Annotated in this window: 48 protein-coding genes (2 of these 48 cut by a window edge); 24 read left to right on the top strand and 24 right to left on the bottom strand. The window is 41.0% G+C overall.

The features are described from left to right. On the bottom strand, positions 1–22 hold the beginning of the coding sequence (locus HMPREF9449_RS13825) for a peptidase U32 family protein (RefSeq protein WP_009137890.1). Its footprint begins 1,235 nt before the window's first position; only the first 22 of its 1,257 coding nucleotides appear in the window; it begins with the start codon at positions 20–22; the stop codon falls past the left edge of the window. A 309-nt stretch (positions 23–331) separates the two neighbouring features. Between HMPREF9449_RS13825 and nhaC the strand changes: the two genes are divergently transcribed. Further along, positions 332–1,765 carry a Na+/H+ antiporter NhaC gene (gene nhaC, locus HMPREF9449_RS13820; protein ID WP_009137888.1) on the top strand — a complete coding sequence of 478 codons (1,434 nt, stop codon included), beginning with the start codon at positions 332–334 and terminating at the stop codon, positions 1,763–1,765. Between the two features lie 58 nt (positions 1,766–1,823). Here the strand turns inward: nhaC and HMPREF9449_RS13815 are convergent, their stop codons facing one another. Continuing rightward, positions 1,824–4,328, bottom strand: a complete 2,505-nt coding sequence (locus HMPREF9449_RS13815; RefSeq protein WP_009137887.1) for a YfhO family protein — start codon at positions 4,326–4,328, stop codon at positions 1,824–1,826. A 183-nt stretch (positions 4,329–4,511) separates the two neighbouring features. Here HMPREF9449_RS13815 and HMPREF9449_RS13810 point away from each other — a divergent pair, with 183 nt between their 5' ends. Genes HMPREF9449_RS13810 through HMPREF9449_RS13790 form a run of 5 tightly spaced genes read left to right on the top strand, consistent with a single transcriptional unit; the run spans position 4,512 to position 10,606 of the window. Then, complete coding sequence (locus tag HMPREF9449_RS13810) at positions 4,512–6,038, top strand: oligosaccharide flippase family protein (protein ID WP_009137886.1); 1,527 nt, start codon at positions 4,512–4,514, stop codon at positions 6,036–6,038. Then, positions 6,035–7,231, top strand: a complete 1,197-nt coding sequence (locus tag HMPREF9449_RS13805) for a Coenzyme F420 hydrogenase/dehydrogenase, beta subunit C-terminal domain (RefSeq protein WP_009137885.1) — start codon at positions 6,035–6,037, stop codon at positions 7,229–7,231. Before HMPREF9449_RS13810 ends, HMPREF9449_RS13805 begins: the two co-directional genes overlap by 4 nt. Further along, complete coding sequence (locus tag HMPREF9449_RS13800) at positions 7,224–8,456, top strand: polysaccharide pyruvyl transferase family protein (RefSeq protein WP_009137884.1); 1,233 nt, start codon at positions 7,224–7,226, stop codon at positions 8,454–8,456. Before HMPREF9449_RS13805 ends, HMPREF9449_RS13800 begins: the two co-directional genes overlap by 8 nt. An 11-nt stretch (positions 8,457–8,467) precedes the next feature. Continuing rightward, positions 8,468–9,472, top strand: a complete 1,005-nt coding sequence (locus HMPREF9449_RS13795; RefSeq protein ID WP_009137883.1) for a glycosyltransferase family 2 protein — start codon at positions 8,468–8,470, stop codon at positions 9,470–9,472. A gap of 3 nt (positions 9,473–9,475) precedes the next feature. Then, positions 9,476–10,606 carry a glycosyltransferase family 4 protein gene (locus tag HMPREF9449_RS13790; protein WP_009137882.1) on the top strand — a complete coding sequence of 377 codons (1,131 nt, stop codon included), beginning with the start codon at positions 9,476–9,478 and terminating at the stop codon, positions 10,604–10,606. A 6-nt stretch (positions 10,607–10,612) separates the two neighbouring features. On the opposite strand, the gene HMPREF9449_RS13785 is transcribed toward HMPREF9449_RS13790, so the two are convergent. Both HMPREF9449_RS13785 and HMPREF9449_RS13780 read right to left on the bottom strand, forming a co-directional pair. Then, entirely contained in the window at positions 10,613–11,581 is a 969-nt protein-coding gene (locus tag HMPREF9449_RS13785; protein ID WP_009137881.1) for a glycosyltransferase family 2 protein, read from the bottom strand. A gap of 6 nt (positions 11,582–11,587) precedes the next feature. Beyond that, the gene (locus HMPREF9449_RS13780; protein WP_009137880.1) at positions 11,588–12,502 is read right to left on the bottom strand and encodes a glycosyltransferase; all 915 of its coding nucleotides are present in this window, start codon (positions 12,500–12,502) and stop codon (positions 11,588–11,590) included. 151 nt (positions 12,503–12,653) lie between these two features. Between HMPREF9449_RS13780 and HMPREF9449_RS13775 the strand changes: the two genes are divergently transcribed. The 3 genes from HMPREF9449_RS13775 (at position 12,654) to HMPREF9449_RS13765 (ending at position 15,663) form a co-directional block, all read left to right on the top strand. Then, positions 12,654–13,607 (top strand): beta-1,6-N-acetylglucosaminyltransferase, encoded by a 954-nt coding sequence (locus tag HMPREF9449_RS13775; RefSeq protein ID WP_009137879.1) that lies wholly within the window; start codon positions 12,654–12,656, stop codon positions 13,605–13,607. Between the two features lie 74 nt (positions 13,608–13,681). Beyond that, complete coding sequence (locus HMPREF9449_RS13770) at positions 13,682–14,821, top strand: glycosyltransferase (protein WP_009137878.1); 1,140 nt, start codon at positions 13,682–13,684, stop codon at positions 14,819–14,821. A gap of 53 nt (positions 14,822–14,874) precedes the next feature. Next, the gene (locus HMPREF9449_RS13765) at positions 14,875–15,663 is read left to right on the top strand and encodes a class I SAM-dependent methyltransferase (RefSeq protein WP_009137877.1); all 789 of its coding nucleotides are present in this window, start codon (positions 14,875–14,877) and stop codon (positions 15,661–15,663) included. On the opposite strand, the gene HMPREF9449_RS13760 is transcribed toward HMPREF9449_RS13765, so the two are convergent. The 7 genes from HMPREF9449_RS13760 to HMPREF9449_RS13730 form a co-directional block, all read right to left on the bottom strand. After that, on the bottom strand, positions 15,658–16,593 hold the full coding sequence (locus HMPREF9449_RS13760) for a UDP-glucuronic acid decarboxylase family protein (protein ID WP_009137876.1): 936 nt from the start codon (positions 16,591–16,593) through the stop codon (positions 15,658–15,660). The genes HMPREF9449_RS13765 and HMPREF9449_RS13760 overlap by 6 nt on opposite strands. 321 nt (positions 16,594–16,914) lie before the next feature. Then, positions 16,915–19,044: a peptidylprolyl isomerase gene (locus HMPREF9449_RS13755; protein WP_009137875.1), complete on the bottom strand. Its 2,130-nt coding sequence runs from the start codon at positions 19,042–19,044 to the stop codon at positions 16,915–16,917. Between the two features lie 170 nt (positions 19,045–19,214). Beyond that, positions 19,215–21,620, bottom strand: coding sequence for a type I DNA topoisomerase (gene topA / locus HMPREF9449_RS13750; protein WP_009137874.1), 2,406 nt, complete (start codon positions 21,618–21,620; stop codon positions 19,215–19,217). Between the two features lie 207 nt (positions 21,621–21,827). After that, on the bottom strand, positions 21,828–22,442 hold the full coding sequence (locus HMPREF9449_RS13745) for a lipoprotein signal peptidase (RefSeq protein ID WP_009137873.1): 615 nt from the start codon (positions 22,440–22,442) through the stop codon (positions 21,828–21,830). A gap of 40 nt (positions 22,443–22,482) precedes the next feature. After that, positions 22,483–22,863: a TraR/DksA family transcriptional regulator gene (locus HMPREF9449_RS13740; protein ID WP_009137872.1), complete on the bottom strand. Its 381-nt coding sequence runs from the start codon at positions 22,861–22,863 to the stop codon at positions 22,483–22,485. A gap of 81 nt (positions 22,864–22,944) precedes the next feature. Next, positions 22,945–26,373 carry an isoleucine--tRNA ligase gene (gene ileS, locus HMPREF9449_RS13735; protein ID WP_009137871.1) on the bottom strand — a complete coding sequence of 1,143 codons (3,429 nt, stop codon included), beginning with the start codon at positions 26,371–26,373 and terminating at the stop codon, positions 22,945–22,947. Positions 26,374–26,579: 206 nt separating this feature from the next. Then, positions 26,580–27,842: an aspartate kinase gene (locus HMPREF9449_RS13730; protein ID WP_009137870.1), complete on the bottom strand. Its 1,263-nt coding sequence runs from the start codon at positions 27,840–27,842 to the stop codon at positions 26,580–26,582. 309 nt (positions 27,843–28,151) lie between these two features. Between HMPREF9449_RS13730 and HMPREF9449_RS13725 the strand changes: the two genes are divergently transcribed. The 3 genes from HMPREF9449_RS13725 (at position 28,152) to HMPREF9449_RS13720 (ending at position 31,280) form a co-directional block, all read left to right on the top strand. Further along, positions 28,152–30,215 carry an acetate--CoA ligase family protein gene (locus tag HMPREF9449_RS13725; protein WP_009137869.1) on the top strand — a complete coding sequence of 688 codons (2,064 nt, stop codon included), beginning with the start codon at positions 28,152–28,154 and terminating at the stop codon, positions 30,213–30,215. Between the two features lies 1 nt (position 30,216). Then, positions 30,217–30,381, top strand: coding sequence for a hypothetical protein (locus tag HMPREF9449_RS16620; RefSeq protein WP_009137868.1), 165 nt, complete (start codon positions 30,217–30,219; stop codon positions 30,379–30,381). Positions 30,382–30,674: 293 nt separating this feature from the next. Continuing rightward, positions 30,675–31,280: a flavodoxin gene (locus tag HMPREF9449_RS13720; protein WP_009137867.1), complete on the top strand. Its 606-nt coding sequence runs from the start codon at positions 30,675–30,677 to the stop codon at positions 31,278–31,280. Positions 31,281–31,302: 22 nt separating this feature from the next. Here the strand turns inward: HMPREF9449_RS13720 and cobC are convergent, their stop codons facing one another. Genes cobC through cobU form a run of 4 tightly spaced genes read right to left on the bottom strand, consistent with a single transcriptional unit; the run spans position 31,303 to position 34,188 of the window. After that, positions 31,303–31,830, bottom strand: coding sequence for an alpha-ribazole phosphatase family protein (gene cobC, locus HMPREF9449_RS13715; RefSeq protein WP_009137866.1), 528 nt, complete (start codon positions 31,828–31,830; stop codon positions 31,303–31,305). A gap of 3 nt (positions 31,831–31,833) precedes the next feature. Then, positions 31,834–32,580 carry an adenosylcobinamide-GDP ribazoletransferase gene (gene cobS / locus HMPREF9449_RS13710; protein WP_009137865.1) on the bottom strand — a complete coding sequence of 249 codons (747 nt, stop codon included), beginning with the start codon at positions 32,578–32,580 and terminating at the stop codon, positions 31,834–31,836. A 4-nt stretch (positions 32,581–32,584) separates the two neighbouring features. After that, positions 32,585–33,625 (bottom strand): nicotinate-nucleotide--dimethylbenzimidazole phosphoribosyltransferase, encoded by a 1,041-nt coding sequence (gene cobT / locus HMPREF9449_RS13705; RefSeq protein ID WP_009137864.1) that lies wholly within the window; start codon positions 33,623–33,625, stop codon positions 32,585–32,587. Positions 33,626–33,657: 32 nt separating this feature from the next. Then, entirely contained in the window at positions 33,658–34,188 is a 531-nt protein-coding gene (cobU, locus tag HMPREF9449_RS13700) for a bifunctional adenosylcobinamide kinase/adenosylcobinamide-phosphate guanylyltransferase (RefSeq protein WP_009137863.1), read from the bottom strand. A 338-nt stretch (positions 34,189–34,526) separates the two neighbouring features. On the opposite strand from cobU, the gene HMPREF9449_RS13695 reads away from it, so the two are divergent. The 9 genes from HMPREF9449_RS13695 (at position 34,527) to HMPREF9449_RS13650 (ending at position 44,863) form a co-directional block, all read left to right on the top strand. Beyond that, complete coding sequence (locus HMPREF9449_RS13695) at positions 34,527–35,081, top strand: histidine phosphatase family protein (protein ID WP_009137862.1); 555 nt, start codon at positions 34,527–34,529, stop codon at positions 35,079–35,081. Next, positions 35,059–36,069, top strand: a complete 1,011-nt coding sequence (locus tag HMPREF9449_RS13690; protein ID WP_009137861.1) for a pyridoxal phosphate-dependent aminotransferase — start codon at positions 35,059–35,061, stop codon at positions 36,067–36,069. The genes HMPREF9449_RS13695 and HMPREF9449_RS13690 overlap by 23 nt, the downstream gene beginning before the upstream one ends. Continuing rightward, a complete protein-coding gene (cbiB, locus tag HMPREF9449_RS13685; RefSeq protein WP_009137860.1) occupies positions 36,059–37,003 on the top strand; it encodes an adenosylcobinamide-phosphate synthase CbiB in 945 nt (314 codons plus the stop codon). Before HMPREF9449_RS13690 ends, cbiB begins: the two co-directional genes overlap by 11 nt. 124 nt (positions 37,004–37,127) lie before the next feature. Beyond that, entirely contained in the window at positions 37,128–38,390 is a 1,263-nt protein-coding gene (locus HMPREF9449_RS13680; protein ID WP_009137859.1) for an Nramp family divalent metal transporter, read from the top strand. 193 nt (positions 38,391–38,583) lie between these two features. Next, on the top strand, positions 38,584–39,156 hold the full coding sequence (locus HMPREF9449_RS13670; protein WP_009137858.1) for a 30S ribosomal protein S16: 573 nt from the start codon (positions 38,584–38,586) through the stop codon (positions 39,154–39,156). Positions 39,157–39,163: 7 nt separating this feature from the next. Further along, positions 39,164–39,700, top strand: a complete 537-nt coding sequence (rimM, locus tag HMPREF9449_RS13665; protein ID WP_009137857.1) for a ribosome maturation factor RimM — start codon at positions 39,164–39,166, stop codon at positions 39,698–39,700. Between the two features lie 310 nt (positions 39,701–40,010). After that, positions 40,011–42,548, top strand: a complete 2,538-nt coding sequence (locus tag HMPREF9449_RS13660; protein WP_009137855.1) for an adenosylcobalamin-dependent ribonucleoside-diphosphate reductase — start codon at positions 40,011–40,013, stop codon at positions 42,546–42,548. 155 nt (positions 42,549–42,703) lie between these two features. Then, a complete protein-coding gene (locus HMPREF9449_RS13655; RefSeq protein WP_009137854.1) occupies positions 42,704–43,657 on the top strand; it encodes a bifunctional riboflavin kinase/FAD synthetase in 954 nt (317 codons plus the stop codon). Positions 43,658–43,708: 51 nt separating this feature from the next. Then, positions 43,709–44,863: a 6-bladed beta-propeller gene (locus HMPREF9449_RS13650; RefSeq protein ID WP_009137853.1), complete on the top strand. Its 1,155-nt coding sequence runs from the start codon at positions 43,709–43,711 to the stop codon at positions 44,861–44,863. A 140-nt stretch (positions 44,864–45,003) separates the two neighbouring features. Here HMPREF9449_RS13650 and HMPREF9449_RS13645 read toward each other — a convergent pair whose 3' ends face one another. The 9 genes from HMPREF9449_RS13645 to HMPREF9449_RS13605 form a co-directional block, all read right to left on the bottom strand. Further along, positions 45,004–46,254, bottom strand: a complete 1,251-nt coding sequence (locus HMPREF9449_RS13645) for a DcaP family trimeric outer membrane transporter (RefSeq protein ID WP_009137852.1) — start codon at positions 46,252–46,254, stop codon at positions 45,004–45,006. A gap of 278 nt (positions 46,255–46,532) precedes the next feature. Continuing rightward, complete coding sequence (locus tag HMPREF9449_RS13640; protein WP_009137851.1) at positions 46,533–48,086, bottom strand: glycine--tRNA ligase; 1,554 nt, start codon at positions 48,084–48,086, stop codon at positions 46,533–46,535. Positions 48,087–48,264: 178 nt separating this feature from the next. Beyond that, on the bottom strand, positions 48,265–49,959 hold the full coding sequence (locus HMPREF9449_RS13635) for a Na/Pi cotransporter family protein (RefSeq protein WP_009137850.1): 1,695 nt from the start codon (positions 49,957–49,959) through the stop codon (positions 48,265–48,267). Between the two features lie 203 nt (positions 49,960–50,162). Further along, on the bottom strand, positions 50,163–51,791 hold the full coding sequence (groL, locus tag HMPREF9449_RS13630) for a chaperonin GroEL (protein ID WP_009137849.1): 1,629 nt from the start codon (positions 51,789–51,791) through the stop codon (positions 50,163–50,165). Positions 51,792–51,848: 57 nt separating this feature from the next. Beyond that, on the bottom strand, positions 51,849–52,118 hold the full coding sequence (locus tag HMPREF9449_RS13625) for a co-chaperone GroES (protein WP_009137848.1): 270 nt from the start codon (positions 52,116–52,118) through the stop codon (positions 51,849–51,851). Between the two features lie 285 nt (positions 52,119–52,403). Then, positions 52,404–52,772, bottom strand: a complete 369-nt coding sequence (gene secG / locus HMPREF9449_RS13620; protein WP_009137847.1) for a preprotein translocase subunit SecG — start codon at positions 52,770–52,772, stop codon at positions 52,404–52,406. A 2-nt stretch (positions 52,773–52,774) separates the two neighbouring features. After that, positions 52,775–53,650 (bottom strand): hypothetical protein, encoded by an 876-nt coding sequence (locus tag HMPREF9449_RS15990; protein ID WP_187118604.1) that lies wholly within the window; start codon positions 53,648–53,650, stop codon positions 52,775–52,777. 47 nt (positions 53,651–53,697) lie between these two features. Continuing rightward, positions 53,698–54,219 (bottom strand): LptE family protein, encoded by a 522-nt coding sequence (locus HMPREF9449_RS13610; RefSeq protein WP_009137845.1) that lies wholly within the window; start codon positions 54,217–54,219, stop codon positions 53,698–53,700. 71 nt (positions 54,220–54,290) lie between these two features. Beyond that, positions 54,291–55,526: a sigma-54 interaction domain-containing protein gene (locus HMPREF9449_RS13605; RefSeq protein ID WP_009137844.1), complete on the bottom strand. Its 1,236-nt coding sequence runs from the start codon at positions 55,524–55,526 to the stop codon at positions 54,291–54,293. Between the two features lie 302 nt (positions 55,527–55,828). Between HMPREF9449_RS13605 and rpsL the strand changes: the two genes are divergently transcribed. The 3 genes from rpsL to fusA form a co-directional block, all read left to right on the top strand. Beyond that, positions 55,829–56,230 carry a 30S ribosomal protein S12 gene (gene rpsL / locus HMPREF9449_RS13600; protein WP_009137843.1) on the top strand — a complete coding sequence of 134 codons (402 nt, stop codon included), beginning with the start codon at positions 55,829–55,831 and terminating at the stop codon, positions 56,228–56,230. Positions 56,231–56,346: 116 nt separating this feature from the next. Next, a complete protein-coding gene (gene rpsG / locus HMPREF9449_RS13595) occupies positions 56,347–56,826 on the top strand; it encodes a 30S ribosomal protein S7 (protein ID WP_009137842.1) in 480 nt (159 codons plus the stop codon). Between the two features lie 17 nt (positions 56,827–56,843). Then, a protein-coding gene (gene fusA, locus HMPREF9449_RS13590; protein ID WP_040611968.1) for an elongation factor G crosses the window boundary here: on the top strand, positions 56,844–57,671 show its start. It continues 1,275 nt past the right edge of the window; 828 of the gene's 2,103 nt are visible here — the first part of the coding sequence; it begins with the start codon at positions 56,844–56,846; the stop codon falls past the right edge of the window.

Here is a 57,671-nt window from a genome sequence, read left to right as displayed (position 1 = left end):
TTTCAAAATCCCTTCTTTCCATATAAGAATGTTTCACTGAATGTTAGCTGTAAATAAAACCCCTTCCGAATTGTTTGGTCATTCTATGGGGGTTGTGTTTGCAAAGTTAGGGTTTAAATTCGGAATAAAATTTATAAATACTTAAAATACTCTTTTTTATAGCGAGTGGAACTGTTGTCCCTGTGGGAGAAAACGAAATTATTATAACTTTGCCTTTTTGATAAAATGGGTTTGTGCGTCATCTGGCGTTGTAAATATTTGTGTTTTAGTAAATTTTAAGACCGCCTTAAGGACCGGCCTTGTTAGTATTTTTATATTTTAAGTGATCTGAATGACAGTTTCAAAGAATCCAACATTTTTACAATCCCTTATCCCGGTGATTGTTTTAATCGTGCTGTTGTTTTTCAATGTGATGTATTTCGATGAAACTTTGGGGGGAGCCAATCAGACGGCTTTGATCATTGCAGCAACCATCGGAGGAATGATCGGGTGGAGAAATGGGGTACGTTGGGCAAGCATGCAGGAAAAGATTTTGCATACGATACATGCTGCAATGCCTTCGATATTGATTTTGTTCTTAATCGGAGCGCTGAGTGGGAGTTGGATGATCAGCGGGGTGATTCCCCTGATGATTTACTATGGTGTGGATATTATGCATCCTGCTTATTTCCTGTTGGCTTCCGTTGTGTTATGCGGTATTGTTTCTCTGGCTACCGGCAGTTCTTGGTCGACTATTGCAACCATCGGAGTGGCGATTATTGGGATCGGGAATGCTTTTCATTTTCCTGCCGGTCTGGTGGCAGGGGCGGTTATTTCAGGCGCTTATTTCGGTGATAAGATGTCGCCGCTTTCGGACACTACCAATCTGGCACCTGCCGTTGCGGGGACGGATGTTTTTACCCATATCCGTTATTTGGTGTACACGACGGGGCCTACTTTTCTACTTACCCTTCTGATTTTTGGAATAATCGGTATTTTTTATGTAAACAATGCTTCGGAAATAAATACAGGATTTATCAAACAGGGAATTGCTGCTACTTTTAATACCAATCTAGGGTTGTTATTCGTGCCTGTGCTTCTGATTTTTCTTATTATCAAGAAAGTGCCTCCTATTCCCGTCCTGTTGGCCGGTACTGTTTTAGGCATTTTATTCGCTTGTATCTTTCAGTCGGATTTGCTGAATCAGCTCTTGGCTACTCAGCATTTTCAGAATAAATATCAGTTATTGATGCAATCTGTTTTTGGAGGAATGAATTTGGAAACCGGACTAACGGAGGTGGATAAACTTCTTTCGACAGGGGGGATGGAAGGAATGTTGAATACCGTATTCCTGATTTTGACGGCTTTGACATTCGGGGGCGTTATGGATGCCTGCGGTTTTTTAAAGAAAGTGACAGAAACCTTTTTAAAATTTATTGTCAATCAGACCTCTTTGGTCGGTTCGACTCTGCTGACCTGTATCTTTTTTAATATCACGGCTTGCGACCAATATCTGGCGATTGTCATTCCCGGGAAGATGTTACAAAAACTTTATCAGGAAAAGGGACTCAAGCCGGAAGTACTTAGCCGGGCCTTAGAGGATTCTGCTACGGTTACTTCTGTATTGGTGCCTTGGAATAGTTGCGGGGCGACTCAGGCTAAAGTCTTGGGAGTGGCTACCTTGGATTATTTGCCTTATTGTTTTTTTAACCTGATTTCCCCTTTGATGAATTTATTGATTACCGCTATCCATTTTAAAATAAGAAACATTCGGCCATCCAGGTAAAGGTGCCTTACAAATTTTTAAAATATGCAAAATCAATTTTCTTAGAAAACCCAAAGGTTTAAGCCTCTGCTATCCTTGTCTGTTTCTGGGTGTCCCGTCGCTTTTTTATTGTCAGCACAACGGCTATTCCCAAGAGAAGTAGCAAAATTCCGGTACATATACGGGAGATAACGGCTCCTTCATAGTAGGAGGCAGGCTTGTATTCAAAAGTGATAGTATGTTCTCCGGCCGGAACAATCATGCCCCTTAATATATAGTCTGTACGGAAGAGCTCGGAAGGTTGCCCGTCTATACTGACTTCCCAGCCTTTAGGGTAATAAATTTCACTGAACACGGCCAATTGATCTGTAGTGGCCTGAGATTTGTATTTCAGGCGGTTGAGAGAATATTCCTCTAATTTTATTATTGCCGTGGAATCGGGGGAGAAGGTTTTTCCTTGAACTGAAGCAGCAAAATCTTTTCCGATGACAGCTGTTTCCCTCGGATTTATCCTGTTGAGGCTTAAAATTTCTTCATCCGGGGAGTTTACGATTTGGTAGTTGTTCACAAACCAAGCATTTCCCAGGGCGGAGCGATTTAAAATCGGAGCTGAGTTCGGATCAATAACAATGTATTTAGCATTTAGCATATTCAATACATGCTGCTTGTTCAGACTATTTTCGACATCTTCCAAGGTAGTGCTTTGTTGCAAATCTTTTATAAAAGACTGCATTTCAGGTAAAATATGATAGTCGATTAAATCCTGATAACGCTGTAATTTTACGGCGCTGTATCCTCCGATCGTTTTGTGGTGGAAACTGGTATGGGAATCATTAAACGTATTCACGGCTAAGTCTAATACCCTGTAACTTTCCGAAGCATCCTGCAATATGGCTTTGTCTACCGGGCGGAGAGCGAAATTATTGTTGAATTCCCGGGGTGTGACAAAATGTTCATCGTTCAAGTAACGTTTATTGATGGTCCACATATCGGCTAGTATCAATAGACCGAGGCAGCCTATGGCCAACGGTAATTTGAGTTTTTGAGTATAACCCAGCCATACCGTAAGAGCGCCCAGTGCGATATAGCTCAGAGATCTGAAGGCGTCGTACCGAAGCAGACTTTCCCGGTCCGCAGGCAATGTTTTCTGTAACCAATCCGGATATTGGGCGTCGGCAGGGGAGGTAAAACTACCGGCAATCCCTGGGAAAACCAGGAAGAGGGCGCAGAATCCAGCTGTGATTCCCAGGGCTATTTTAAAATTTCTGGAAAAAGTTTTTTTATCGTAACATCCTTTGAAAACCTTACTCAAGGAATAGAAACCTAAAAGAGGAATGGTAATCTGCAAAATAACCAGTATCATCGAGGGGACCCGGAATTTATTGTAAAGGGGCACGTAATCGAAGAAGAGATTGGATACCAAAGGGAAATGCCTTCCCCATCCCAATAATAAAGCCAGGGCAGAAATAGCGGCTATCCACCATTTCATAGGTCCTTTTACCAATAAAAGACCGAGGACGAACAAAAAGATAGAGATAGCTCCCATATACATCGGTCCGGCGGTAAAAGCCTGGGGGCCCCAATAAGTGGGCATTTGCTTAATCATCTGATCGGCATTGCTTACTCCTCCCCGGCTTAAGGTTTTATAGGTTTCCGAATTTTTACCTAAAGGTCCTCCGGAAGCGCCTCCCCTGAAATTCGGAATTAATAAATTGGCTGATTCTTCAATTCCATAACTCCAGGATGTAGCATATTCTTTGTCTAATCCGTCTTTGTTGACAGTTGTCTGGGGAGAGTTTTGCATACTCAGTTCCGACCCTCCCCGCATCGTATACTTTCCGTATTCCCAGGTGGGCCACAGATAGCTAACATTTGTTCCGGCCCCGAGGAATGCTGCAACGGCCAAAAAGACAGAGGTTTTGATAAATTTAGGTAAGGTCTTGGCTTTTAAGGCCGTGTAAAATTGTGACAGGGTATAAGCCAGCAGGATAAAAATCAGGTAATACGTAATCTGCGGATGTGCGGACATGATCTCAAAGGCTACAGCAAGTCCGAATAAAGCTGATCCGAGTAAATAATTATTCCGGTAAGCATATACCAATGCTGCAAAGACCATCGGTGCAAAGGCGATTGTATTGACTTTTGTACTGTGTCCTACCTGAATAATTTCGAAATTATAAGAACAAAATGCAAAGGCAATGGCTCCCACTATACTTAACCAGGGATTGACCCGGAAGGCCAGCAATAAAAGATAAAACCCGAACAAAAGTAAGAACAAATCGTTGGCGGGGCGGGTCAACGGAAAGAAAAGGTTATAAAATTTCTGGACGACGGTATATTGTATTCCCCCGCCGATAGATACGGCAGGCATACCGCTGAACATTGAATTTGTCCATAAAGCATTTTCTCCGGTTTGGCTTTCGTACTGGCGAATTTCTTCGTAAGCTCCTTTCCAGGAAGAAATATCCGACTGGTTAATTACTTTCCCTTCCAATAAAGGACTGAAATATGTCAAAGCGATGCCCAAGAATAATACAATAGCAATGGCATACGGCCAAATGGATTTTATATCGATTTTTTTCACAACCCTGATTGATATTAGATGAATAGATGAACAAAAATAGAAATTAAATATCTGATTCAGCAAATAATTCCTACTTTTGTGTAAATAGGAGGTGGAAAAAGGAGGAGATTTTAAAAAGAATGACGAATATTTCAGAAGTAGGTGGGAGAAAATTGCAGGAATGTTTTAAGGGGAATAATCGGTATGAAAGTGAATCAGTTGAAAGCAGGTGCTTTTTTGTCTTATTTTTCATTGCTTTTAAGTAATGTGATCACATTACTGTATACTCCTTTTATGATGAATACCATGGGGCAGTCCCAATACGGGTTGTATGCCGCTGTTTTCAATGTAGCCGGTTTTTTAGGAATATTGGATTTCGGATTTGGGAATGCGATTGTGCGTTACACGGTAAGCTTTAAGTCGCAAGGCCGGATAGACAAGGTTTATTCTCTTTTCGGAATGTTTCTGATTCTGTACAGTTTAATCGGTTTACTTGCCTTCGGGGCAGGCCTAGGGCTTTATTTCAATGTCACTTCATTTTTTGAAAAATCTCTGACTTTACAGGAAATCGAAGAAGCCCGGATCATGATTTTTCTCATGATACTCAATGTAGCGGTTTCTTTTCCATTAGGGGTATTTGGGTCGATCATTATCGCCTATGAAAATTTTGTATTCCAGAAAGTGGTAAATATTATCCGGATTGTATTACAGCCTTGTATTATGATTCCGCTTTTGCTGATGGGTTATAAGGCTGTCGCTATGGTGGTGGTGTTTACGGTTTTGAATATTTTTTGCTTATTTTTAAACTGTTGGTATTGTTTTTTCCGGTTACATATCCGTTTCTATTTTAAGAAACTGGAATGGGGATTGACCCGGGAAATTGTCAATTATTCTTTTTTTGTATTTATCGGAATAATTGTCGATAAAATTTATTGGGGTTCCGGTAATTTTGTAATGGCTTCTATTGCCGGGGCTACGGTAGCGGCTGTGTATGCAATTGTGATGCAGCTTACCAATTATTATATGAATTTTTCTTTGGCCGTATCGGGCGTTTTTCTTCCCAAACTGACGAAGATGGTTACTCAGAAACAATCTGATTCTGAAATCTCGGATTTATTCGTCAAACTGGGAAGAATCCAGTATTTGGTGATGGCTTTAATTTTGAGTGGATTCGTATTGTTTGGGAAATCTTTTATTTACCTTTGGGTAGGTCCGGGATTTAAAGATGCTTATTTGATCGGATTAATTATCCTGATTCCTTTGACGATTCCTTTGATTCAAAATTTAGGAATCACGATTTTGCAAGCCCGTAATCAGCAGAAATTCCGTTCCTTGGTTTATATTGTGATAGCTTTACTCAGTTTGGCGATAAGTATACCTCTGGCGAAAGAATACGGAGGAGTGGGATATGCCCTCGGTACATCCTTTGCTTTGATCGTAGGAAATATCTTCGTCATGAATATTTATTATTATAAAAAAATACATTTGAATATTCCTTTCTTTTGGAAGGAAATTATTCGTATGACCTTTCCCATTGTTCTTGTGGCGATTGTCAGTGCTTTTTTAAGTAATCTATATGGGGAGGACAATTGGTTTTCCTTGGGCGTAAAAATTCTTTTGTATATTTTGTCCTATGGGATAGTTGTATGGAAATTTGTCATGAATCCTTATGAAAGGAATTTATTCTGGTCGCCTGTACAAAAAGTTTTTTACCGTTATCGAAGGTCATGATTTCATTGATAGATAAAAAGAAATGTGTCGGCTGTCATGCCTGTGTGCAGCGTTGTCCGAAAAGTTGTATCCGGATGAAGGAGGATGAAGAGGGATTTTTGTATCCGGAGACGGCTGTTTCCTTATGTATCGATTGTCATCTCTGTGAAAGGGTTTGTCCTGTCCTTTCTCCGAAAGAGGAAGGACGGCAACCGGAAGTATATGCCATGAAAAACCGGGATGAAGAAGTTCGTTCCCGGAGCTCTTCCGGGGGAATCTTTAGTTTGGTTGCTGCAGAGATTTTAACGGAAGGAGGAGTGGTTTTCGGTGCCCGTTTAAACGATCGCTGGGAAGTTGTGCATGATTATACGGAGCAATTGCAGGGGTTGCCTCCTTTTCTGGGGAGTAAATACGTACAAAGTAAGATTGGTAATAGTTACCGGCAGGCAGAACAGTTTTTGAAAGCGGGCCGCTGTGTTTTATTTAGTGGCACTCCTTGTCAAATTGCGGGTTTATTGGGTTATTTAGGGGAGGAAAAAGGACATTTGATCACCCTGGATGTGATTTGCCATGGGGTTCCTTCTCCCCGGATATGGGATAGCTATCTGCGGGAGCTTTTGGGGAAAAAGTTAGCGGTGGGAGAGGAGGCTTTGGTGAAAGAGGTTTCTTTTCGGAACAAAGAACAGGGATGGAAAAATTATAATTTTGTAATTCAGGGGACGGCAGAAAATTCGGTCGGGATAAAAAAATGGATATCGGAGCCGTGGAAAGAGAATAGTTTTATGCGGGGGTTTCTGGGGGATTTGTATTTGCGCCCTTCCTGTTATGCCTGCCCGGTTAAATCCTTCCGCAGTGGAAGTGATCTCACATTGGGGGATTTTTGGGGGATAGAGGAGGTTTTACCGGAATGGGACGATGACCGGGGTATTTCGGCTGTTTTTGTCCATTCTGAAAAAGGAAAGGAAGTTATTCAGAGGATCAAGGACAAATGTGAGGGAGTAGAATCCCGTTATGAGTATGTTGTAAGAAGGAATCCTTCTTTGGAAAAATCAGTTACAGAACCCCGGAACCGGCAATATTTTTTTACCCATTGGAAAGAAAAACCGCTTATTCCTTTTATAGAAGAAATGGTAAAACCTGTGTCTCAGGGGAAATGGAAAAGACTGATCCGAAAGCTTGTCCGTCTATTAAAATCGGGGAAAAGATATGAGTAAAAAAAAGATATTGATCGAACATTTTTCCAATTTGAACAATTATGGGACAGCCATGATGGGGCTGGTAACGATTCAACGGCTGGCCGAGCGTTGGGGAGCGGAGCAGGTCGAATTTTATTTTTATCCGGATGAATATACGGATAAGGCCCAAATTTTATCCGAATTAAGACCGGGAATCTGTTTGTCTGAATTCCGCAATGAAGCGAAGGAAAAATGGCATAAAGCTCCTCCGGGTTTGTGGAAGAAATGGTTGAAATGGAAAAGTATATTTTTTAATAACTATAGTAAGGCGTTCGATATGATCATTTCTTTGGGAGGGGACGATTTTTCGGAATATTATTTTAAAAAGGCGGTTTTCTTTGACATTTTGGAAAAATGGAAAAATTCTTTTCACACCCAAGTTGTGCTTTTGGGGCAGACGATAGGTCCGTTTCAGCTGAAGTTAAACCGCTGGGGAATAAAATATTTATTGCCTCGTTTGGCCGTTTATGCGCGGGATCCCTGGACTGTTACTTATTTACGGCAGGAGTTTGGGTTGTCTGTCCGGCAAATAGCGGATCTCGCTTTGTGTAATTTGCCTTTACAGGGGGATAAAAATATAGAAACAAATATATTGGACCGCTATCGGCTGGTAGCCCGTGAATATATAACTGTTATTGTTTCCGGCATGCAAGCCGATGGCTATTATTGTCGGGATAGGGACCTTTATCTGAAGCGTTTTGTGGAAATACTGGAGATGATAGCAAAGGAACATTGTCCGGACGAACGAAAGATAGTGTTATTGGCTCATACTTTTCCTCCCTATGGAGATGAGCCGGGCTACATTACGGATTTGTGGAAGCTGCTTCCTTGCGGATTGAAGTCTAAGATAGTGGTCGTCAAAGAAAAAATTTTGCCGACCCGGGCCCGTTTTATTTTGGGCAATAGCCTCTATGTGCTTACAGGACGTATGCATCCGGCTGTATCCGCTCTCCAGATGGGGACTCCGGCTATTTGCCTTTCCTATAGTGTAAAATACAAAGGAGTGATTGGGGAAAGTCTGGGAAGGGAAGATTTAATTGTAGAAGCGGGGGAAGAACGAATTTGGCAAAATGGAGAAATCGTGTCAGAAATCCGGGAAAAAATGTTGTATTTATCTGCTCATTTGGAAAAGATAAAATCAGAAATCCGGGAAATCGTAAAACGGCAACGGGAATTGCTGGATGGAGTTTGGAAAGAACTATAGAAAAAAGACTTATGAGGTTATCTGTAATTATACCTGTTTATAATGCGGGTCGTTATATTGGAACATGTTTGCAATCTCTGTATCGGCAAGGACTGAAAGAGGAGGATTTTGAGGTCATTGTGGTGGATGACGGTTCTCGGGACGATAGCTTGATTCAAGTCGGCCGTTTGTCAGCCTTTCATTCCAATATACAGATAATGACCCAAAAGAATCAGGGAGTTTCTGCTGCCCGGAATAACGGAATGAAAAAAGCCAAGGGGACCTATATTTATTTTATGGATGCGGATGATTATTTGATGGATGCTACTTTAGGGCAGTTATTAGCGGTAGCAGAAGCCGAACAATTAGAGGTGGTGAGGGGGGAGTTGGTAGAAGTGGATCAGGAAGGCCGTTTTTTGCGGGATTCCCTCCGGTTTGAACAACGAAAAGCTTATGCCCGTCAGTTAATGAATGGCTTTACATTTTATGAAAACATTTTTCAGGGTGCTTTTTATTGCTGGTTACTTTTGTTAAAACGGGATTTTCTGGAACAGTCGTCAGTTGTTTTTAATGAACAGCTTGCCTTTTTGGAAGATGAAGATTTTATCACCCGTTTGATTGTATTTGCCCGGAAGGCGATGTATGTTCCGGTTGTTTTTTATGCCTACCGTCAGCATTCAGCTTCGGCAGTAGCTACGATGAACCTGAAAAAATTGCAGGATATTCTGCTCGTTTTAAAGTCGCTGAAAGCATGTGCAGAGCAAGAAAAATGGGAAATACATTTCCGGAAAAAAGTGAGGACGGAAATGTCGGAAGTATTCTATATTTTACTTGTCTGTTTAATTTCTCCGGCTTTTTATCCCGACCGGAAAATTTTTTTGGAACAACTCCGGGCGTTAAAAATACGTCCTTTGGTTTTAACTGGCAATTGGAAAAAAAGGGAGCGTTTGTGTTTATTTAATTTTGGGGGGAAAAGGGCTGTCCGTTTGTTATATTTTATCCGTTGTATGATCAATAAATTACTACATTCCCGTTAACGTATGAAGATTGTCTATTGTATACAGTCGCTGGCGACAGCAGGAGGCATGGAAAGGGTCCTGGTAAATAAGGCCAATTACCTGGCGGATGTCTTCAAAGAAGAGGTCGTCATTATTACGACAGACCAGAAAGGGGATCTGCCTTTTTATGCGATTTCTGAACGTATAAAGTGCTTTGATCTGGGAATAAACTACCGGGATAATCCGGGAAATAAACTCATTCCCCGTTTAAAGAAAAAGCGGCTTCATCGGAAGAGATTAGAGAAATTATTAATGGAGTTACGGGCGGACATTGTTATTTCTTTGTTTAAAAAGGAATCCGATTTTTTATATAAGATCAGAGATGGAAGTAAAAAAGTATTGGAATTTCATTTTTCCCGTTTTTATCGGCTTCAAAATACGCTGGGTTGGCGTATCCTGCTCAAAAAGATGTTGTTGAAAAAAGACAAATATCTGGCTTCGAAATACGATAAGTTTGTGGTGTTGACAGAAGAAGATCGTCGGTTGTGGGGGAAAGCCGATAATATCTGTGTGATCCACAATGCCTGTGACTTTAAGGGGGAGGAATATGCCAATTGGGCTGCAAAGAGAGTAATAGCTGTAGGAAGATTGGATTACCAAAAAGGGTATGATCGTTTGATTGCTATTTGGAAGCAGATCAGAATTGCTTTTCCGGATTGGACCTTAGAAATATTCGGGGAAGGTAGTGAGCAGGAGTTCTTAATGCGACGGATCCGGGAGAGCGGTTTGGAAAATGTCGTAAAAATTCATCAACCGGTGTCCGGTATCCGGGAAGAATATTGTAAAAGCTCGGTATATGTGATGACTTCCCGTTTTGAGGGAATGCCGATGGTTCTGATTGAAGCTATGGCGTGTGGCTTGCCGGTAGTTGCCTATGCCTGTCAATGTGGTCCACGCGAGATCATTCAGGATGGCAGAAATGGTTTTTTGATAGAAGAAGGGAAGGAGGAAGCATTTATTCAGAAATTATCTCTTTTATTACAGGACCGGGAATTACGGGAGAAGATGGGCAGAGAAGCTGCCGATAGTACGGGACGCTTTTCCAGGGAAAAAATTATGGAACAATGGGAAAAATTGTTTTATCGTTTAAAAGAGGGAGGGGAGAGCGTATGAATAACGTTATACTTTTCTCTGGCTTAATTTATTCAAAAGATAGCCCGTCAGAGGAGATAAATTGAGGTGCTTTTTAAAGAGAATTAAATAAAATGTTGCAGCTTTTCCGATAAAGCGATTGCTCCTGGCAATGGAAAAATAGTTTTTATAAATTCGTTGAATAAGAGGGTGACGGGGATTTTTTAGTTTCCCGGACAAAAAAGAACCTTTCAGAAAGATAAGATTCACGGCAGCAATGTATTCCGGATCAAATGCATGTGCTTCTAAAAGTTGGGATATGTATTGGGCAGCCAGAAGATTATTCAGGGCTTTTTCAGCAGTGTAGGTATGCATGACCGACGTTCCTTGAATCAGGTAATAGTAACCCGCTAAGTCTGTCGCAGCAATGCTTTTGGCATAAAAGAGAAGTTGAAGTAAGAGATATAGATCTTCTCCTATTTTTAGTTCTGCCGGCATATCCAGTGTTTTTTCAAAAAGAGAACGGTGGAAAAGTTTTCCCCAAATGGAAAAATCCCGGGTTTCAATCAGCAGCTTGATATAGGTTTCGGGCGAAAGTGTATCAAATGTATTTTTCCCCCGTTTTTTTTCCCGCTTGGCAAAAACCCGGATATGATTGCTGACGACCACTTCTGATTTTGTTTGGAGGGCTTTTTTCACTAGTTGAGTAAAAAAGAAGGGATGAAGGTAATCGTCTGCATCGAGAAAAAATAAATAGGTTCCTTTTGCTGCCTCTATTCCTTTTTTACGGGCGGCTACTACTCCTTGATTGGTTTGTTGTATTAATTGAATGCGTTTATCTTGTTCCTTTAATTCCTGTAGTTTATGTTTTAGGGCCGGTTTACTTCCGTCGTCGATAAGGATAATCTCTTTTTCGGCGTATGTTTGTACAAATACGGAGTGTACACATCTGTCGAGATAAGGCAGGGGGGTATTGTAAACCGGGATAATAACGGAAATAAGGGGTCTGGCGTCCATAGATGGTTATAATTTAGAGGTGAAGAACAAGCCTCGGGAAACATACCATCTGAATATGACGAGTCTCCAACCTGCCCGGAATCGCAGCCGGAACATATATCCCAGACAAAGCAGAAAAGTGGCGCCCCATTTCCCTATTTCTAAAGTGATGCTTTTTAAATATTCCCGGGAAGAATGGCGTTTAGCCCTTACTTTCTCACTGTATCCGATACCGATCGCCTGACGTTTGAAATAGTCAAACTCCAGACGTTTATCCGAAACAAAATGATAGACAATCGCCTGGGGGATATAATATATTTTTTCTCCGTTTCTTCTTATCCTGTAGAAAAGGTCTTTTTCTTCGGCTCCTTCCAGTTTGTTTCCCCGCCGGCCTAATGCCACGTCAAAATCTCCGTATTTTTCGATTGTGGAACGTCTTAGGATCATATTGGCCCCGATGGGGTATTTTTTCTTAAACAAACGGACATGCTCTCCCAGGTTTAAGGTGGAAGCTAAAGATAGCATAAAGTGGGACATCCATGGAGGTCTTTGTGTTTCGAATTCCGGATAAATGCGTCCTCCCGCCGCTGCTGCATCCGGATGGGTTTTAAAAAATATTTGTATGTTTTGAAGGTATTCCGGTTCAGCAAAAGCGTCGTCGTCCAGAAATACCAGGAGATCGCTATGGGATTCTTCAATTCCCCGGTTGCGGGCATAAGAGAGGCCTTGCTGTTTTTCTTTAAAATAGCGGAAAGGAAATTCAGGATGCGTTTGCTGAAAATGCAGACATATTTCTGCCGTCTGGTCGGTGCTGTTATTATTGATTAATATAACTTCAAATTCATGGGTCGGTAAAGTTTGCCGGACCAAAGCTTCAAAAGTACGGTTTAAAAGTTGTCCCCGGTTGTAAGTACAAATGATAACGGAAATGCTGATATCCATACGAATTGGTTTTGAATAAGCGAAGATAATGATAATTATGCGGGAATTTTTCTCTGAGAGGAAGAAAAACAATTTTCTGCACGAAATTAGGTATATAACTTAAATTAAGCTTACTTTTGTAAGAAGTTTGTTCCAATTCTATTTATTCCGCATGAAGATACATTATATTATTTTAGTGCATAAAAATCCAGAACAACTGTGCAGATTAGTGGAACAGTTGGAAACCGAACAGACGGATTTTTACATTCATGTGGATCGGAAAACTGATATTTCCCCTTTTCAGGAAAAATTGAGTCGTCCGAATGTATGTTTTATTTCAGAAAGGGTGGATATTCTTTGGGGGACAATTTCTCAGGTAAGTGCCGTACTGAATTGCATGAGAGAAATCAGCAGGAAGGGAGAGGAGGGGCATGTTATTTTGTTAAGCGGGCAGGACTATCCGTTGAAGTCGAATCGTTGTATTGCTGCGTTTTTGGAAACGCATCGGACAACTGATTTTTTGTTTCATTTTTCTCTGCCTTCCGATATATGGCCGCGGAAAGGCTTGGACAGACTGGAGGCTTACCGGATCGGGCTAAGTAAAACGGAGGGGAAAAAACAGGTTAAAATTGAGCCTTGTGCTTTTACGCTCCGGAATTTTTATCATTTCCTGGTTTTGCTGTGTCATAAACCGGCAATGTTGCCTAAAGCCATTCGGTTTTTTTTCACCAAAAGGAAACATCCTTCCGGTATAAAGCCCTTTGGAGGAAGTTTTTGGTGGGGATTGAAGTTGAGTAGTGTAAATTATATACTGGACTATCTGGAGACGCATCCGGCTTACTGGAAATATCATCAGTATACTGCTAACCCGGATGAGATTATGTTTCCCTCGATTCTCTGTTCCGCTCCGGAAATTGCGAAGAATATCTGGAACAGTGATTTGAGGTATATCGATTGGGGAGAAGGGAAAGAAAGTCCCCGGATTTTTACAGTAAAGGATTGGGAAACTTTAATCAGGCAAAGTGAGCTTAGGGAGGATTTCCTTTTTGCACGGAAATTTGATCTGGAAGTCGATAGTGTCCTTCTGGATCAAATAGAGGAGAGAAGGCGGGAAACGGAGTCGTGAGAAGAGCTGAGTTAAAATAGATGACATAAATCGGAGAGAGGCGGGAGGAAAATTTTTAAATGAATGGAGGTGGTATGAAAATAGTTATATTGGGTCCGGCTCATCCCTACCGGGGAGGAATAGCTGCTTTGAATGAAAGACTGGCCATTCAGTTCATACGGGAGGGACATGAGGTGACCATTTTTAATTTTAAGTTGCAGTATCCGGATTTTCTTTTTCCCGGGAAAACCCAATACACAGACGATGCTGCTCCGGAAAATATTCCGAATGTACGGAAAGTAAATTCTGTGAATCCTATAAATTGGCTTTCGGTAGGGAGAGAGCTGAGAAGATGTCAACCGGATTTACTAATTGTAAGGTATTGGTTGCCTTTTATGGCTCCGGCTTTAGGCACGATTTGCCGGATTGTCCGTAAAAATCGCCATACGCAATTAATTTGTATAGCGGACAATATTATTCCCCATGAAAAACGAATCGGGGATCGTTTACTTACCCGTTATTTCACGGGGAAAATAGATGGCTTTATTGCTATGTCCCGGGAAGTATATAAAGATTTAGAGAAGTTTGTCCGGGAACCGGTGAGAAGATACGCTCCTCATCCTATTTACGATCATTATGGGGAGATTATTTCCCGGGAGAAGGCGTTGGCACACCTGAATCTGTCTCCGGAGTACCGTTATCTTTTATTTTTTGGTTTTATCCGGAATTATAAAGGCCTGGATTTATTGTTAGAAGCTATGGCCGATAAGCGCTTGCAGACGGGAAAAGTAAAATTGATTGTGGCGGGGGAGTATTATGGGAATGAAGCTTATTATCAGGAACTGATCCATAAATATGAATTGGAGGATCGGTTAGTTTTACATACGTCCTATATTCCCTCTTCGGAAATAAATAATTATTTTTGTGCGGCTGATCTGGTTGTTCAACCCTATAAATCGGCCACTCAAAGCGGGGTGACTCAGGTCGGTTATTATTTCGATAAACCCATGTTGGTCACAAATGTCGGCGGTTTGTCGGAAATTATTGCCGATAAAGTAGCAGGTTATGTCGTGGAGCCGACGAGTGAAAGAATTGCAGAGGCCATTGTGGATTTTTATGAAAATTCCCGGGCAACTGCTTTTACGGCAGAGATGCAAAAATTGAAGCAGAAGTTTTCCTGGACGAATTTAACTCAGAATATTTTTTCAATTTACGAGGAATTGCAAAAGGTATAAGCCGGGTTTCAAAATGCTGTGGATTTGATGTCATGGATTAATATAATAAGAGTATGCAAGAGAGACATGTTGATGGGGAACGGTATTTTAAGGAATTAGCGTATTCGACGGAAAAATATTTATTGCCTTTTATGGAGGGAGTCCGGAAGGTCGTGCCCGGAATGAAGGTTCTGGAGATCGGTTGCGGAGTAGGAGGAAATTTATTGCCTTTTGTAGAAAGAGGTTGCCGGGTTACCGGAGTCGATTTGGGAAAAGAGCGGATCGCACAGGCGGCCCGTTTGTTGGATCCTGCCCGCTATCCCGGGGTGGAATTAATTGCAGCCGATATTTTTACCGTAGCCCATTTGAAAGGTAGTTTCGATTTGATTCTGGTGCATGATGTCATTGAGCATATTCCGGATAAAGTTCGTTTTTTTGAGTTAATCAAAGAGTTTTTACGACCGGGAGGAATTATATTTTTGGGTTTTCCTGCCTGGCATATGCCTTTCGGAGGGCATCAACAGATTTGTAAAAGTCGTTTTTTGTCCCATTTGCCATTTTTCCATTTACTTCCGCGTTTTCTGTATAAAGGTATATTGAAAGCGGGAGGAGAAGAACGAGGAACTGTAGAGGAACTTTTATCCATAAAAAGTTGCGGGATTACAATCGAAAGCTGCGAAAAATTTCTCAAGCGTTACCATTATAAAATAGAACGCCGGAAATTTTATTTTATCAATCCGCATTACGAAATAAAATTCGGGTTGAAACCTCGGAAATTGACTCCCTGGATAGGAAGAATTCCTTATGTAAGAAATTTCTTTTGTACCTCTTGCTTTTTTATCGTCAGTGACGACCGGTCATAGGATCTTTTTAAAGTAAGCAATGGTTTCTTTTAAGCCATCTTCCAAGGCAATACGAGGTTCCCAATTTAATTTTTCTTTCGCCAGACAAATATCCGGTTTGCGTTGAACGGGATCGTCCGGAGGAAGAGGCAGAAATTTGATCTTGGAACGGGAACCGGTAAGCCGTAAGACTACTTCCGCTAGTTCCAGCATAGTGTATTCTCCTGGATTGCCGATATTAATAGGACCGGTAAAGTTGTCTTCTGTAGCCATCATTCTGATCATTCCTTCCAGGAGATCGTCTACATATTGGAAACTTCGGGTTTGCTGGCCTGTTCCGTATACGGTAATCTCTTTTCCCTGAAGAGCTTGTACGATGTAATTGGAAATAACCCTCCCGTCTTTCGGATGCATGTTCGGACCGTAAGTATTGAAGATACGGATAATTTTACACTTTATCTTGTATTGTCTGTGATAGTCCATGAATATTGTTTCCGCACATCTTTTACCTTCGTCATAACAGGAACGCAATCCTATGGGATTGACGTTTCCCCAATAGGATTCCGGTTGCGGATGAATTTTAGGATCTCCGTATACTTCGCTGGTAGAAGCCTGCAATACTTTGGCTTTTACCCGGTGAGCTAAACCGGATACATTTATGGCGCCCAATATGGAAGTATTGATGGTACGTATCGGATCGTATTGATAGTGAATAGGGGAAGCCGGACAAGCTAAATTGTAAATTTCGTCTACTTCTGCATAGTAGGGATTCATGATGTCGTGCCGGACGAGTTCAAAATAAGGATTTTTTAAAAGGGGTAAGACATTTGTTTTTTTTCCTGTAAAATAATTGTCCAGGCACAAAACTTCATTTTCCTCTTCCAATAATCTTTTACAAAGATGTGAACCAATAAAGCCGGCCCCGCCTGTCACCAAAATTCTTTTTTTCATAAAAATTTTATTATTGAGGTTGTTCCAAAAATTCTCTTTGGGCCAGTTAGCGACTTTCCAAACCTGATAGGCAAAGCTTTTCAGATTTTTGATGCACAATTTCCTGTTTTGATCAACCCATAGGAACAGGAAACTCTCATTGCACCGATTGCGTTCCTAAAACACATCCCTTTTGAAAAGTCAGAATTTTAGCTTTTAGGACAACCTCAAAATTTATGCAAACGTATTATAAAATTGTGAAACATACAAATATGTAGGACAAAAAACAGGCGAGATCTCAAATCTCGCCCGCAATAAACATAAATTTGTATGGATAGTGAATTAGTAGAATTTATACCGGGTATCTTTTACTTCTGCATTTTTGATTAATGCTTCTATCGCTTGATAATTGGCCCTGTATAAATTAGACTGCAATAAAGCATTTTTCATCTGAGCTATTTGTTCCGGAGTAACTTCTTCCTGTGTACGGCTGTTTACCATAATCACATAAACTCCTTGGTTACCGGCTATAGGAGCTGAAAGTTTTCCTTCTTCCATTTGAGTGGCTGTGGCAATTACTTTCGGTTCGATACCTGCACCGGCTATTTGGAAGGAATTGAAAGAAATTTCAGGAGCTTCTTTTACTTCCAGTCCTGCTTTCTGAGCTACAGAAAGTAAACTTTCGCTGCCGCTGATAGATTTTTCTAATTCTTGTTTCAGAATTTCTCCTTTCTTTTTCTGAATCAGTATATTTTTAATTTGCGGTTTTACGCTTGTCAAGGGAGCAATTCCTTCTTCGTTAATTTCGGTAAGGACAGCAATGGTATATTTATTGCCGGTTTCGAAAATATTCAGTCCCTCGTTGGTAAGAATGGCATTTCCGGTTTTGTTTGTCAGGTAGGTTTGACGTACCAATTCTCTGGCGTTGTCCATACCGGCAATGCTCTTATCGTTTTTGTTAAGAGTAGCGATTCGCTTGGTCAGCCCCACTTCGCTGACTTTTTTGTCAAAATCGGCAGAAGTATGAATGTTATTGGAGAAATTACGAGCTTCGTTATAAATTTTATTCGTCGTTTTCTGGGAAGGAATAACCTCTTTCTCAATCGTAGCAATTTGTACTTTTTGTACGGGTTTTGATTGTCCGGTTACCTGCACGATATGAATGCCGTATTGCGTTTTTACCACTTTAGTGGTTTTCGGTTTCGCAAAAAATACGGTGTCACTGAACGGTTGTACCATCATACGCTGGCTGAACCATCCCAAATCTCCTCCATTTACGGCAGAATTCTGGTCTGCAGAATATTGTCTGGCTAAGACTTCAAAATCAGCTCCTTTCTTCAATAAGTTTACCAGGCTGTCGGTGAGCATCTCAGCTTGTTTAAGATCGTTATTCTGCGGAACGATCAAAATGTGACGGGCTCTTACGGAATCCGGCAACATTCTCAAATCGGAAGCACGGCTGATCCGGTATGCATTTTTTTCCAAATACGGTCCGAATACTCCTTTATTGCCGCTAAACAGAAAATCAGCCAAACTATCGTTCGCAATTTCTTCTTTCTTCAAATAAGAAGCGTCAAATTTTTTATCGGAAGAAGACAGTTCAATAAATTCTGCCGGGTTTTTGGTTTCCGCAAATTCATTCACCATATCAGTTACCCACTTTTCTGTTTCTTGATAGTCTTCCGGAGAAGCTTCTATGTCAAAATTGACGTATACTATTTTTCTGGATTCCGGCTGCTCAAAAAGTTTGGAATGGGAATTATAATAATCTTTTATCTCATTATCGCTTACTTTGACTGTAGAATCGTCTATACTGGAATAACTTTTTACAATATAACTGATGTCGGATTTTACGGCATTGTTTTTAGCTGTTTCTTCAGCTTGTTCGTCCGTAATATACAAAGCTTTTGACATCAGTTCATTGTATTTCTCCTGTTTCCGGGAAGTTGCAATTTGTTCTTCCATGTTCAACCAATACCTTTTCTGAGGAGTATTCGCCGGAGCTGCAATGAGTTGCCGGATAATTTCATGGGCACGGTTTACATCCACCGTTCCTGTATTCGGATCTGCAAACATTTGGCGAATTGTCGGGCTCATATTGCTTCCCAGCAACATATCGTATAATTCTTCACTGCTTACGTCCAAACCCAGCTCTTCATACTCCTGGTTCATAATTTGTTCCATCACCATTTGCTGCCAGGTATTTTCTCTCAGCATAGATTGCTGTTCATCATTTAGGGCAGAAACCCCATTCATCATTTTGACGATTTCTTCGTTCTTATCTACCTTGTTCTGGAAGTCGGTAATCGATATGGCTTCGCCTGCAATTTCTCCCACCTGGTTGCGGGAACGGTTAAATATACTTGCGCCTGAGCTCAATGCATCGCCGACAATAAAAGCTACAAGTGCTAAACCGATTACAATACTTACAAGTAATCCACCACGATTTCTGATGTTTTGTAATGTTGCCATTTATTTTGGATTTTTTAATTTTTACGCTATTTTTTGAGGGTACGAATATAGGCAAAACCCTTATGTTGTGCAAATATTTACCTTAATTTCTCGGAATGTCCTTTTAAATTGTTTCTCCACGAACAGAAGATAAACCACTATGCTGTTTTTCTATCGGAAGGGATAAAAAATCAGCGATCAGTCGTATCTTCTTTTTTCGTTTTTTTCGCTTTTGTGGCCTTGACAGTTGTTTTAGTATTCGTTTTTTTACTTTTTGCTGAGGCTTTTGTTGTGCGGGATTTTACTTTGGAAGAAGTCGTTTTTTTCGAATTTTCTTTTTCAATAATTGTCTGACATTCTTCTTGGGTTAATTCTTCCGCTTTCAGGGTCTTGGGTATTTTGAAATTCTTTTTTTCATAACTGATATAAGGGCCGAATCTACCGTTCAGGATCATGATGCCGTTGGCAAATACTTTGATTTGTTTATTTTTATCGCTTTCCCTTTTTTCTTCGATTCGTTGAATCGCAGTCTCCAGGGAAATGCTGGCTGGGTCATCCTCTCCTTTTTTCAGAGAAACGAAAGAATTGTTGTGTTTGATATAAGGGCCGAATCTGCCGATCCCGACGCTGACTTCTTTGTCTTCAAACATACCGAGTTTCCGCGGGAATTTAAATAGCTCCAAGGCTTCTGCCAAAGTGAGGGTTTCCATTAGCTGGCCTTTGCGCAACCCAGCGTAGCGCACCTTTTCTCCTTCACCTATTTGTGCCATAGGCCCGAACCGTCCGATCCGTACAGATACCGTTTCGCCGCTGACCGGGTCCGTTCCCAAAACTCTTGCTCCCGTATTACGCTCTGAATTTTTAAGCGTTTTTTCAATATTGTCGTGGAAAGGACTGTAAAACTGGCCGATCATTTTCTGCCATTCTATATCCCCTTCTGCGATATCATCCAGAGCTTCTTCTGCCTGCGCAGTAAAATTGTAATTCATAATATTGGGGAAATGGCTGTCCAGAAAGTCAGTGACCACCATACCCATATCGGAAGGGAATAATTTTTTCTTTTCAGTACCAAATGTTTTTTTCAGCGTAAATACCTGAATACTGTCTTCTTTCAATTCCAGTTGCTGGATTTGTTTCTCGACGCCTTCTCTCGATTCTTTGATAATATAGCCACGGTTTTGAATAGTCGTAATCGTGGGTGCGTAAGTAGAAGGACGGCCGATCCCCAATGTTTCCATTTTTTTTACCAGACTGGCTTCTGTGTAACGGGGAGGGTGTTGGGTATATTGTTCGGTAGCTGTGATGAGCTTACGGTTCACGACATTTCCTTTGTTGATTTGCGGGAGTAAGGTCGTTTTTTCATCGTCGTGTTCGTCGTCATGTGATTCTCTGTACATACGCAGAAATCCGTCGAAAATGACTACTTCGCCGCTGGCCATAAAAGGTATTTCGCTTCCGGATACCCGGATAGTGATGTTTGTCTTTTCTAATTCTGCATCAGCCATTTGGGAAGCAAGCATCCGTTTGTAGATTAACTCGTATAGGGCTTGTTCGTTTCTGTCTCCTTCGATAGCAGTTTTGTCCATATAAGTCGGACGAATGGCTTCGTGAGCTTCCTGGGCGCCCTTACTCTGGGTAGTAAACTGCCTTGATTTGGAATATCTCTCTCCCAATGTCTGGCATATCACTGCTTTTGCACTTCTTATGGCGAGGTCCGATAAGTTTACGGAGTCCGTTCGCATATAAGTAATATATCCTCTCTCATAGAGTTTTTGAGCTACAGCCATCGTCTGCGAAACAGAAAATCCCAGTTTCCGGGAAGCTTCCTGTTGTAAGGTAGAGGTGGTAAAAGGAGGGGAGGGTTTGCGAACCGAAGGTTTTGTCTCTACCTGACTGACAGTAAACTGCGCTTTTTTACATATTTCCAGAAATTCCAGCGTGTGTTCTTTGGTATCGAAGCGTTCTTCGACATCTGCTTTGAATTCTGCTTGCTCTGCAGCGGTTTCGAAAATTCCGTTTACTTTATAATACTGTTGTTCTTTAAAAGCATTGATTTCTCTTTCCCGTTCTACGATTAGTTTTACGGCTACGGATTGCACCCGGCCGGCAGACAGAGAAGGTTTTACCTTTTTCCAAAGTACGGGGGAGACCTCGAAACCTACTAACCGGTCCAGTACCCGACGGGCTTGCTGGGCGTTTACCAAGTTACGGTCGATATTGCGGGGATTTTGAATAGCATGCAGGATCGCATCTTTCGTGATTTCGTGGAAGACAATTCGCTTTGTATTTTCCGGCTTTAATTTCAGTGCTTCGAAGAGATGCCAGGCAATGGCTTCTCCTTCCCGGTCCTCATCGGAGGCCAGCCATACCGTTTTAGCTTCTTTGGCTAAAGCTTTCAGTTCCTTTACGACAGCTTTTTTGTCGGCAGATATTTCGTATTTAGGTTGAAAATTATTTTCAATATCAATGCCGAGATCTTTTTTTTCCAAGTCCCGGATGTGCCCAAAACTGGATTTAACGGTATAATTACTACCCAGAAAACGCTCAATTGTTTTGGCTTTTGCCGGGGACTCCACTATGACCAGATTCTCAATCATGCCTTTGTATTAAATCAGCTATATATTTTGCGTATAGTCTACGTCAAATTTATAATTAAAATTTCGGCTGCAAACCTACGGAAAAAAAACTAAAAACTAAAAAACAATGAACTAAAACTTGAAGGCAAGCGAATTAAGAAGTTGTCCGGAAAGGATAAAGTTTGCTTTTCGGGAATGCAAGTCTATTGAAAGACAGAAATCCTGGGTTTAAGCTTTTTTACCGGTAAAAAATTTACGGTAAAATAAAATTAAAAGGATAACGCCTATTGTAATATAAGAATCGGCTATATTAAAAATCGGTCGGAAAAATACAATATAATCGCCTCCCCAGATCGGTATCCAGTGGGGTAAAAAACCTTCGTATAAGGGGAAATAGAGCATATCTACGACTCTTCCGTGTAAGAACGGGGCATATCCTCCTCCTTCGGGCAGAAAAGAGGCTATCTGGCTGTAACTGTCATTAAACAGCAAACCGTAAAACATACTGTCGATAATATTTCCGATGGCTCCGCAGAAAATAAGTGCAAAAGAAAAGATTACGCCGGTAGGGGCTTTTTCTTTCAATAATTTCAGTATATACCAACCAATTCCGGCGACGGCAATGATCCGAAAAATACTTAAAAGCGTTTTACCGGTTTTTCCGCTCTCCGATGCCATTCCGAAGGCCATTCCATTATTTTCGATGAAATGAATTTTAAACCACTCGCCGAAAACATTGAATTCGTCTCCGATCATCATGTGGGTTTTTATCCAGATTTTCACCACTTGATCTATTGCCAATAAAGCAATGATAAAAATAATCAGTTTTTTTTGCACGCTCATCCCTGATAATTGAAAATTTAGAATCTCAATCGCTAAGCGATCAAGATTCTTGTCCTTCTTTGGCTTCCATGCTTAAAGTGGCATGCGGAACAGCCCGTAATCTTTCTTTGGAAATCAGCTTTCCGGTCACCCGGCAGATGCCGTATGTTTTGTTTTCGATTCTGACTAATGCTGCTTCCAAATGAGAAATGAACTTCGCCTGTCTTTGAGCCAGCCGCCCTGCTTCTTCCTTGGACAATACCGAAGCACCTTCTTCCAGTACTTTAAACGTAGGAGAAGTGTCGGCTATGTCGTTCCCATCACTACCGGAGATAACGGCCTTCAACGTTTCATAGTCTTTTTTGGCCTTACTGAGTTTTTCAAGAATTATTTCTTTAAATTCCTGCAGCTCCTCATCTGAATATCTGGTTTTTTCTGCCATAGCTTTTGAATTTTTATCCGAAAAGAGAATTATAAGGTGTCATTAAAATGTCATTCTTATACTTTTCTTCTTCTCCGGAGGTTACACTTTTTCAATTTTAATATAAGTCGTCATATCGTCTATTTCGACTTCTTTTGCATTTGTATCTATGGTATCCGTTAGATTCACGCTTTCGGCCAGCACCTGACTGGCAATATAGGTTGAAAAATTCTCTACAGCTTCGTTGATCTGAGCATGTTTTCCAATGTATAAACGGATTTTATCTGTCACATCAAAGTTACTTTCTTTTCTCAGGTTTTGAATCCTGTTGATGAATTCCCGGGCGATACCTTCTTCTTTTAATTCTTTCGTGATATTGATATCTAAAGCGACTGTCACTTTTCCTTCGTTGGCCACTAACCAACCCGGTATATCTTCTGAGAGAATTTCCACATCTTCCAATCCCAAAGTTAATGTTTCATCGTCGAATTGCAATTGAAATTCACCTTTTTTCTCAAACTGGAAGATATCATTTTGATTCATCCCGGCGATAGCGGCCGAAATCTGTTTCATGTATTTCCCGTATTTCGGTCCTAAGGTTTTGAAATTGGGTTTGATTTTCTTTATCAAAACGCCGCTCGTATCTGTAATATACTCAATTGCTTTTACATTTACTTCTGAAAGTATGATGTGTTTCACGGCTTCCAGTTGGTGTTTCATGTCTTCGTTCAGAAGGGGAATCATCAGTTTACTCAGCGGTTGTCTGACGCGGATTTGTACTTTCCGGCGTAGCCCCAATACCATGGAGGAAATCTGTTGTGCCAATTGCATGCGTTCTTCCAGCTGAGTGTTGATTAAACTCTCGTTGGCTGTCGGGAACTGGGCCAAATGTACACTGCTTTTATAATGTCCGCTGACTTTATTCAGGTCTGTAAAGAGTTGCTCCATATAAAAAGGTGCGATAGGCGCAGCTAATAAAGCAACGGTTTCCAAACAAGTATAAAGGGTTTGATACGCTGAGATTTTGTCGGTAGAATATTCTCCACCCCAATATCTTTTACGGGACAGGCGTACGTACCAGTTGGATAAATTTTCGATCACAAAATCCTGTATCGCTCTTCCTGCCCGTGTAGGTTCGTATTTTTCATAGGCTTCTGTCACTTCTTTGATTAAAGAATTGAGCAGGGAAAGTATCCAGCGGTCTATTTCCGGCCGTTCGCTAATCGCTATTTCTGCCTCGGCATAATGAAAATGATCTACATTGGCATAAAGGGCGAAAAATCCGTAAGTGTTGTATAAGGTGCCAAAAAATTTCCGTTTTACCTCATCTACTCCGGCAATATCGAATTTCAGATTATCCCAGGGTTGAGAATTGGTAATCATATACCATCTGAGCGGATCCGAACCGAATTGTTCAATCGTAGTGAAAGGATCGACGGCATTGCCCAGACGTTTGGACATTTTATTGCCTTTCGCATCCAGCACTAACCCGTTGGATATAATATTTTTGAATGCTACGGAATCAAAAGCCATCGTGGCGATGGCATGCAACGTAAAAAACCATCCCCGCGTCTGGTCGACTCCTTCTGCAATAAAATCTGCCGGAAACCGACGGTGTTCGTCTATATCTGCCTGGTGTTCGAAAGGATAATGCAATTGTGCATAAGGCATCGCCCCGGAATCAAACCATACGTCGATCAGGTCTTTTTCCCGGATCATTTTTTCTCCTTTGGAAGAAACCAAGATGATATTGTCAACATATGGCCGGTGCAGATCGATCTGATCGTAGTTTTCTTTAGAATTGTCTCCGACGGTAAAATTCTTATAGGGGTTTTCTGACATAAAACCGGCCTTCACCGACTTATCGATTTCCGCTATAAGTTCTTTAACGGAACCGATGCATTTCTGTTCGCTCCCGTCTTCGCTGACCCAGATCGGCAGAGGAGTTCCCCAATAACGGGAACGGGAAAGATTCCAGTCCACCAGGTTTTCCAGCCACTTCCCGAAACGTCCTTCTCCTGTGCTAGCCGGTTTCCAATTGATGGTACGGTTCAGTTCCAGCATCCGCTCTTTTACAGCTGTAGTGCGGATAAACCAGGAATCCAGCGGATAATACAATACCGGTTTATCGGTACGCCAGCAATGCGGGTAACTGTGAACATGTTTTTCTACCTTGAAAGCTTTGTTTTCTTTTTTCAGCATGACGGCGAGGTCTACGTCCAGGGTAGCATCTTCTTCCGTCAGGTTCGGATCGTAAGCATTTTTGACAAAACGTCCGGCATATTCCTGGTATAAGGTTTGATTGACATTTGTCTTTAAAAAGTCGGGATCTATCTCCTCCAGAAGATAGAAACGTCCCCGTTTATCTACCATAGGTTGTTTATTGCCCTCTTTGTCAATCAGCAACATCGGTGCAATTCCGGCGATCTTAGCTACCCGGTCGTCATCTGCACCGAAAGTCGGAGCAATGTGTACGATACCCGTACCGTCTTCCGTGGAGACATAATCTCCTGTGATAACCCGGAAAGCATCTCCTTCCGGACGCATCCAGGGTAAAAGCTGCTCGTAACGGATGCCTTCCAATTCCGAACCTTTGAATTCACCAGTTATTTTATAAGGGATCAGTTTTTCTCCGGGCTGATAATCTTCCAGGGGAATTTCAGCCGCTTTCGGATTGAAAAAGGCATTGAAACGATCTTTTGCCAGTACGACGGTAACCGGATTAAACGTATACGGATTATAGGTTTTTACGACCAGATAATGGATGGCAGGCCCTACCGCTAAAGCCGTATTGGAAGGTAAGGTCCAGGGCGTAGTGGTCCAGGCGATAAAATGTACGGCATCGGTTTCTTTGAATAATTTTTCCGATACTTCGTTTCGTACGATTTTAAATTGAGCCACGCAGGTTGTATCTTTTACATCCCGGTAACATCCCGGCTGGTTCAATTCGTGGGTACTTAAACCGGTACCGGCAGCCGGGGAATAAGGTTGGATGGTGTAACCCTTATACAGAAAACCTTTGTTGTAAAGTTTCTGAAGGAGGAACCATAATGTTTCGATATAACGGTTGTCGTAAGTGATATAAGGATTATGCATGTCTACCCAATACCCCATTTTCTGGGTCAATTCTTCCCATTCGCGGGTAAATTTCATAACATCTTCCCGGCATTCCTTATTGTAATCCGCTACACTGATACTTTTTCCGATCGCTTCTTTGGTGATGCCCAATTTCTTTTCTACTCCCAATTCCACGGGCAAGCCATGAGTATCCCAACCTGCTTTCCGCTCTACATAAAATCCCTGAAGCGTTTTATAACGGCAGATCACGTCTTTAATTGTCCTGGCCATTACATGATGAATACCCGGCATACCGTTTGCAGAAGGAGGTCCTTCGTAAAATACGAAAGAGGGATGTCCTTCCCGGGTTTTCAAACTCATTTCGAATGTCTTGTTTTCTTCCCAAGTTTTTAAAATGTCTTTGTTCACTTGTGAAAGATCCAGACTTTTATATTCAGGGAATTTTTTCTCCATGTGTCTCTATTTTTATAATTTCTGATATCCTTTGTATATGTTTCTACAGGTCATTTTATGACCGGTTCCTGTTATATTAAAAATGATTTTTGCAAATAGGTTGCAAATATATGATTTTTAATTGAAGATCATATAATACCCTCTCTTTTTTCCGTTTCTGCCATTTTAAATAACAGGGAAAGATATTGAATGTCCGTCTTCCGTTTTTATTCTTCTTTTCTCACGACAAAACGCGCTGTAAGTCTGCTGCGTTGCTCGACTAGAGTAGGGGTATCTCCGATCAATTTGTGAATAATTTCTTCTGTATAATGACGAATTGTGATTAAGCGTACATTTTTATTGTATAAGACTTCATATTCGTCTTTCAGTTCATGGATAAAACTGTTGAAGATCGCTTCATTGTTGTCGATACAGAAAGAAAAACTGATAGCAGAGTTTTGCATCAGATTTAATTTTAAGCGGTATTTTGCTAAAGCTCCGAAAATGCGGCTCAACTTTTCTTCTGCAATAAAAGAAAAATCGCGGGGAGTAAGGGTCAATAAAAGCTGATTATCTTTATTGATATAAATCGGGGGTAATTTTAATTTCTCTTCCAATTCCCGGATAACGGAGCCGTGTTCTTCTTTATGCAGAAAGGATTTTACAAATAGAGGGATCTTTTTATTTTGTAAAGGTTTGATGGTTTTAGGATGTATGACTTTTGCACCGAAATTGGATAATTCTATTGCTTCCCGGTAGGACAATTTCGGTAGGACTTCTGTATCTGTATATAGTTTGGGATCAGCGCTCATGATGCCCGGTACATCTTTCCAAATGGTTACGTTTTCTGCGTCTAACAAATTAGCTAATATTGCTGCCGTATAATCGGAACCCTCCCTTCCCAATGTAGTTGTTTGATTGGTGGAGGTTCCGGCAATAAATCCTTGGGTAAGATACATAAAAGTATCCTGAAAAGTAAACGTTTTATGACAGAGAAGATTCGAAAGTTCGATATTTACGTTCGCATTCCGATAGGTTTCGTCGGTTTTCAGGCATTTGCGGATATCAATCAGTTTTATTTTACGTCCTTGTTTATTTAAATAAGCTCCCACTATTGCGGAAGAGAAAAGTTCTCCGAAAGAGACAATACGGTCGTATTCATAATCGTAACTCAAAGAGGGTTCGCTGTTGAGAATTTCTTCTAATTCCTGAACGAGCGTATCTAAACGGGTATAGATTTCTTTTTCCTGATCTCCGAAGAGTTGAGAGACGATATTCCGATGAAAGTTTTTGACGTCTTCCAAGGCCGTCCAAGCCTCTGCGGACTTATGAAAATAATAATTGCATACTTTTTCCAGGGCATCGGTCATTTTACCCATGGCCGATACGACAATGATCAGATTTGTTTTTTGGGTATTCAGTATTTGTAGGAGATTTCTCACACCTTCTGCGTCCCGGACAGAGGCACCTCCAAATTTAAAGACGTTCATAAGATAGAATTTGATGACAAAAGTAAGGATTGTTTTGGAATATGAAAAGCCGAATTTTTAAAATCGCTTTTGTGGGTCTAGGCGATTGTATCTGTTGACTTTTTTATAAAGGAAGAGGGGAAAAATCGAAATAAAACTAAAATTCTTTGTGTACAAACGTTTGCACTTTAAGACGGGTAATTATATCTTTGTTTGCTTTAAGTTCATTGACTTATTTAGTAAGTAGGTAAATGATTTAACGACAGATTATTCATGTAGTGAAGAAAGAGTCAACCGGGAACGGATATTTATTAAAAAATACAAAAATATATGATCAACGAACAATTATTGAATCCTTCCGGCATAGTGGTCGTCGGCGGGTCAGACGACATCCAGAAACCAGGAGGGAAAGTGTTGAGAAATTTATTGGATGGAGATTTTAAAGGCAGGTTGTATGTCGTCAATCCGAAAGTGGATGAAGTGCAAGGTGTAAAGTCTTATCGGAAGGTAGACGATTTACCACAGGTGGATTGTGCTATATTGGCCATTGCGGCAAAATATTGTCCGGACGCTGTTGAAGTGTTGGCAAAACAAAAAGGAACGAAGGCTTTTATTATTTTGTCAGCCGGTTTTAGTGAGGAGAATGCGGAAGGTGCAGCCTTGGAATCCAGAATTGTAGATACGGTGAATTCAGTCGGAGGGGCTTTAATCGGTCCGAATTGCATTGGGGTATTGACAACCCATTACAATGGTGTTTTTACAACTCCTATTCCGGCCTTGGATCCTCGTGGTGTAGATTTGATTTCCGGTTCCGGAGCTACAGCTTTGTTTATTATGGATGCCGGTATGCAAAAGGGAGTGAAATTTTCCAGTGTGTTTTCAGTAGGAAATTCAGCCCAGCTGGGAGTAGAGGAAGTTTTGGAGTATTTAGACGAATCTTTTGACCCGGAAAAGAGTTCCCGGGTAAAATTATTATATGTGGAAAGCATTGCTAAGCCTGAAAAATTATTGAAGCATGCTTCCTCTTTGATTCGGAAAGGTTGTCGCATTGCGGCTATAAAGTCGGGAGGATCGGCGGCGGGTAGCCGTGCAGCTTCTTCCCATACGGGGGCTTTGGCCAGCTCGGATGTAGCGGTGGAGGCTTTGTTCCGGAAAGCCGGTATCGTCCGTTGTAATGGCCGGGATGAGCTGGCTACGGTAGCGGGAATTTTCATGTACCCTCCTTTACAGGGAAAAAATATGGCGATCGTGACTCATGCGGGAGGACCTGCTGTTATGCTGACGGATGCGTTGTCCAATGGAGGGATGGAAATTCCGCACTTGGAGGGAGAGAAAGCCTTGCAATTGTTAGAGCAGTTATTTAATGGATCATCCGTTGGGAATCCGATCGATTTTTTAGCAACGGGAACGGCGGAACAGTTAGGGATTATCTTAGATGCCTGTGAGCGGGATTTTGATGCGGTAGACGGAATAGCGGTCATTTTCGGAAGCCCCGGCTTATTTCCGGTTTTTGATGTTTACGATATGCTGGACCGGAAAATGAAAACGGCTCGTAAACCGATTTTTCCCATATTCCCTTCGTATACGATCGTAAAGGAAGAAATTAAGGCTTTTGCAGACAAAGGGCGGGTCTACTTTCCGGATGAGGTACTTTTTGGGAACGCTTTGGCCAAAGTATGGCATACAGCAGCTCCCCAACCGGAAAATCCGGTATTGCCGGCAGTAAATGTTCAAAAAATCCGGGCGATTATAGATCAGGCCGGTAACGGTTATCTGGCCCCTGAACAGATTCACGGTTTATTGGATGCAGCAGGAATTGAAAGGGCAAAAGAAGGGGTGGCCGATCAGGAGGAAGATTGTGTGAGGTTAGCTACTGAAATCGGCTATCCGCTGGTGATGAAAGTGGTGGGTCCTGTTCATAAATCGGAAGTAAACGGAGTGGTCTTACATGTGAAAGACGAGCAAACGGTTCGGAGGGAATTCCGGCGTATGATGCAAATTAAAGATACCTATGCCGTGATGCTGGCGCAGCAGTTGAGTGGAACGGAAGTCTTTATCGGGGCCAAACGGGAGCAGAAATTCGGGCATATGGTATTATGTGGTCTGGGAGGAATTTTTATTGAAGTACTCAAAGATGTAAAGGCCGGTTTAGCACCTCTTTCTTGTACAGAAGCCCGGGAAATGATCCGGCAGCTGAAGTCGTATAAGATCATTCAGGGAGTAAGAGGGCAGGAAGGTGTGAATGAAGCTAAATTTGCAGAAGCTGTGGCCAGAATTTCGGTATTGGTGAAAATAGCACCGGAAATATTCGAGATGGATTTAAATCCTTTATTGGGAAATAAAGCGGGGGTTGTAGCTGTAGATGCAAGAATAAGAATAGAAAAAGAAAATTAGTATGAAGAAGTGGAGAGAGTACAGTGCTTCGGAAAAAAGAATGCTGGTCGTGTTGGGGATATTGATCCTTTTGATCCTCCTCACTTTTGGAAGAGTAAGCCAGGGAGTGCAGAAAGGAATGAGTCGTTTTTTTTCTGATTCGGCCGATACGGTACAAGTAAAATAAGAAAATCTTCTGTTTTATAAAGCCGGGAATTGGAAAAGATCTCTTCGAGAAGAAGAGTGTCTTTTCGGATTCCCGGCTTGTTGTTTGGGAAAAATTTTGCAACCGTTTTCATTGGATTGTCGTATGAAATGTAAGTTAAATCTTTTAAAATGACGGATATTTTCTATAAAAAGCAGATTTGAGAATATTCATAAATTTAAATGTAAAAAGCAGAAGGAGGAGGACCTAAAAGTTCTTTTACCTTTATACTTCATCCGGGATGTTTTAACTTTATAACTTTAATATACAGAACTATGCAAGACAATCAAAAAGAAGAAAAGCCCCAATTGACAGCCGATTTGGAAGGAAATTACCTATTAGATAAAAAGAGCCGCGATTTAAAGGGGATCGGATTATTTTATGCTCCTTCAGGTGGGAATGTGCATAAAGTGGCAAAGCGGATCAAACAAAGAATAAAAGATCAAGCGGTAGATATGTTTTATATTCAGGAGATCCGTCCGGAGAAATTTTTGGATTATCAAAACTTAATACTGGTTTCTTCTACTTTGGGAAAAGATGCCTGGAACAATGATGAAACAGATGAGTGGGCTGCTTTTTTACCGGGTTTACAAAAAATAAATCTGGAAGGCCGGCGTGTCGCTTTGGTCGGATTAGGAGATCATATAAAATATCCCAATAATTTTGTCGATGGAATGCAGGATTTAGCGGACTTGGTGAGAAAAAATGGGGCCTTGTTAGTCGGTAAAACTTTGCCGGATCACTATACGTTTACTATGTCCCGGGCCGTTGAAAAGGGGCAATTTGTCGGTTTACCTTTAGACGAGGACAATGAACCGGAAAAAACAGATGCACGGCTTGACAGATGGCTGAAACAGGTTTTGCCGGAATTGACAGCATAAGGGAAAGAAGAGAAGGATGATTTTATATTTGTATATCACTTCTGCCCCCATAAGGAATATCTTTGCTGAAAGCCTCTGTAAAGGAAATCATTCCGGCATAAATATGGGCGCAACGGATCGTACCACTATGGACAAAAAGGCAAACATGACGAAAAGGCTTTTGCCTGAGTTCATCCAAAAAACGTCTTACCCGTTGGTATTGATTCATAAAACTTTCTCCTCCTCCTGCAGGAATGTGAATCCAATTAGAATACCATTCCTGTAGGAGAGGGTCTTGCAGAGTGGCCCAGTTTTGCATTTCCCAGTTTCCAAAATTTAGTTCTTTTAGCCGTTCATCCAGGATAGGATGCGGATATCCACAATAGGCGGATAATTTTGTACAGCGGGACATAGGACTGCTATAAACCGCATCAAACTGTTCCTGGGCAAGATTTTGTGCAACTTCTCTGGCTTCTGTCGGGAAGGAGTTCGCTACGTTCACGTCGGTAAAGCCGTAAATTGTTCCCGTTTCCACAGCAACGGAGGTATGACGGATAAGTGTAACTTGCATGACTTACCAATAATAAATAATAATACAGCCTAAATAGAAAGATTGTTCGATAATCAGCACACTGGCTCCACAACAATCTCCGGTATATCCCCCGATCTTTTTTTTCAGATAAATACGGAGTGCTATAGTTACAAATACAGCAGGAAATAAAGCCAATAAAAAAAAGGGGTCTCTTAAAAATAAAAAGGGAATCAGGCATAAAAAGGCTATAAACAAGTATTCTCCCCAATGAATTTTCCGGTAAATTAATTTTGTTTTACTTTCTTCTGCTTTACGTACATAACCCAGAGTACCGATCATGATAGAAGCACATAATTTGGATAATACATCGGCGGCCAGGATGACGGGTAAAATGAGGTAAGGGTCGAAGGAAGCCAGGAAAGATACATAGGTCAGGAAATAGAGGATCAGCCCGATTGTCCCATAACTTCCGATGTGAGAATCTTTCATAATGGTTAAAATTTGCTCTTTACTGTTTCCTCCGCCGAAGCCATCCAGAAAATCTGCCAGTCCATCTTCGTGTAAGGCCCCTGTGAGTAAAAGGCGGGAGAGTATAGCGATAACGGAAGCCGGTAAAAGGGGCATACACAAAGATGCAAGCCAATACGTGCCTAGGGTGGTGAAGCCTGTTACGAATCCCACTAAAGGCCAATATTTAAGGGTATCCGAATAATAGCGGGGATCTACTTTTATGATTCTCCATAAAGGCAGGCGGGTGAGCATCATCAGTGAAGCCAGAAATCCTTTCATGTTTTTAATCGAAATATTTGGTAACGGCCGCTTTTTTAAAATCATTCATTTCGTTGATCATCCGGATTGCCGAATCAATAATGGGATAAGCGCAGATAGCGCCTGTACCTTCTCCCAAGCGTAAGCCTAAAGAAAGCAAGGGACGGGCATTTAAATATTCCAATACCATTTTATGACCGTATTCATCTCCGCAATGTCCAAAAATGCAATAATCTAAGACTTCCGGATAAAATTGCCGGGCTGCTAAAATACAATTTGTCATGATGAAGCCATCTATGATAATTACCATTTTCAGCTCGGCGGCTTTTAGCATACCCCCTATAGCTGCCACCATCTCATAACCGCCAAAATAACGTAAAATGTCGGTAACTTCCCCACTGCCCTTGTAACGATCCACCGCTTGTTTTAGAACCTTATATTTGTGTTGTATTCCCGCATTGTCCAGTCCGCTTCCGGCTCCTACACATTGTGCCAGAGGGATGCCTGTGAGGTAATGCATCCAGATAGAAGAAGTGGATGTGTTGGCAATTCCCATTTCTCCAAAACTGAGAATATTCGTTCCTTCCCGGTAAATTTGTTCCGTGATTTCTGCACCGATGCCGATGGCCTGGTCGAATTCTTCCGGCGTCATGGCAGCTTCGTATAGGTAGTTGCGTGTTCCTTTACGGATTTTTCGGTCAATCAAACCAGGCAAGTCTTTATAATCGTAATTTACACCGCAATCGACAATTTTTAAAAGAAAGCCGTGTTGTCTGCAAAACATATTAATACCCGCTCCTCCTTTCAGAAAATTAGGAATGGCTTGTGCTGTTACTTCCGGAGCCGAAAAACTTACCCCTTCTTTGACGATGCCGTGATCTGCTGCGAAAATAATATTCTGCGGTTTGTGAAGTGCGGGGGAGAGCGTTTGTTGTATCCTGCCGACCTGAACGGCGAGTTCTTCCAGACGCCCTAAGGAGCCTTTCGGTTTCGTGAGATTGTTGATTTTATCGATTAAAAGAGGTACAATAGTTGTATCGGGAGATTGAATATTAAATTTTTGCATGATGTTTGTTTTTAAGATTCAGGATTCGTCTTTTATTGGGAATCTACGGATGTTTTTATTTTTACGGGAATACCTGATACCATAAATATGACTTCATTTGCCTGTTGAGCTACATATTGATTCATCCATCCCTGTAAATCTGTAAAACGACGCTGGAGCAGATTGTCGGCAACTCCTCCCATCCCCAGTTCGTTCGTTACAAAAATAAACGTCGCTTCCTGGGCTGTAAATTTATCAAATTCTGTTTTTAGAGCAGAAAGAGATAAGTCGATATCGGAATTCAAGTCAAAAAAGAAATTGGTACTCCACAAAGTAAGACAGTCGATCACAATTACCCGTTGGGGAAGCGAATGCCGGCTCAGGTATTTCTCTTCTTCTATATTCGTCCATTGCGGCCCGCGATCTTCTTGATGCCTTCGGATTCTTTCGCGATACTCTTCGTCCCATACCCGCGAGGTAGCTAGATATACCGGATTTTTTGACCATTGCAAAGCCAATTTCTGGGCATAACTACTCTTGCCGGATCGTTGTCCGCCTGTAATGAGGATGATTTTTTTATCCATTTTTTAATGAATTTTTCAGGTAGTAAAGATATAAAATCATTTCAGAATTGGTGGAATTGTAAAAATGTTTAAATGTGAAAATGTAAATGTGTCAACAGAATGGATATTTTCTGACAGAAGCGGCGGAATATTTCCGGGATGAACAGAACGAAAATCATTAATTATTCTCTTGCTTCTTGGGGCTGTAAGGGTGTTGACCAGCGAGCTGCGGGTGGATGTCCTTCAGTTACTGAATATCGTTCCTCCCAGTCTTTCTCGTATATTTACACCTTTCGAAGAAAATTTCTGGAATTTGAATTAAAATGTTTGTTAACTTTGCCTCCGATAAATTAAAAATCATGATTCAAACGACCCATTTAATTCTGACCCGTCATGGGGAAACGCTGGAGAACAGACAGGGAATTATGCAAGGACATATGCCGGGTACCCTGTCCCCCTTGGGTATTCAGCAGGCTAGGGATTTAGCTGACAGATTAAAGGAGGAAAAAATGGATGCAATTGTTTGCAGTGATTTGGCGAGAAGCTATGATACGGCGAAAATAGTGGGTGACAGCCGGGGATTAGAGCCCAGGCCTGTTGCTTTGTTGCGGGAAATTGATTGGGGAAAATACGCCGGAGGAAAATTAGCCGCTATTGATTGGACACGTTTACCGGAAGGATGTGAGACCTTGGAGAATTTAATGGGAAGGGCCCGGAAATTTATGGCTTGGGTTTGTAAGGAATATCCGGGCCGACAGGTATTAGTGGTAGGGCATGGGGCAATCGACCGGGCGATTCTGGCTTGTTGGGAAGGAAAAACGGCTATGGAAATGGCAGAAATGCCGATTATGCAGAATACTTCTTTTATCAGATTGAATTTAAAAATCGGTTATGATACACGGACATGGGGATGATGTTTATCGTTTTGAAGAGAAAATTCAGGCCAATTTCTCTACAAATGTTTGGTATGGTACAGATGTAAAACTTCTACGTCAGGTATTGAATGAAAATGCGGACGCTGTTTTACATTATCCAGAACCGGATGCTGCATCTTTCCGGGCGATTGTAGCAGCAGAACATCGGTTGGCTCCGGAATCCGTCCTGGTGGGAAATGGAGCCACTGAATTGTTTTACCTGATCGCCCATGCTTTTGCCGGTGTCCATACAGTGATACCCGTACCTTCTTTTGCAGAGTATGAAGACGCTTCTTCCTTATATGACCATCACATTTGTTTTCTTTCTGGTGAAGAAGTAGAAAATATACCTGTACATACGGGATTGATGTTTATCTGTAATCCTAATAATCCGGATGGCCGGATTTGGGAAAAGGAGAAAATCCGGTTTTTATTGGAAAATTATCCGGATATGACGCTGGTGGTGGACGAATCTTTTATTCATTTTGCTCCCCTGGCCCAGTCGGCTTATCCCCTTATTGAAAAATATCCCAATTTATTGGTCGTAAGATCGATGACGAAAAGTTTTGCCATCCCCGGATTACGATTAGGGTATTTATTGGGAGAAGCGCGTTTGATTGAATTTATCGCTTGTTATAAACAGCCGTGGTCGGTCAATGCCTTAGCAATTGAAATGGGAAAATATTTGTTACAGCATGCCGGTTATTTTTTGCCGGATGCCGGAAAATTGAAAGAACGCCAACGGGCTTTTGCTGCGGAACTGGCTACGATTCCGGGATTTTATCCTTTGGATTCCGCTACTTCTTTTTTTCTGGTCCGGACGGATTACGATTCCCGTAAATTGAAAGAAACCTTATTAAAAGAAGGAATTTTAATCCGGGATGCTTCTAATTTCAGGGGATTGGATGCTCATTATTTTCGGATAAACACCTTATCAGAAGATAAAAATCGATTGTTAATCCACGCATTGAAAAAATATGCAGAATAGTTTTTATGAGGTAATCATTCCTTTAGTGGCAGGTTATGGTTTGGATTGGGTGCTGGGAGACCCGCGCAAACTACCTCATCCGGTTGTACTTTTCGGAAATACGATCGCTTTTGCTGAAAAAACGTTGAACAAAGGAAAGTGCCGGAAAGGAAAAGGAGCATTGGTTGCTTTGGGATTACCCCTTTTGACAGCCGGAATTTTTTGGGGAATAATGGGAGGATTGAAAAATGGGGGAATAGGTTGGTATTGTTTTGCAGCAACTATTTTTGTATTTTACGGTTTGGCGAACCGGAGTTTAATCCGGGAAGGACGAGAGGTTATTGATACGTTGGAAAAACAGGGACTGGAAGCCGGACGTCGGCGGCTGTCGTGGATTGTGGGACGGGATACTTCTGCTTTATCCCCCAAACAGATTTATACGGCAGTATTGGAAACCATGGCGGAAAATTTAAGTGATGGAGTGGTGGCACCTCTGTTTTATTACGCTTTAGGAGGCGTTCCTGCTATGATGACTTATAAAATGATCAATACGTTGGATTCGATGATTGGCTACCGGGATGAGCGTTACCGGGATTTCGGTTGCTGGGCTGCCCGTTTGGACGATGTGGTGAATTATATGCCGGCTCGTTTGACGGCCTTGTTGATGATTCTGATAAGTCATCGCCGGGGATTATTACGGTTTGTATTCCGCAACGGTAGTAAACATGCCAGTCCGAATGCCGGTTATCCGGAAGCGGCAATGGCAGGCATTCTCAATTGTCGTTTTGGGGGGTCACATCTCTACCACGGTTTACTTATCAGAAAGCCCTATATAGGGGAAAACAACCGGAATCTTTGCCGAAGGGATTACGCACGGGCTGTCCGGATAAATGAAGGGGTGACTTTTTTGACCGTTTGCCTGATTGTCATGAGCTATTATCTGATTTATTTTTAAAGGTAAACCCTTGGAAAAGAGAGAAAAATTGATTTTAACCACTTATAGGCCCTTTGTCTGGTTGGGAAAAAAGGGGCGGAGGATACTTAACGAAATGAACTTTTATAAAAAATAGTCGTATTGTATGTTTAAATATATTCGGAAAACATTGGAAACGGCTAGGCACCGTCCTCGTTTTGGAGGGTTGGAAATATTGAGATACATAGGTCCGGGATTATTGGTGACAGTAGGGTTTATCGATCCCGGGAATTGGGCGTCAAATCTGGCAGCTGGTGCGGATTATGGCTATGCTCTTTTATGGATGGTATCTTTGTCCACTATTATGCTGATTATCTTACAGCATAATGTCGCGCATTTGGGGATTGCCACAGGGCTTTGTTTATCGGAAGCAGCTATGACTTATTTGAAGCCTCGTTATGCCCGTCTGACCTTGATTTCTGCCATGGGGGCTTCTATTTCCACTTCTTTAGCTGAAATTTTGGGAGGTGCTATTGCTTTGGAAATGTTGTTTCGTATCCCGGTACGGATAGGGGCGATCCTCGTTGCCATTTTTGTCGTCATCCTGTTGTTTACGAATTCTTACCGGGTGATTGAGAGATGGATAATCGCTTTTGTTTCCATTATCGGCTTATCTTTTATTTACGAACTTTCTTTGGTACATATTGAATGGGGAGAAGCGGCTTGGGCTTGGGTTACCCCCTCTTTCCCGGAGGGGTCTATGGTCGTGATCATGAGTGTATTGGGAGCTGTGGTGATGCCGCATAATTTATTTTTGCATTCTGAAGTTATTCAAAGCCGGCAATGGAACTTGGAAGATGACAAAATTATCCGCAAACAGATGCGCTATGAATTTTGCGATACATTCTTATCCATGATGATTGGTTGGGCCATTAACAGTGCTATGATTCTGTTAGCTGCTGCTGCTTTTTTTAAGAACGGAACCACTGTAACTGAATTGCAGCAAGCGAATACCCTTTTACAACCTTTGTTGGGGAATAATGCAGCTGTGATTTTTGCCGTGGCTTTATTATTTGCCGGAGTGGCTTCTACCATTACTTCAGGTATGGCTGCCGGCTCTATCTTTGCCGGTATATACCGTGAACCATACGATATTCAGGATACTCATTCCCGTTGGGGAGTGTTGCTGTCCTTGATAGCGGCATTGCTGATCATTATGGTGGTTTCGAATCCTTTTATGGGTTTGATTTATTCTCAGATGATACTGAGTATCCAATTGCCGATTACTATCTTTTTACAGGTGTATCTCACTTCCTCGGAAAAAGTGATGGGTAAATATAAAAACCGTACTTCTACAAAATGGATTTTATATTTTTTGGGAGGAATTGTGACATTACTGAATCTTATGCTATTGATTAGTTTCTTTTGATGTTGTAAAATTGCTTTGAAGTCCCTTGTTCTGTTCCTGGCCGGAAGCAGTAGTCCGATAATAAAAAAGAGCTTTTCCGTGTTTTTTTTCTTTTCCCGGAATCTTTTTTTATTCTCTTTTTTGTTTTCTTTTTTTTCCTTATCTTTGCCGCTCCTATCGGGTATAGGAAAGTATTCATTTAAAAATTAGAAAAATGTCAACTAAAATCAGATTAGCGAGACACGGACGGAAAGGACGTCCATTTTATCATGTAGTGATAGCTGATAGCAGAGCGCCACGGGATGGCAGGTATATTGAAAAAGTAGGAACATATGATCCGAATACGAATCCGGCTGCTATCAATCTCAATTTTGACAGAGCTTTGTATTGGCTGATGGTAGGTGCTCAACCGACGGATACAGCTAAAAGAATTTTATCCTACAAAGGGGTTTTGATGAAAAAACACCTGTTGGAAGGAGTAAAGAAAGGTGCTTTTGACGAAGCTGCTGCTGAAGCGAAGTTTGAAGCCTGGATGAAATCAAAAGAAGCTAAAATCCAAGAAAAGATTAGTAAATTAGCCCAGGAAGGGGATGCTGCTGCTAAAGTAAGATTAGAAGCTGAAGCTAAAGTTCGGGCTGCTAAAGAAGAAGTTGTAGCTAAAAAACGGGCTGAAGCAGAAGCCGCTGCCGCTGCCAAGAAAGCAGAAGAAGCTGCTGCTGAAGCTGCTGCCGCTCCCGCAGAAGAGGCTGCTGAAACAGTTGCTCCTGAAGCTCCAGCTGCAGAATAATAGTTCTATGATCCGAACAGAAGATTGTATTCCGGTGGGGAAAATTATAAAATCCCATAATTTACAAGGAGAAGTTGTAATTTTTACCGAAAATGATCTTTTGGAAGAATATGCAGAGGAACCGGTGTTTATTTCCTTGGAAGGAGCACCGGTTCCTTTTTTTATAGCAAATGAAGGAATATCGGTGAGAAACCGTAATACTTATATCGTTAAATTTGATTTTGTCGATACTTTGGAACAAGCAGAACGCCTGATTGGACACGAAGTACTGCTTCCGAAAAATTTATTTCCGGAAATAGAAGAAGACGGTGAAGCTGATGTCGACATAGAGACTTTGAAGGAATTTGAGGTGGAAGATGAAAGGAGCGGCCGAACGGGGCGGCTTCTGGACGTGGCCGATTATTCCGGTAATGTTGTTTTTACAATAGCTATTTGGGATAAAGAAATTCTTTTACCTTTTTCTGAAGACTACATAAAACGGATCGATTTCGAAGAAAAAAAGTTGATCGTTTTTATCCCCCAAGAAATTATAGATCTTTATTAAATCCTCTTTTATTTACTTTTTGTTTACCTAAAGTTGCAAAGAATAAGGACAAATGACTTGATCTGCAACGAATAGGATATTTACTGCTGTATATAAAGAATTCCATTTTTTTTGTTTTACTTTTAAATGCCAAATATTTTTTTGGAAAACTTTTTTGTAGTTAAAAAATGTTATATTCATGATTAATAAATACTTATAAAAAATAATAGAAAACTTTCAAAAAAAATATCGTTATTTTATTATACGAAATAGAACTTTTTATACCTTTGTTCCATAGGCTATAACTAAAAATATTATTAAATATACGACCATGAACGAGCAGGTGGCAACTAAAAAAAAGACTTATACTCAAGAAGAAGCGTTTAAGAGTTCTCTGGACTATTTCAAAGGGGACGAACTGGCAGCACGCGTATGGGTAAATAAATATGCGTTGAAGGATTCTTTCGGAAATATTTTTGAAAAAAATCCGAATGATATGCATAGACGTTTAGCAAAAGAGATATCCCGTATAGAGAAGACGTATGCAAATCCCCTGACGGAGGATGAAATATTCGAAGTTTTAAGGGATTTTAAATACATTGTTCCTCAGGGAGGACCGATGACGGGTATAGGGAATGATTTTCAGATTGCCTCTTTGTCGAATTGTTTTGTAATTGGTCACGATGGTCCTTCCGATTCTTATGGAGGAGTAATGAAAATAGATCAGGAACAGGTACAGCTGATGAAACGGCGGGGAGGAGTAGGGCATGATCTTTCTCATATTCGTCCGAAAGGATCTCCTGTAAAGAATTCCGCTTTGACGTCGACGGGTATTGTACCTTTTATGGAGCGTTATTCCAATTCTACTCGGGAAGTAGCTCAGGATGGGCGTCGCGGAGCTTTGATGTTGAGTGTATCCATCAATCATCCGGATTCAGAGAGCTTTATTGATGCGAAGATGACGGAAGGAAAAGTGACGGGAGCCAATGTCTCGGTGAAGATTGACGATGCATTTATGCAAGCTGTTGTAGAGGATAAATCCTATGTTCAAAGCTATCCGGTTTATTCAGAAAACCCTAAGAATGTAAAAGAGATTAATGCCCGTCAATTGTGGAATAAAATTGTACACAATGCCTGGAAATCGGCTGAACCGGGAATTCTTTTCTGGGATACGATTATCCGGGAAAGCGTACCCGATTGCTATGCCGATTTAGGATATCGTACCGTTTCAACCAATCCCTGCGGGGAAATTCCCTTATGTCCCTACGATTCTTGTCGTTTATTGGCTATTAATCTGTATTCCTATGTGTTGGATCCTTTTACGGATAAGGCTCGTTTTGACTTTGAGTTATTTAAAACACATGTTGCTATTGCCCAGCGAATCATGGATGATATTATCGATCTGGAATTAGAAAAGATCGACACTATTTTAGATAAAATTGATGCAGACCCCGAAGATGAGGAGATCAAAGGGGTGGAAATCCGTCTGTGGCAGAAAATCCGGAGAAAAGCCAAGGAAGGCCGTCGTACGGGGGTTGGAATTACTGCGGAAGGAGATATGCTGGCTGCTTTAGGGTATCGTTACGGAAGTGAAGAAGCCACTGATTTTGCCGTGAAAATTCAAAAAACTTTGGCGGTAGAAGCTTATCGCTCTTCCGTACATTTAGCTAAAGACAGAGGAAGTTTTAAAATTTTTGACGCCAAACGGGAAGAGAATAATCCTTATATTTTGCGGCTAAAAGAAGCGGATCCGGAAATGTATGAAGAAATGTTGCGGTATGGCCGCCGGAATATTGCCTGCCTGACAATTGCTCCTACCGGCACTACCAGTTTAATGACCCAGACAACATCGGGTATTGAACCTGTTTTTATGCCGGTTTATAAACGAAGAAGAAAGGTAAATCCGGGGGATCAGAATGTTCGGGTGGATTTTGTGGATGAGTCCGGCGACAGTTATGAGGAATTTATCGTTTTTCACCATAAGTTTGCTGAATGGATGAAGGTGAAAGGATTCGATATCAATAAACATTATTCCGATGAAGAAATAGACGAGCTGGTGGCAAAATCTCCTTATTATAAAGCTACTTCGAATGATATCGACTGGGTGGCCAAGGTGAGAATGCAGGGAATGATTCAGAAATGGGTGGATCATTCGATCAGTGTAACCGTTAATCTGCCTTCAGACGTAACGGAAGAGCTGGTTGGACAGTTGTATGTTGAAGCTTGGAAAAGTGGCTGTAAAGGTTGTACCGTATATCGGGATGGATCTAGGGCTGGTGTATTAATTTCAGCCAAAGAGAAAAAAGGACCGGAACAATTCTCTATGCCTTCCAAACGTCCGATGGAACTGGATGCTGAAGTTGTCCGCTTCCAAAATAATAAGGAAAAATGGATTGCTTTTGTTGGTTTATACCAGGGACGGCCTTATGAAATTTTTACCGGTATTGCAGACGATGAAGAAGGAATTATGCTTCCCAAATCCGTAGTATCCGGAAAGATTGTAAAACATTATGATGAAGAGGGGAATTCCCGTTACGACTTCCAGTTTTCCAATAAAAGAGGTTTTAAGACAACGGTAGAAGGGCTTTCTTATAAATTCAATAAAGAATATTGGAATTATGCCAAATTGATTTCCGGGGTGTTGCGTTATGGAATGCCGATTCATCAGATCATCGGTTTAATCGGTACGATGGAATTCGATAGTGAAAATATTAATACCTGGAAAAATGGAGTGGAACGGGCTTTGAAAAAGTACGTTCCTGACGGGACAGAAGCAGCCGGAGAGGTCTGTGAAAATTGCGGTTCTCCTGTTGTTTATCAGGAAGGATGTCTGATTTGTAAGACTTGTGGAACTTCTAAGTGCGGATAAACAGCATTATAAATTGAGTCTTTTGTAAAATGGATGAAGAAGGGGACTATCTGGATTTTCAGGTAGTCCTTTTTCTGTATAAAGTCTTAAAATAGAAGAAAGAGTTAACTTGTGAACTGCCGACTATTTTATATTTTTGTAAAAACTATTGATAGATGAAAGTTCATTACGGATTAGCTCCTATACATATCGTGAATCCTGTGGTCACGATGGGAAGTTTTGACGGAGTACACAAAGGACATCGGCAAGTAATAGACGGATTGAAACGATGCGCTGAAAAACTGGAAGGGGAAACAGTCATTATTACTTTTGACCCCCATCCCCGGGAAGTGTTGTATCCTTTGGAAAAAAGACCGGGAATATTGACGACTTTGAAAGAAAAAATCCAAATTCTTTCTTTTTATGGAATAGACCATTTGATTGTATTAAAATTTACCGAGGAATTGGCCGGGCATACTTATTCCGATTTTGTCAAACATATTCTGGTCGACAGAATGGGAATAAAAGGACTGGTTGTAGGTTATGATCATCGTTTCGGGAAGGACAGAAAAGGAAATTTTGACACCTTGAAGGAATTAGCAGAGAAATACCATTTTTATATCGAACAGGAAAATGTATATACCTGCGATCAGGTGAATATCAGTTCGACTAAAATACGAACGGCCTTGGAACTGGGTGATATCGCTAAAGTGAAAGAATTTTTGGGTTATGATTATACTATTTCCGGAACAGTTGTACATGGAGATAAAATAGGGAAGAAGATGATCGGATTTCCTACTGCTAATTTGAAAATAGACGATGAGAGAAAACTGTTACCGGCTGTAGGAGGTTATGTAGTAAGAGTTTTGTGGGAAGAAAAAGTGTATTATGGGATGTTGAATGTAGGAGTCCGCCCAACCGTCAGTCAAACCGGTATCATCCGCCTGGAAGTGAATATTTTTGATTTTGAAGGAGATCTCTACGGGAAAGAGATGAAAGTCCAGTTGCTTTCCCGGATAAGAGGCGAACATAAATTCGATACAATTGATGAATTGCGGTTACAATTACAAAAAGATAAAATAACGGCTCAGCACTTTCTGGAAAAAGATCAATTAAAAGGGAATATATAACTATAAATTTAGTTTATTTTTGTAAGTTTGTTTTTATTAAAAATCAAGCTTATGAAAAAGATTGCTATTTGTATTTGGGGAGCTATATCGGGTACGATATTGCTAAGTCACTGTACCTTTTCCGACAAAGGTGTTCGGAAAATAGATCAGCAGGGAGATAAATTGTATGTTTGTGTGCATCATGAAGTAAAAGATTCGGTTGTTATCCCTTTAAGTGAGTTGGTAAAAGAGGTGCATATTGTGAAGCTGGATACAGCCAAGGAGGCATTGATCGGAGGAGGAGAAGTGGTAATTTCTGAAAATTATATCGGGATTAAACCTTGGGGGTCGGAGCCTTTTAAGTTATATGATAAGCGGGGTAAATTTTTACGTAATATCGGACAGATCGGCCGGGGACCAGGTGAATATCTGAATTTATACTGTATGCAACTGGATGAAAAAAACGACCGGATTTATCTTTTACCTTGGCAAACCCGTAGGCTTTTACGGTTTGATTTTGAGGGGAATGCTTTGGAACCCGTACGGTTGGTTACGGGTTTGCCTAAAGGGAAGTTTTTTGTCCGGGAAGATAAGTTGGTTGCGGCAGCCCTTCCTTTTAAGGGGATGCAGGGATATTTTGTTTTCCAGCAAACACTCGAGGGAAAATTAGTGGGAGGAATACCTCTGGAGAATTATGCAATTCCCCCGGATTACAGTAATGAAATATACGGAAATTATCAAAATAATCAGTTTGGGGTTTATATTTTTCAGTTTTTCCATCCCGAACAGGATACCTTATATTATTATAATATGACAGATAATCGTTTAATTCCGGCTTTTACGGTTGATTTTGGCACTGCAGCGGTACCGATGCATTCCTTGGGGGAATTTTCTCATTATTATTATGTGGAAACAATGGAAGCCGTTCCTTATAAAGGAGGTATGGTAACGGATAATTACAAATATATAGCAGTGGATAAGGAGAGGGGAACAGCCCGTTATTTCCGTGTAGAAAATGATTTTTGGGGAGGGTTGAAGGTCAGCGTATCCGATTTGGTTAATGGAATATTTGTTCAGAATTATCCGGCAATAGTTTTGAAAGAGGAATTGGAAAACATAAGGCAGAAAAAAGACTTGAAGCCCGAGGTGCTCCGGAAAATAGATAATTTATTAGCCGGATTAAGCGAAGAAGATAACAATGTCATTATGTGGGGTGAATTTAAATAGATTCCGGTTCCGTTTAGGAAGGGAATTAAAAAACCTCCGGTTTCAAAAGATTTCAATTGATATGTTGAAATAAATGAAAAATCGGAGGTTTTTCTTTTAGTGGGATGAGCAATCTTTATTTTCCAACTTCAAAAATGCTGTTAGAATCGGTATTGTACCATCATATTGATCCGGTTGGCGTTTCCATAACTTTTGTCAAAATTATTCCGTCTTCCAAATACATATTCTATCCCTGTTGTGCCGTATTCCGTAAAATTCCATAACAGATTGGCAGCGGCATATTGGGCAAATTTGTAATTCGTACGGGCCATACTGCCGATGTTTTCCATCCGGGCATAACTGTAAACAACGGTAGAATATAAGTTCGGACGCCAGTTCTGTTGGATAGCGCCGAAAAATCCCCACATGGAGGAAGCTTTTAAACGTCCGCTTTTGTCGGGGTTGGGTATCAGGTCATATCCCAAGGCGCTGATATCCTGGATGTAGTTGGCAATCGCTTTTCCATAAACCCCTTGGAACATAAAGCTGGTTGTTTTGGTGAAGTAAATATCCCCGCTAAGAGTGGTTCCCCAGCCGGTAACAATTTTGTCTTTATCGGTCAGGTTGTCTTTGTAATAGATATTCCGGAGGATTGCACCGGCTTGTAAATGCCCTCCATTGTTAAAGGAATATTTGGCAACCAGAGGAATATCCGGGATTCTTTGCCGTATTTTGGCTGTATAGTTATCCGTTTGGTTGGTATAGTCCGGAATGTCATATTCCAAAGCCAGAGAAGCCTGCCAGTTTTTGTTGAATTGATAGGTATATCTGATTTGGGGTTGTCTGACTTCGATACCGCTGGAAGGTCCTTCCTCATCGATAGTGGTCGGGACAGCCGGCATATCACAAAATGTACTCCATGCTTTTCCGATCAAAAAACCTTTAAATTGTACAAAAGCCTGATTGAGACGGGGAGTATTGTCGGGACCTTGGAATTCCATCTCAATATAAGAAACTAACCGTCCTACATCTGTGTCACCGACTAATTTAAAGAACAGACGGGATTGGTTTACTGTGATGCCGTAGCTGCTGCCCGGTTGATGGCCTTTCGGGGCGATTGTAGAGGTAGTAAAGAAGTCGTAGCTTTCTACGCCGTTGAAGTCATAAACTCCGTTTACTTGTACATATCCTCCTACTCCGAATACAAAACGTCGGTCGTTGTCAAAAAAGATGAAACGCGGGGCGGTCGGGTCGTTGTAAGCTAAAGGAAATGCTTCTTTCATTATGGTATAGAAATTGTGCAAATCCTTTTTTTCAGATATCGACGCTACCTGTACTTTCTGTGCTTTCAGCCCTATGCCGAAAATGGAAAGAAGACAAGTGAGCCCAACAAGTGTGGAAATTTTTTTCATAGCTTGTACAATTAATCGTTTTTATTTTCATTACAAGCTATATACGGACAGGAATAGAAAAAGTTGAAAGGGATGAAGAGGTACGAAATCAGAATTTCGAAAAGTCCTTATAGGGAAATATCCGGATATTCAGCCGAAAACTATTCCCTTGGTAAACGAACGGGATTCCGGATGAAAGTTAATGCATCAGAACCGAAAGTGCATTTATCAGAGAAACCGGAAGTTCTGCTTCCAATATGGGACATTGTTCCTTTAAAAGGACTTTTCGAAACCTGTTTTTATTTACCGATTTGTCGGAGCAGATTTCCTAAATCTGTTTTTTCTTTTAAGATGTCGTACAATTGGGCAATGGGAATACGTTCTTGTTCCATCGTATCCCGATGACGTATGGTAACGGCATTGTCTTGTAGCGTTTGGTGATCTACCGTGATGCAAAACGGAGTTCCAATGGCATCTTGCCGGCGGTAGCGTTTCCCGATGGAATCTTTTTCGTCATACTGGCAATTGAAATCATATTTGAGCAAATCCATAATTTCTTGTGCTTTTTCGGGAAGGCCATCTTTTTTTACCAAAGGCATGACGGCCATTTTGACCGGAGCCAATGCTGCCGGTAATTTGAGAACGACGCGGGAATCTTGTTTACCGTCTTTGCTCAGATCCTCCTCGCAGTAAGCTGCAGAAATAATTTGCAGAAACATACGGTCCACTCCAATGGAAGTTTCGATTACATACGGAACGTAAGATTCGTTTAGCTCTGTATCGAAATACTGCAATTTCTTGCCGGAGTATTTTTGGTGTTGGGATAAATCGAAATCGGTACGCGAATGTATGCCTTCTACTTCTTTGAATCCGAAAGGAAATTTGTATTCGATATCGGTGGCGGCATTTGCATAATGGGCTAACTTTTCATGATCGTGAAAACGGTAATTTTGTGCTCCGAAGCCCAGTAACTGATGCCATTTCATACGGGTTTCCCTCCATTTTTTAAACCATTCGAGTTCCGTACCGGGACGTACAAAAAATTGCATTTCCATTTGTTCGAATTCCCGCATCCGGAAGATAAATTGCCGGGCGACAATTTCATTCCGGAAAGCTTTTCCGATTTGTGCAATCCCAAACGGAATCTTCATACGGCCGGTTTTTTGCACGTTTAAGAAATTGACAAAAATACCCTGAGCTGTTTCAGGACGCAGGTAAATTTTGCTTGTGCCTTCTGCCGTTGAGCCCATTTCGGTGGAAAACATCAGATTGAATTGACGTACTTCAGTCCAATTGGCTGTACCGGAAATGGGACATACAATATTGTTGTCGATAATGATTTGCCTTAATGCTGTCAGATCATTTGCATTCAGGGCCTTGGCCATACTTTCCCGCAAAGCTTCGCGCTTTTCGAGATGAGCCAAAATCTGTGGATTGGTTTGCCGGAATAAAGTTTCGTCGAACTTATCTCCGAAGCGTTTCCGGGCTTTCTCCACATCTTTTTCTATTTTTTCATCGTATTTGGCAATATGATCTTCTATCAGCACATCTGCCCTGTATCTTTTTTTGGAATCTTTGTTATCGATAAGCGGATCGTTAAAGGCATCCACATGTCCGGAAGCTTTCCAGATCGTCGGATGCATAAAAATAGCAGAGTCAATGCCTACAATATTTTCATGCAAACGTACCATGGATTCCCACCAATATTTTTTTATGTTATTTTTGAGTTCAACTCCATTTTGCCCATAATCATATACAGCTCCCAGACCGTCGTATATATCGGAGGAAGGGAATACATAACCGTATTCCTTACAATGTGCTACTAATTTTTTGAAAATATCTTCCTGTGCCATATTATCTGTATTTTAATCATTTTACTATCCGGTTGATTGAAGAAGGACTCCGTATCGGTTACTATCCATTCGCCGGAAATTTTATTCTTTCCTCTGAGTTTTTCTGTCCCGACCGACAGGTTATACAGAAGGCGGAGAAGGGCTGTGTCTGAATACGGAATCTCTGAATGGGTTGTCTTTAGTTATCTGTTCCGATTTCTTTAATCGCCTGGGTCACATTAATCGCATAATCTCCTATCTTTTCGCATTCAGAAAACATATCTGTATATAAAATTCCGGTAGGATAATTATACCGTTTTTCTTCGATAGCGATGAGGTGTTCTTGCTTCAGAATGGTACGGTAATCATTGATGGCGTGTTCCAGTTCGTAGGCTTTTTTCGCATTCACTTCTTTATACTCCATGGTCAGATTGTCGCACATTACTCCTAGAGTCTCGTCTACCAAAGCAAACATACTTTTTAGTTTGTGATTCAGATCTTCCGTAAACGTCTGATTTTGTTCTATTTTACGAAGCATTGCTTTCGCTACGTTGAGGGAGGAATCTGCAATGCTTTCGATTTCTGATACTATTTTAAACATGGCCCGGATCCGTTGGGAGTTTTCAGTGGATAATTTGGATTCGGATACTTTTGTCAGATAATCTGCAATTTCGACTTCAATTTTATCACTTTCGTCTTCCAGTTTGACCAATTTGTCAAATTGTTTTTCGAAATCCTTGGACGTCATATTCAGAGAGGCTGCTACTTGCTGGAACATATCCCGCGTATTTTTACCGTATAAGGCAATTTCCTGTTTGGCCTGAAACAACGAAGCATCGGGAGTAGAAAGTAGGCCGATTTTGATATGTTTTAATTTGAATACATCTTCGTTGCTTTCCCGGGTAGGAATAATTTTGGTCACTAAACGGGCAATCAGTTTTGTAAACCAAATGAGCAATAATACGTTGGAAACGTTGAAAACGGTATGAAATAAAGAGAGCGACATGGGCACTGCTTCTATATTGGTAGAAGGATCTCCGATACCCACGAATACGCTGAGTTCTTCTATCCATTTCAAAAATACCGGGAAGATAGCCAATACCCATGTCACGCCAAATACATTGAACAGAAAATGGGCGAAGGCCGCTCTTTTAGCGGTTGTGTTGGCGACCATAGCGGCTAGATTGGCTGTGATTGTGGTTCCGATATTTTCCCCTAAAACCATGGAAGCGGCAATATCATAGCTGATCCAGCCGTTTGCACACATGACCAGTGTGAGGGCCATAGTGGCTGAAGAGGATTGTATCAGGATCGTAAGAGCAGTTCCGATAAGCATGAACAGGATATAGGAACCGTAGCCCATATCGGTATAGTTTTGCAGAAAAGTGAAGATTTCCGGATTTTCATTCAGATTGGGCATGGAGTTTTTCAAAAATTCCAAACCGATGAATAATAATCCGAAGCCGATAATCAACTCTCCCCAGCTTTTACGGGAACGTTTATTCGAAAATAAAAGCGGAAGACAAAGACCGATGAGGGGCAATGAAACTTCCGCCATACTTATCTTGAAACCGAGAATAGAAATCAACCAAGCCGTGACGGTTGTTCCTACGTTCGACCCCATAATGACTCCAATGGATTCTACCAGATTTAACAGTCCGGCATTTACGAAGCTGACGACCATTACGGTGGTTGCGGAAGAACTTTGGATGATAGTGGTGATAAGAAGACCTGTGATTACTCCCTTCACCCGGTTGGAAGTCATGGCTGCTAAAATATGCCGCATTTTATCTCCCGCTACTTTCTGTAAGGCCTCACTCATTAATTTCATGCCGTACAAGAAAACTCCCAAAGAACCGATTAGTTTCAGGAAATCGAAAATTCCGTAATCCATGTTGTATTTGTTAACGAATTAAAATTTGCGAGTGTAAAAGTAAAAAACTCCCTTTAAAAACGAAAATATTACGATATTTAAATGGGGTAGAAAATTAAAATACTTGAAAAAGTGACTGAAATAAAAAAGCGGTAAAGAAAGATAGAAATCAGCTAATAAAAAAGCCCCTTTTTGAGGGGCTTTTATAAAATGAGAGAAAAGGATTACATCATCCCCGGCATGCCACCGCCCATGGCAGGAGCAGCGGGTTCTTCTTTTTTCTCTTCTACTAATACGCACTCGGTGGTCAGGAACATACCGGCGATAGAAGCTGCATTTTCCAAAGCAACACGGGTCACTTTTTTCGGATCGATGACTCCAGCCTTTTTCAGGTCTTCGTATATGTCTTTCCGGGCATTGTAACCGAAATCTCCTTTCCCTTCCCGTACTTTATTTACGACAACAGCCCCTTCTACTCCGGCGTTGTAGGCAATCTGGCGCAAAGGCTCTTCGATGGCCCGTTTGATAATTTCGATACCTGTCGTTTCGTCCTCTGTTTCTCCTTTCAGGTTTTCTAAAGCGGCCTGAGCCCGGATGTAAGCAACACCGCCTCCGGCAACAATACCTTCCTCGATAGCAGCTCTCGTAGCACTTAAAGCATCGTCTACACGGTCTTTCTTTTCTTTCATTTCGACTTCAGAAGCGGCACCGACATACAATACTGCTACTCCCCCTGCCAATTTAGCAAGTCTTTCCTGTAATTTTTCTTTGTCGTAGTCGGAAGTCGATTTTTCAATCAATTTTTTGATTTGAGAAATCCGGTCTGCAATAGCTTGTTTGTCGCCTAATCCGTGTACAATAGTAGTGTTTTCCTTATCAATTGTTACTTTTTCGGCTCTACCTAACATTTCAACAGTAGCGGTTTCCAGTTTCAAGCCTTTCTCTTCTGAAATGACGACACCACCTGTCAGGATAGCGATATCTTCGAGCATTTCTTTCCGGCGGTCTCCAAAACCCGGAGCTTTTACAGCGGCGATTTTCAAAGAACCTCTCAGACGATTTACAACCAAAGTCGCTAAAGCTTCACTTTCCACGTCTTCTGCAACGATTATCAAGGCACGTCCGGCTTGAGCTACCGGCTCCAGAATCGGCAGTAATTCTTTCATCGTACTTACTTTTTTGTCGTAAAGTAAGATGTAAGGATTCTCAAATTCTGCCACCATTTTGTCACTGTCGGTGACAAAGTAGGGAGAAATGTATCCCCGGTCAAATTGCATACCTTCTACCACTTTCACTTCGGTTTCCATGCCTTTGGCTTCTTCTACGGTAATCACTCCTTCTTTCTTCACTTTTTCCATAGCCTCAGCAATCAGATTCCCGATAGTGTCGTCTCCATTGGCAGAAATACGGCCTACCTGACGTATTTTATCATAGTTGTCACCTACTTCTTCTTTTTGTTCTTCCAGGCTCTTCACAACGGCAGCGACGGCTTTGTCAATACCTCTCTTTAATTCCATCGGATTGGCGCCGGCAGTTACATTCTTCAAACCTACATTAATAATAGATTGCGCTAAAACAGTTGCAGTGGTGGTTCCGTCTCCTGCATCATCTCCGGTTTTAGAGGCTACTTCTTTCACCATCTGGGCACCGATATTTGCATAAGGATCAGATAATTCAATTTCTTTTGCTACTGTCACCCCGTCTTTGGTAATCTGAGGGGCACCGAATTTCTTTTCAATGACTACATTCCGGCCTTTCGGACCAAGCGTTACTTTCACTGCATTAGCCAGTTCATCTACACCTTTCTTCAACAGGTCACGAGCTTCAATATTGAATTTTATTTCTTTTGCCATAATGTTTTTATTTTTAATGTTTTAATTTTTAAGGGTCTTTTTTGTATGGACCTTGAATTAAAGAACAACCAAAATATCGGATTGGTTCATAACTAAATATTTTTTGTCGTCGATATGGATTTCCGTTCCGGAATATTTCCCGAATAAAACGGTATCACCGGCTTTTATTTCCATCGGTTCATCATTTTTACCTTTACCAGTTGCAATTACAACTCCTTTCTGAGGTTTTTCTTTAGCAGAATCCGGAATAATAATCCCACTAGCAGTTTTTGTTTCTGCTTCTACAGGTTCAACAATTACTTTGTTAAGAACGGTTTTGAGTGCCATAATCTTAAAATTTTTAAAGTTTATAATATATTAATTTCATTTATCCTGCAATGTTACAACGGGAACGCCCGCAGTAATGTTTCATCTTTCACCTTTATCATTTTTTGTGCCAAAAAGCAGTTATTTTCTTTTAAAGAAAAGTTGTTAAAAGATAAATCATTGAAAATGAAATAAAAAGAAACGGAATAATACTTTTTTACAGAAAATTTATTAAATGACAGGAGGACAAAAAAATGTCAGTATGACTGACATACTGACATTTTTTATAAAGGACACGACTTGAACTTACTCTTGTGTATTTTCAGCCGGTGTGGTTTCGTTACCTGTTGGTGTCTGGTCTCCTTGTGGTTGAGTGGTAAAAGGAGGTATTACCTGATTGGAGGGTGCTTTTTGCACTTGTTCTTGTATAGCCGATTTTCCGCCGATTTCCCCTCTGGGAATAGCTAAAGCAGCAATAACACATAATAATAACATAGCGCCTGCCAATGTCCAAGTAGCTTTTTCCAGAAAATCTGTTGTTTTTCTCACACCCATAATTTGGTTAGAAGCTGCAAATGATGAAGCCAATCCTCCGCCTTTCGAATTTTGCACCAGCACAATTAATATCAGTAGAATACAGATAATTACAATTAAAACTGAGATTGCAGTATACATAGTTACTCGTTATTATTGATTTGATCTTTAATTTTTTCAATTCGGTTTGCAAAGTAAACACTTTTTTCCGGATATTTCAAACTTAATTTTATATAAGTTGTAATCGCCTTTTCGTATAACTTCTGTTTGATGTAGATTTTAGCCAGTGTTTCTGAAAAAAGATCGTCGTTTTCCTGGTCGCTCTCTTCCGATAGATCCCGATTGTCTACCATATCTAATTGTCCCTTGGGGATAGTGGGTTGTTCTAATATGAATTTATCGATCAGGGCTGTTTTTGAGGTTTTGTCCTGAGGGGAAGGAAGGGGGGCTTCTTCTGTTTTTTTCTTCTTTTTCAGTTCTCCGGCGAGTTCTCCCAGTGAAAGAGCTTCCTCTTCCGGAAAAATATCTTCTAAGCGGTAAGTGCGAAAAATATCTTCTGATTCTACCGGGTGAGGAGGAAGCGGATGAATCTCTGGAACAGGAACGGACGGCTGGGAAACTTGAGCAGTTGCATGATTCTCTTCTTCTCCGAATAACTCAATGGGTTGAGTAAAAGTGCTTGTGACATTTTTAAGGGAAACGGCAGAAAGAGGTACTTCTACCGGAGAAATCGTATCCGTTGTGTTTTCTTCGGTCCCTTCTGGGGAGGCTTCGAAAACTTCTTTAAACTCGGACCAGTTATTCAGATATTTGTAAAATTGTTTGTGGTTGGGGATATATATACTTCTGTGCTTTAATTCTGGTGAGAAACGATTCTTTTTCGAAAGGTAAAGGACTTTTAAAAAAAGAATTTGAGCCGCCTGGAAATAGGGATAACGGTTGAGCAGGGCTTCCAGCTCTGTCAAATCCTCTTCCTTTATCTTTTCAGGATGAGAAAAGAATTCAATCCATTTATCCATTTTCATCTGTGCGTATCCTGATTGTATCCCGGTTTCCTGTCTGATTTTTACCAGTTGACTAAAGCTTTGTTATAAATATCTTCAATAATTTTATCCAGGATCTTTGTAATTAATCCTTCTTCTGCAGAATCGAAATCGACATCTATACTGTAGTCTTCGTAATTAGAAAACCGGGAGTCGAAATCGTATTTGTCATCTTTGATATTCGTATATTTTACACGTATTTCTATGGTAAGACGATTCGAAGAGGCAATTTCATCCCTTTGAATGTCGATAGGTTTTTGATAATATCCTACAATCTCTCCCTCAAAGCGAATATCTCCGTTATTATCTGTCATTTCTTTCAGACTTGTTTTTGTCCGCAGGTACTCGGTTAATTTTTCCCGGAAAAGTGTACTCAGATAAGGAACCACCAATAGAGCACGGTTCGGAAAATAGTCGACGGAATAGGTCTTTACATCCGGTGAAATAGAAGCTCCCGTCATAGAATATTTGACACTGGCCAGTTTACAGGAATCGCAAAAAAGAAGGATAACGAGAGTACAAACCAGTATTTTCAATGTTTTCATAGAGATAAATTTATAACATACAAAGATAGTAATTATTGTAAAACTGAAAGTTAAATGTGATTCCGGAAATTTTAAATTTCAATATTGTATTCTTTTAATTTCCGGTAGAGAGTTCTTTCAGATATTCCCAAGTCGTTGGCGGCCATTTTACGTTTACCATGGTTTTTTTCCAAAGCTTTTATGATCAGTTCTTTTTCTTTTTCTTCAATCGAGAAGGATTCTTCTACCAGAGCTTCTGTATCCTGAATTTGTTCTTCCGGACTTATAACAGAACGTTTGGCGACGGTTTTATTGGAGAAATCAGTTTGGGGTTGTTCATAGGGATGATGGATAACCAGGGAAGTGGGAGGAGGAGTAGGCACGGTGGAAAGATCTTCTTTTTCGATCATCCCGTAAACGAGTTGTTTTAGATCGTTCATGTCTTTTTTCATATCGAAGAGAATCTTGTAGAGAATTTCTCTTTCCGAGGCGAAACTGTTTTCCGAGGAATCGTGATTGCCCGTCAGTACAGGTAATACTGTGTTTTCTGCCGGTAAATATTTTTTTAAAGTGGAGGCATCTACCGTTCTTTCCTGTTCGATAATGGAGATTTGTTCGGTAATGTTTTTTAATTGCCGGATGTTTCCAGGCCATCGGTAAGCTTCCAGCAACTGGATCGCTTCTTCGGTAAGCCGGATGGCTGGCATCCGGTATTTTTCTGCGAAGTCTGCCGCAAATTTCCGGAACAGTAGCGGGATATCTTCTTTTCTTTCCCGTAAAGGAGGTATATATATAGGTATGGTATTTAAGCGGTAATAAAGATCTTCCCGGAATTTTCCGTTTTTAACAGCTTGCGGAATATCCAGATTGGTAGCAGCGATAACCCTGACATTGGTTTTCTGGACTTTGGAAGAACCCACCCGAATAAATTCACCGGTTTCCAGTACCCGGAGTAAACGAGCTTGGGTGGAAAGGGGGAGTTCTCCTACTTCGTCCAAAAAAATTGTTCCTCCGTCTGTTACTTCAAAATATCCTTTTCGATCCGATAAGGCTCCGGTGAAAGCTCCTTTTTCATGTCCGAATAATTCAGAATCAATGGTGCCTTCCGGAATAGCTCCACAATTCACAGCAATATAAGGGGAATGCTTACGGCTACTGAAAAAATGAATGATACGGGGAAAAATTTCTTTTCCGACGCCGCTTTCGCCCGTAATCAAAACGGATAAATCAGTCGGGGCTACCTGACGGGCGATGTCGATCGCCCGGTTCAATCCTTCATTGGTTCCGATGATTTCAAAACGTTGCTTTATAGCTTGTAAATCTTCCATAGTAAGGATAAATAATTAGAAATATATATGAAATACTGCAAAAATAGCAGTTTTGCTGACAAAATTACATTTGTTTCCTGTATTTTTATTTTGAATTCTTTGTTTTTTACGGTTATATTTTCGCTTTGAGAGAGGAAAAATCCTTTTTTTCAAAAAAAACAGCTTTTCCCTTTGGGGGATTTAATTCGCTGATGCTCTTTACTTTTTTCCAAAAAAATGTCATAATTGTTTGGTAGTTAGGAAAAAGGTCTGTACATTTGCACTCCATTTTGAATAAAAGTATACTAATTAAAACTATTGTAATGCCTACTATTCAACAGTTAGTAAGAAAAGGAAGAACGAAAATTGTGGACAAGAGCAAGGCTCCGGCTTTGGATGCATGTCCGCAGAGACGTGGGGTTTGTGTACGTGTTTACACGACGACTCCGAAAAAGCCGAACTCAGCGATGAGAAAGGTAGCTCGTGTGAGATTAACCAACGGAAAAGAAGTGAATGCTTATATTCCGGGAGAAGGTCACAATTTGCAGGAACACTCGATCGTAATGATCCGTGGTGGACGTGTGAAGGATCTGCCGGGTGTACGTTATCATTTGGTACGTGGAACATTGGATGCTGCCGGTGTTGCTGAAAGGAAACAAGGACGTTCGAAGTACGGTACGAAGAGACCGAAGCCAGGCCAGGCTGCAGCAAAAGGCAAAAAGTAAAAAAGTGATTAACAGGAATTTGTTTATGAAGCGTTCCCGGAAAGTTGAGTAAATAGTTGTGAAACTATTGAAGACCAAACGGACAGCTGATCGAACCAATTCGTAAACTAAAGAAAATGAGAAAAACAAAACCCAAGAAAAGAATCCTGTTACCGGACCCGAAATTCAACGATGTACTGGTGACGAGGTTTGTAAACGACCTGATGATAGATGGTAAAAAGACCATCGCTTTTAGAATTTTCTATGATGCATTAGACATCGTTGAGGAGAAAATGGCTAAAAAAGAAGAAAAGACCGCTTTGGAGGTTTGGAAGCAAGCATTGGAGAACATTACTCCCCAGGTGGAAGTAAAGAGTCGCCGTGTAGGTGGTGCTACTTTCCAAGTGCCGATGGAAATCAATCCCAACAGAAAAAGAGCAATTTCTGTGAAGAATATGATTTTCTTTTCTCGTAAGAGAAGCGGTAAAAATATGGCAGAAAAATTAGCTGCCGAAATCATGGCTGCTTATAAAGAAGAAGGTGCAGCTTTCAAGAAGAAAGAAGATACACACCGTATGGCAGAGGCCAACCGTGCTTTTGCACATTTCAGATTTTAATGAGGAGAGATAGATAAATGGCAAAGAGAGATTTACATTATACAAGAAATATCGGTATCATGGCCCATATTGATGCCGGTAAGACAACTACAACAGAGCGTATCCTGTATTTTACCGGTGTGAACCATAAAATAGGCGAGACCCATGACGGTACGGCTACTATGGACTGGATGGTACAGGAACAGGAAAGAGGTATTACCATTACTTCGGCTGCAACGACCTGTTATTGGAAATATCAGGATAACGATTATAAAATTAATATTATTGATACTCCGGGACACGTTGACTTCACGGTGGAAGTGGAGCGTTCTCTACGTGTATTAGACGGTGCCGTAGCGTTGTTCTGTGCTGTAGGAGGAGTGGAAGCTCAGTCCGAAACAGTATGGCGTCAGGCAAATAAATATGGAGTGCCCCGGTTGGCTTTTGTAAACAAGATGGACCGTTCCGGTGCTGATTTTTTCAAAGCTGTCCGTGAAATTAAAGAAAAATTAGGAGCTAATCCCATTCCCTTGGAGCTTCCGATTGGAGCAGAAGAGAATTTCAAAGGCGTAATCGACCTGGTTGAAATGAAAGCTTATCTGTGGGAGAATGGGGCGATGGATGCGACGATAGAGGATATCCCTGCCGATCTTATGGCTGAAGCTCAGGAATGGAGAGAAAAGCTGGTAGAAGCAGCTGCCGTTCAAGACGAAGCTTTGATGGAACGTTTCTTTGAAGATCCGGATGCGATTACCGTAGAAGAATTGAAGGCTGTCATCCGGAAAGCGGTGATTGCTATGGATTTCTGTCCGGTGATGTGCGGTTCTTCTTTTAAGAATAAAGGGGTTCAGAATTTGCTGGATGCA

Origin of the sequence: Odoribacter laneus YIT 12061, assembly GCF_000243215.1 — a bacterium.
GTDB lineage: Bacteria > Bacteroidota > Bacteroidia > Bacteroidales > Marinifilaceae > Culturomica > Culturomica lanea.
The sequence above is the reverse complement of the archived record's forward strand: the minus strand, read 5'-3'. Positions and strand labels throughout refer to the sequence as shown.

What these genes read in the sequence shown, in the direction of transcription:
- nhaC (WP_009137888.1), top strand. Translation starts at nt 332, where the DNA reads ATGACAGTTTCAAAGAATCCAACATTTTTACAATCCCTTATCCCGGTG.
- HMPREF9449_RS13810 (WP_009137886.1), top strand. Translation starts at nt 4,512, where the DNA reads ATGAAAGTGAATCAGTTGAAAGCAGGTGCTTTTTTGTCTTATTTTTCA.
- HMPREF9449_RS13805 (WP_009137885.1), top strand. Translation starts at nt 6,035, where the DNA reads ATGATTTCATTGATAGATAAAAAGAAATGTGTCGGCTGTCATGCCTGT.
- HMPREF9449_RS13800 (WP_009137884.1), top strand. Translation starts at nt 7,224, where the DNA reads ATGAGTAAAAAAAAGATATTGATCGAACATTTTTCCAATTTGAACAAT.
- HMPREF9449_RS13795 (WP_009137883.1), top strand. Translation starts at nt 8,468, where the DNA reads ATGAGGTTATCTGTAATTATACCTGTTTATAATGCGGGTCGTTATATT.
- HMPREF9449_RS13790 (WP_009137882.1), top strand. Translation starts at nt 9,476, where the DNA reads ATGAAGATTGTCTATTGTATACAGTCGCTGGCGACAGCAGGAGGCATG.
- HMPREF9449_RS13785 (WP_009137881.1), bottom strand. Translation starts at nt 11,581, where the DNA reads ATGGACGCCAGACCCCTTATTTCCGTTATTATCCCGGTTTACAATACC.
- HMPREF9449_RS13780 (WP_009137880.1), bottom strand. Translation starts at nt 12,502, where the DNA reads ATGGATATCAGCATTTCCGTTATCATTTGTACTTACAACCGGGGACAA.
- HMPREF9449_RS13775 (WP_009137879.1), top strand. Translation starts at nt 12,654, where the DNA reads ATGAAGATACATTATATTATTTTAGTGCATAAAAATCCAGAACAACTG.
- HMPREF9449_RS13770 (WP_009137878.1), top strand. Translation starts at nt 13,682, where the DNA reads ATGAAAATAGTTATATTGGGTCCGGCTCATCCCTACCGGGGAGGAATA.
- HMPREF9449_RS13765 (WP_009137877.1), top strand. Translation starts at nt 14,875, where the DNA reads ATGCAAGAGAGACATGTTGATGGGGAACGGTATTTTAAGGAATTAGCG.
- HMPREF9449_RS13760 (WP_009137876.1), bottom strand. Translation starts at nt 16,593, where the DNA reads ATGAAAAAAAGAATTTTGGTGACAGGCGGGGCCGGCTTTATTGGTTCA.
- HMPREF9449_RS13755 (WP_009137875.1), bottom strand. Translation starts at nt 19,044, where the DNA reads ATGGCAACATTACAAAACATCAGAAATCGTGGTGGATTACTTGTAAGT.
- topA (WP_009137874.1), bottom strand. Translation starts at nt 21,620, where the DNA reads ATGATTGAGAATCTGGTCATAGTGGAGTCCCCGGCAAAAGCCAAAACA.
- HMPREF9449_RS13745 (WP_009137873.1), bottom strand. Translation starts at nt 22,442, where the DNA reads ATGAGCGTGCAAAAAAAACTGATTATTTTTATCATTGCTTTATTGGCA.
- HMPREF9449_RS13740 (WP_009137872.1), bottom strand. Translation starts at nt 22,863, where the DNA reads ATGGCAGAAAAAACCAGATATTCAGATGAGGAGCTGCAGGAATTTAAA.
- ileS (WP_009137871.1), bottom strand. Translation starts at nt 26,373, where the DNA reads ATGGAGAAAAAATTCCCTGAATATAAAAGTCTGGATCTTTCACAAGTG.
- HMPREF9449_RS13730 (WP_009137870.1), bottom strand. Translation starts at nt 27,842, where the DNA reads ATGAACGTCTTTAAATTTGGAGGTGCCTCTGTCCGGGACGCAGAAGGT.
- HMPREF9449_RS13725 (WP_009137869.1), top strand. Translation starts at nt 28,152, where the DNA reads ATGATCAACGAACAATTATTGAATCCTTCCGGCATAGTGGTCGTCGGC.
- HMPREF9449_RS16620 (WP_009137868.1), top strand. Translation starts at nt 30,217, where the DNA reads ATGAAGAAGTGGAGAGAGTACAGTGCTTCGGAAAAAAGAATGCTGGTC.
- HMPREF9449_RS13720 (WP_009137867.1), top strand. Translation starts at nt 30,675, where the DNA reads ATGCAAGACAATCAAAAAGAAGAAAAGCCCCAATTGACAGCCGATTTG.
- cobC (WP_009137866.1), bottom strand. Translation starts at nt 31,830, where the DNA reads ATGCAAGTTACACTTATCCGTCATACCTCCGTTGCTGTGGAAACGGGA.
- cobS (WP_009137865.1), bottom strand. Translation starts at nt 32,580, where the DNA reads ATGAAAGGATTTCTGGCTTCACTGATGATGCTCACCCGCCTGCCTTTA.
- cobT (WP_009137864.1), bottom strand. Translation starts at nt 33,625, where the DNA reads ATGCAAAAATTTAATATTCAATCTCCCGATACAACTATTGTACCTCTT.
- cobU (WP_009137863.1), bottom strand. Translation starts at nt 34,188, where the DNA reads ATGGATAAAAAAATCATCCTCATTACAGGCGGACAACGATCCGGCAAG.
- HMPREF9449_RS13695 (WP_009137862.1), top strand. Translation starts at nt 34,527, where the DNA reads ATGATTCAAACGACCCATTTAATTCTGACCCGTCATGGGGAAACGCTG.
- HMPREF9449_RS13690 (WP_009137861.1), top strand. Translation starts at nt 35,059, where the DNA reads ATGATACACGGACATGGGGATGATGTTTATCGTTTTGAAGAGAAAATT.
- cbiB (WP_009137860.1), top strand. Translation starts at nt 36,059, where the DNA reads ATGCAGAATAGTTTTTATGAGGTAATCATTCCTTTAGTGGCAGGTTAT.
- HMPREF9449_RS13680 (WP_009137859.1), top strand. Translation starts at nt 37,128, where the DNA reads ATGTTTAAATATATTCGGAAAACATTGGAAACGGCTAGGCACCGTCCT.
- HMPREF9449_RS13670 (WP_009137858.1), top strand. Translation starts at nt 38,584, where the DNA reads ATGTCAACTAAAATCAGATTAGCGAGACACGGACGGAAAGGACGTCCA.
- rimM (WP_009137857.1), top strand. Translation starts at nt 39,164, where the DNA reads ATGATCCGAACAGAAGATTGTATTCCGGTGGGGAAAATTATAAAATCC.
- HMPREF9449_RS13660 (WP_009137855.1), top strand. Translation starts at nt 40,011, where the DNA reads ATGAACGAGCAGGTGGCAACTAAAAAAAAGACTTATACTCAAGAAGAA.
- HMPREF9449_RS13655 (WP_009137854.1), top strand. Translation starts at nt 42,704, where the DNA reads ATGAAAGTTCATTACGGATTAGCTCCTATACATATCGTGAATCCTGTG.
- HMPREF9449_RS13650 (WP_009137853.1), top strand. Translation starts at nt 43,709, where the DNA reads ATGAAAAAGATTGCTATTTGTATTTGGGGAGCTATATCGGGTACGATA.
- HMPREF9449_RS13645 (WP_009137852.1), bottom strand. Translation starts at nt 46,254, where the DNA reads ATGAAAAAAATTTCCACACTTGTTGGGCTCACTTGTCTTCTTTCCATT.
- HMPREF9449_RS13640 (WP_009137851.1), bottom strand. Translation starts at nt 48,086, where the DNA reads ATGGCACAGGAAGATATTTTCAAAAAATTAGTAGCACATTGTAAGGAA.
- HMPREF9449_RS13635 (WP_009137850.1), bottom strand. Translation starts at nt 49,959, where the DNA reads ATGGATTACGGAATTTTCGATTTCCTGAAACTAATCGGTTCTTTGGGA.
- groL (WP_009137849.1), bottom strand. Translation starts at nt 51,791, where the DNA reads ATGGCAAAAGAAATAAAATTCAATATTGAAGCTCGTGACCTGTTGAAG.
- HMPREF9449_RS13625 (WP_009137848.1), bottom strand. Translation starts at nt 52,118, where the DNA reads ATGGCACTCAAAACCGTTCTTAACAAAGTAATTGTTGAACCTGTAGAA.
- secG (WP_009137847.1), bottom strand. Translation starts at nt 52,772, where the DNA reads ATGTATACTGCAATCTCAGTTTTAATTGTAATTATCTGTATTCTACTG.
- HMPREF9449_RS15990 (WP_187118604.1), bottom strand. Translation starts at nt 53,650, where the DNA reads ATGGATAAATGGATTGAATTCTTTTCTCATCCTGAAAAGATAAAGGAA.
- HMPREF9449_RS13610 (WP_009137845.1), bottom strand. Translation starts at nt 54,219, where the DNA reads ATGAAAACATTGAAAATACTGGTTTGTACTCTCGTTATCCTTCTTTTT.
- HMPREF9449_RS13605 (WP_009137844.1), bottom strand. Translation starts at nt 55,526, where the DNA reads ATGGAAGATTTACAAGCTATAAAGCAACGTTTTGAAATCATCGGAACC.
- rpsL (WP_009137843.1), top strand. Translation starts at nt 55,829, where the DNA reads ATGCCTACTATTCAACAGTTAGTAAGAAAAGGAAGAACGAAAATTGTG.
- rpsG (WP_009137842.1), top strand. Translation starts at nt 56,347, where the DNA reads ATGAGAAAAACAAAACCCAAGAAAAGAATCCTGTTACCGGACCCGAAA.